The organism is Symplocastrum torsivum, from assembly GCF_059505465.1.
The window spans coordinates 1-50,461 of sequence record NZ_JCACKQ010000050.1 but is presented as its reverse complement, the minus strand read 5'-3'; the positions used below and the strand labels follow the sequence as shown (position 1 = coordinate 50,461).

Sequence of the window (50,461 nt, the reverse complement as noted above, 5' to 3'; positions counted from 1 at the left end):
AAACCTAACTGACGAATCTGAAAACCTAACTGACGAATCTGAAAACCTAACTGACGAATCTGAAAACCTAACTGACCCAGTTGAAGTAGGTTACATACGAGAGTCAACTGAGGAACAAGCTTCGGGAACTCATGCCTTAGAACAACAACAGGCAAGAGTGGAAGATTATGGCATAAAGAAGTCTTTAATTTTTTCTGATGTTGATTCAGGAGCAAAAATTGATCGAGACGCACTCAATCAAATAATGGTTCTAGCTCGTGAAAGAAAAATTAAAAGAATTGTGGCAACGCGATGGGATAGACTAACTAGAAGTTATGAGCTTTATTTGCAGTTCAAGAAAATTCTTCAAGAGTTTAATGTTGAGCTATTGTTGCTTGACCAAGGACCTGTAGATCTAGAGACTGCATCAGGAGAGTTCTTTGCAGATATGCAAGTTCTCTTTGCTGTTCAAGAAAGAAGGATGACTCAAGAAAGAGTCAAGCGAGGTTTTGAACATCGCCGCAATCAGTCAAAAGCATCAGGTAGACCACCATGGGGGTACCTAAATTATCAAGATAAATACCAACTTAATCAAAATCCTTGCATCTGTCTTTTAGAACAAAGACCAGATAACTATCTTGAGCTGACACAAGAACCTGATAATTCAACTAAATTAATGGCATTAAGCCGAGCTGACATTGCTAAAGATGTTGTCCAAATTTTCTTGAAGCATAGAAGTCTTAGAAAAACTCTAGAACACCTTTACAATAAATACGGTGTTGCTCGGAAAAATCTCTTTAAAAATTTTAATGGTAGAAAAGTAAGAGTCATTCTTGTCGAGGCAGAAGAATTACTGTTTTGGAAAGATGTCAGTGGTTTAAAAAGTTGGTTAATTAATCCGGTACTCGAAGGTCATACAGCTTATAAAAAGATTAATAAAAATAGATATGCTCAACAAGCGGAGGCATGGGATATCCGACATGATACTCATCCTACTCAAAAGATAGTTACTCAAGAAGAATCTACAGCTATTAGAGAAATCCTTGAGTTCAACAGTACACGACACATCCGCTCTAATGCGACTTTTTATCTAACTGGATTAATTTTTTGCGAAGTTTGCGGATATAAGTGCATTCTTAAGCGTGTGTCTTCTCACAATCTGGCTTACTACGGTTGCAGACATTCAAGCGCTGGCTGCACCAACAGGAAATGTGTCCGGATAGAAAAAATTGAGCAAACTATTATTAGAGAGCTATTTATCCGAGCCAATCAGTTTAACACCGAATCCTACGAACCTCAAAACATTTCTTTTTCATCCCCTAGAATTCAGGAATTAGAAGAACAGCTAGTTGGAATCAACAGAGTTCCAGGTATAGAATCTAATCCTTTACTCAAGCAAGCCCGGAAAGATATATGCCAACAAATTGAAGAACTCTTAAATCAGTGCCAGCAGCGGATTCCTGTCGATGGAACAATTCACCAGATTATTGGTCATCCCATGGCTAGAAATATTAACTATTGGAATACGTTAACTCAGTCAGAGAGAGAAATTTTCTATAGCAAGCTTGTGGAGCGAGTTGTTATCTCTAATGGGGAGGTTATATCGGTTTCGTTAAAAATTTAGCTAAAGTTCCTAACTCTAACAGAATGATCAAGGTTTTTTCAAGATGTCTCAGTTACCCATCGATAGATTTATTAATGCAGCCAACCGATTCGCAGTAGCTGAAGCCGAGGTTCTCAAGAATTGGCATCCAGCTTGCGGCTGCCCAACTCCAGGGTCTCGGTTGGAGTGTGCCAGTTGCCCCTACGCTAAAGAGTTAGGGCTATTAATCCAGAAGTGGCTGGCAACTGAGCTAGAGGCTGTTTTTCCAGCCATTGAGCTAAGACCAAATCCTCACATTTATTCACCTGAAGTAAAGCAACGATGTTTAGAGCTGTACGAAAAGGGATATCCACTAGCGGACATCCGACAGCAAACTGGAGTTTCTAGCTTGGAAACGATTCGACGTTGGGCCAGAGAACAAGATCTGCCAGCACGCACTACTCAATACGCTCCAGAACTCAAACAGACTTGCGTAGAGCTGTACATTCAAGGCAAGTCCCCTAGAGAAATTGCACAGATAACTGGAGTTACTCAACAGCCTGTCAGAGAGTGGGCCCAAAAAGCTGGAGTGTATAGGGAGCGCAAGTATAGTGATGAAATTAAGCAGCTATGCCTATCGCTATACATGGGCGGTAAGTCGCTCAGAGAAATCGAAAAACTTACAGGAGTTGGAGTCGCTAACATCAGGTGGTGGGCTAAAAAAGCTAATGTATGGCAAAGCCATCAATACCCTGAGGATATTAAACAGCAGTGCTTATTACGTTACATGGAAGGACAGTCTCCTCAAGAGATTGAGGAGAGTACAGGAATTCCCGCCTATGCAGTTAGGAGGTGGGCTTTTATAACGAACATCCATCGAGGTCCCAAAGTTCATCCAACCGATTTGAAATTAACCTGTCTGTCGCTCTATGTAGAAGGCAAGAGCGTGAAGGAAATTGAGGAACTAACGGGGATAAAAGGATATAACGTTAACCGATGGCTCAGAAAGGAAAATTTCAATAGAAAGCAAGCCACCTACCCAGATGCGGTTCGGCAAATTTGTCTATCACTCAACAGTGAAGGCAAGTCTGTTGAGCAAATCGAAACGATTACGGAAGTTCCCTTAGCAGTTATCAGCAATTGGGTCAAATTAGCTGATCTTGAGAAGGAGTACACTGCCTTCACTAAAGTCAAGCAACAGTGTTTGGAGCTTTACAGCCAAGGAAAGGCGGCCAGAGAAGTTAGTGAGATTACGGGAATTTCTGAACAAACAGTTAACTCATGGGCACGAGTTGCTGGTATTGGTAGAAGTCGCAAATGCTACTCACAACAGGTCAAACAAACTTGCCTAGATTGGTATACCCAAGGGAAATCTTTGAAGGAAATTGAAGCCATTACAGAAATTCCGGGAGGCACAATATGGGAGTGGGCCGTAAAAGCTAACATCGTTAAGCAGCTAGGCTACTCTGATAAAATTAAGCAGCAGTGCCTAGAACTTTATGCTGGAGGAATGACTGCCGATCAAGTTGAGGCAGCTACTGGAGTTTCTGTGACTTCAATCGGCACCTGGGCTAAGCAAGTGGGTTTAGTCAAGCGGCATAAATATTCAGATGAACTCAAACAACAATGTTTGTTTCTCCATGCTGAGGGAGAAAGCTACAAGGAGATTTCTAAGCTTACAGGAACCCCAATCCATGCCATCAAACGGTGGGTTGAAAAGGCTAATCAGTCGGTAGACTCAAAGTTGCCAGAATAGCTGCTCTGTTCGCTCCGCGATAGCTTTCGCAAGAAGAGCAAAACGATTGCTTTTTCTGTCTGTTTGTCCTAGGTAAAGATCTATCAATATAAGACAAGTCGTTGGGAAGCTTTAAACCCAATCAACTTACTTGCACAACTTCGTTGTCACCAGCTCTCCATCGGCGTGCGATCGCAATCAACAACTCAGGAATCTCGTCTTCAGAAATGTCCTTAAACTCACCCTTGCTTACACCCAGCTTTATTGGTTCCCCGGCTAGGAGCGAACAGAAATACTTGCGTGACCCCGGAGCAATCGTCTGCATCGCTTGAAGAAGGCTATCGAGCATGTCATCGGTTACGCCTTTCTTACCGTGCCTAAACTGCGACACGAGACTCTCGCTAGCCTGAGCTTCCTGAGCTAAGGCTCTACCACTAATTTTATACCGCTTCAGAGTCTCGTTAAAGGCTTCGTGGATCAGCATTAAAAACCAAGGTAATACTTCACTGTAAGTGAATTTAGCTGTACTATAAGCAAAGTGTTTTCCCAACCTGGAGACACCGAATTTGAAATCAAGCAACCGCGCTTAGCGGTACGAAGCTCCATTATTGGTAAGAAAAAGTATGGTGCTACTACTTAACTTTAGCAAATTCAGGGAAATAGCCAATACCCATACACAATTTAGGCATGAAACGGCAAGAGGAGAAGGTTAAAAAATGTTCACGACACCTCAGCCCCAAGCTCCTCAGACCGTTCGAGAAACTATCCAGTGGCTGCTGCGCCTAGGGCGACCGCCACTGCCCGAATGTCCGATCGAGGCAGCAAAACAGGGCAAAGAACCCAAACAGCCTTGCTTCCTAGATGGAAAGTATCTGAAGACAGTCAACTGGAAGCAATGGCAAGAGATTCAACCCTTGCAGGAAATCCTCGATGCCTGGTTCTCCAACCCGAAGACTGGGATAGGCACGCTAGGTGGTTGGAACGGAAAGCATTGGCTTGGATGGATTGACTTCGATCGCAAAGACTTCCCCTCTCCCGATGCCTGCGATCGCACAATACAAGAGTGGCTCGAAAAGTACCCAGTCTTGGAAACAGCTCCCATGTTTCGGACTCCCAGTGGCGGTTATCGCTTCTTAGTCGCCTTTAGTCTGGAACCGGAAAACTTCAAAGCTAACTCTGGGTTTAGCCTCAAGTCTGATGGGAGTCACCACGTTGGGGAACTGATCAGCAAGAACGGCGGACATACGCTCCTGCCTCCAACAGTCGGAATTACGGGTGTTGCTTACCAGTGGATGCAATGGAGCGAGTATCCACCAGTATTTGAGCAACCAGAAGATATCGGAATCTACCCCCTGATTAAAAAAGCTGAGAGCGATCCAAGCACACTTAAGCTACCTCGGCGTAGCAACTTACTCGGTGACACACAACTGACAGACTTATTAAATAACGATATACTGCCGAGGTTTTCAGCTCAGCAGGCTTTCAATTGGTCGGGACACAACCTCAAAGAATACCCTGGCGGTAAATTCAAGGGCAACTGCCTCTGGCACGAATCTAAGTCGGGTACGGCTTTCTACTGCGAACAGAAAAGCGGCATCTGGTTGTGGCGATGCCCAGCATGTGAAATTGGCGGCGGGGTGGTAGAGTACCGCCATCGTCTTGCAGGTGGTAACGGCTCACCGCGAGGACGAGAGTTTATAGAACTCGTGCAACAGCTAGCTTGGGAAGTTGGTGTATCGATTCCCAGTAGTTTAGAGCGCAAGTCTGGTAACCCCAGCCAACCGAGTAACAAGGTAATTCCGCATCCTGCTGCCCTGAGAAGCACTCTCAACTCTGAGGAACTATCAAAGCGAATTGACGACCTAATCGAGCGGGAATTATCCGAGTCGGTGTTAGAGCTAAGGCTTTCGGAATTAGCACGGGAAGCTGATCGACATCCCAAAGAAGTTCGATCAGTATACGATGCGCGGCTTAGCGAGAAAACTCAGCAGCAGGATTTATCGGATAACGTCGTTCAGTTCCAGAGGTTAGCTGACTATCAGCTCAAAGCAACAACCATCAACTGGGAAGAGCTTCTGCCTGAACCACTCATCCCAGGTCTGTTGACTAAAAGCGAGTCTTCGCGGATTGACCCAATTTACCTAATTCAAAATTTGCTACCAGGCGTAGGGGGAATTATAGGTGCGAGCGTCGGTCTGGTTGCCAAGGAAGGAGAAACCGAGAGCGATTGCTGGATTGAGTATCCAAACGTCTGGACAGCTACCATCGCTCCTCCTAGCTCTGGGAAATCAGATGCTGATCGTGCTATCCTCAATCCGATTCAACGCCTGCAAGAGGCGGAAGCTAACCGCTATGAAGCGAGCAAAGCAACGCTTTATCAGTTAGAGGAAGCCTGGAGGAATAAGTCAGCCGAGCAGCGAGAGGCTTTACAGGATACCCTGAACAACCCAGCTAACTACAAAAAGTCAGAAGTTGGCAAATGTCGAAAGTATTTGCTCGATGAAGGCGAAATTGAAGCAATAAAGCGCAGAATTTCAGAACAACCCGCTTGCGCTGGCTCTATCTGGGCACCCGACGAGTTATTGGGGCTTTTCAAGGGGTTAGATCAGTTCAAGTGTCCCGGTAAGGGCAATGCCCGACAGTTTTTACTGAAGGCTTGGAATGGTCCCTTAAGAGGAAACGTGGATCGGGTGAACGAGAATGAAAGTTTTCGGTTCCAGATGCAGTTATTGACTATTTGTGGAGGCATACAAATAGAACCAGCTAGTCAATTTTTTAACCCAGACGGCAACCATACAGATGCCGATGGCTTACAATCTCGCATCCTTGCTGCTATCCCGGCGCTCCACCCTCATTTCGATCAATGGTCGGATATCAAAGTCAGCTTGGATAAACTGCTCAGCAAGCTTTACGAGAGACTGGCTCTACTCCCAACCGGGTTAGTCTACCTCAGTCCTCAAGCCATGCAGCGCTGGAAAGGTCAGTGGGAAAAGTACCGTAAGGGTTACAAGACCTATTTGCACAGCAACCCAGCCTTTGCCTACTTCTTGGGGAAAATGTGCAGCAACCTCATGCGGCTTGCCCTGATTCTTCATTGCGTCGAACACTGCTACCTTCCAAAATCTAACTTCTTCAGCTTGGAGTTAGACACCTTGGATCGGGCAATTAGCTTGGCTGGTTTCTACATCGGTCAGTTCCGATTAGTGCAAGCTCAATTTACTAAGTCCCCCGAACAGGGACTAAGCGAGTTTCTGATGAACATTCTGTCCTTGTGCTTGGCAGAAAGGCGAATTAACCCCAGCCGCGTTGTCAACAAGTGGCGTCGGCACAAGGGCAAAGATGGTAAGCCGCTCAGATCGCCAGAGGTTCAGGAGATGTTCAAAACCATTGCTCAGTCACAACCCCAACAGGTTTTGTTTGACGGCAAAGAACTCGTAGCACTGGGAGCCGAGCGATCAACTCAAATGCCTTCTCGCCAAAGTGACAGCGCTATGCTCTCGAATAGTGTTAATTCTCCTGTGCCTGATACGGTGGCTAATGGCAGGGTGCAGGATGGGCTTTTTAAAAATTGCGATCGCGTTCGATCAGAATGCGATCGCTCCGATCGAACGGAAAAAGCCCCACTGGTTGAGGAGTCTGATGATTTATTCGATCAATGCGATCGCTCCCCCTCCCTCGCCTATGAGCTTGACGCTGATGATTCTCTTTTAGTGAAATTGTCTGACATACCCCCAGTTTCTGATCGAACCGATCGAAAAACGGATGAAACCCTAGTAAGGGAAGACACAGAGGCGTTCGATCGGGGTGATCGAATGCGATCGCTTCGATCGAAAAATCAGACGGAAGAAGTACCAACCCCCCAAGGCGCTGCTCCCACTTCTTGGAATTCTGAACCCACCTCATCCACCCAGTTCCGAGTAGGCGATCGCGTTTTTTGGGAAAACTGCCCTTCCTGTTGCGAAGAGTTAGCCCCGTTTGAAATCACGGCTATTGATGGCGATTACGCCAAGCTTGACTTGATTAACAAGCCAGTACCACTTGCAGAGCTAAGGTTAGCGACTTAGCGCTCTGCTCATCACCCCTACCCCGAGCGCTCATTAAGCGGCTTACAGCCGGGTTTCTCAGGGTATGCGTACCCGTGACAGCCGTAACGCATAGAGACGTTACACAAAAAATTCCCGCGCCGCCTGTAACCTCTGTTAGGAGTTACACCTTGACTTCAGAATCAAAAGGAAAATTAGAAATCCTTAAAGCAGCGGCAGATATCTCAGATTGGGGGTACGGTCGCTGGACTTACGAACAGTGGGAAATCTTCAACGAACATTATTGGGACGGAAGTTTAGAACCCGGTGGTATTTTTTGGGGACTTACAGCCCACGGACAATCACTTGGCTCTTATGAATCCTGGCGCAATGCCATTACCTTGCACAAAGCTCTTGTCGAACCAGCTTCTAACGCCTGGGGACGCGGTAAGTTACTAGGTAAGAAATTCGCGGCGGACGTGTTGCTCCACGAGATGATCCACCAAGCTCTTTTTCAACAAGGAAAAGTCTGCCCGGAATCCCACAACTGCGAGGCTTGGTGCGATGAGATTAATCGCCTCATTCCCTTGATGGGCATCGAAACCAGTCTGATTGCCCGACCTGTGAAGCAGCGTCGGATTAAAGTTGAGTCAGTGGGGGTAGACGGCAAGCTTTCCACAAAGTCTAAAGTAACCTGGGAGCCACGACCGGGGTTTATGTCTCGTTTGACGATCGCTAATTTTCCTCACTCGTTGCGATCGCACTCTTACTATGAAAAACCAGCCGTGCAGTTAGGCAAAAAATCTGGATTGTTGGTAGATAGCGATCACTGTAGTTGAGCGTAACGTCTAGTTAAGCATTACAGTTAACGAGCCAGCGCAAGGTTGAGTTGAGGGGTCAATATCTATACTTGGTGAAAGACTTCCCCTTGGTTTTCTGTAACGTCTAACTACAAGTTACGGTAAGCAAACGCATTCTCATTACATACCCGTTCTGACAGCGCCAATTCGTGAAAATACACTGAAAGTTTTCAGAGCTAACCTTTGCCAGTCAGGAAAATATCTAAAAGATGGTGAAGTATGGATGATGAGCTAACAGTTAGCGGTGGTTGCGGCTGTTAAATCTAATACACATAATCAAATTTATGTCAATATTTAAATTCTAGATTCTGCGAGCAACCTATTGAAAACCCAAGGAGATGCTTAAGATGACCGATGAACTAACCCCTCCTAAGCTACAAGAGGCAGACGCTTTATTATCTGACCTGTTTCAAGAGGTTCAAAAGTGGGAGGGGACTCTAGCTGGTGGTACAAAACTAGGCGTGGGGGCAGAAGCTGTTGACAGCCTGTTTCAAACAAAGGTCAGCTTTGGCAATCCTACAGATAGGTTGATTTATCTCACAGAGGAGACATTCAAAAATAGTGGTACTGAACTGAACGACATCTACAAGCAACAGATGCAGGAGCAGTTCGACTTTTATTACATGACACACACCGTTGATCTGCGTCCTGAGCGGGCTGCTAAATTCTGGCGATTGACCTGTGAGCTTGATTTCGGACCGAAAGGGAGCGGTGAGCCAATTATTCAGAACCTGTTTCCGACACAGCAATGGCGCTCGGTCATGAGTTCTGGTGTCGGTATGGAGGTGGGATTAAATGGCAACCTAGATTGGAATGTCGGAGTGGATAGCTCTCAGTTGGCTCAACTGTTGCAATCGCTTCCAGGTGAGCTAAAGGCGAATGTAGCTAACAAGGATGATTTCAAGGCGTTCCTTGCTGTTCCAGCCTATCGATACGAACTCGGTCATCCTGAAATCCTTACTAATGGTGAAGGTAACTCTACCTGCTACTGGCGTATTCAGGATCAAGATCTGCAAAAAATTGGGACAGCGAAATTTGCAATTGTTTTCAAAGTACCGAAGGGAACTGAATCTATTACTCTGCGGGGTACAGCATGGGCTGAACCAGATATCAATTGTCTCACGGCTGATATACGGGATGTCTTCGGTGAGTTGTCAGATCAATTAAAGCAGCTACTACGGCAAAAGAATCAAGTGGCAAGTCGGTTTGCTCGTGGTGATGCTGAGGAGTGGACGCTGACTCTACCCAAAGCAGCTAGTCATGCATAGGCAGCTTATTTGTAAGTGATAAGTCAACTGAATTGGAGAGGCAGCAACCTATGGCTAAGACGTACTACACCTATCGCATTCGCGTTGCTAACTACGAGCGGGTGCAGGTGGAAAAGTGGAATGCTCAGCATCAAGATTTGGGACAACCCTCTGGAGTCTTTCGCTACAAGGAGAAGCTGGAGGAGATTGCCCCCCTGTTGCAAATCGCTCGTCAAAAAGATGAACTGAATGAATCCAGTAAGGCACGCGCCTTGGGAGAAGCTTTATTCGATGTTCTGTTTAATGATGAGCTGCGCCAGGATTTTGTTAGGTTTTACCATCACGTAGTGCAACAGGAGAAACAACTACTTAGAGTTGAACTGGATATCGATGAACAAGGAATGCCTGAGGTGGCTGCCCTCCCTTGGGAATTCTTGTGTTTGCCTGCACGAGCGAACTTAGGAACAATCTGGATGGGAACGGTGCCGGATTTTGTTCTCTCCCGTCGTCGCTCGCAATGGATTCCGGCACAACCGATTCAGTTGGATAAGGATGAAAAACTGAGAATTGCTTTGGTTGTGTCTGCTCCTCCAGATTTACCGCCTGTTGCTTATGAACCAGTACAAGAAGCTTTAGAAAAACTAGCAAGCGAGCAGGCAAACCGCATTGAGTTGCTGCCTATCGTGAACTCAGCCAATCCTGACGCGATTGATACTATTTTGTCGAAAGAACCTCACATCTTTCACTTTATTGGTCATGGACGTTTGGTAAATGAGGGCAATCAAGAGGTGGGTCAGATTGCCTTCGTAGACCCAGAGTTTGATGAGGCAATGTGGGTAGATGCGGATTATTTCAGCGAACTGTTTAATCAACATCGACCTGGCATTGTGATGTTGCAAGCCTGTGAAGGAGGAATGTTGTCTGCATCCCAGGCTTTTGTGGGAACCGCGTCGAGAATTGTTCAACAAAATATCCCTGTTGTGGTGGCTATGCAGTATGAAGTCACCAACAGCACTGCGAGTCGGTTTGCCCGTCGCTTCTATCAACAGCTAGCGGTAGATGACCCAGTAGATATTGCTGCCCAGTATGGGCGACGTGCCATAGCCCTCGGTTCAACCCAATATCGTAAACGTGATTTTGCAACCCCTATCATCTTCATGCGCGTACAAGATGGCTATCTATTCAAACGTCAGGAGGGTGGGGAAGTTGAGTCCGAGGCTAATACGGCATCCAGCGAGTCTAACCAACAGCCTGCTCCAGAAGGTAATACTCAAGTTACCCAAGATGTAAAGCAGTACGGAGATAAAAGCATGACTTTTGGTCAAGCCAGTCACTTCAGGATTGGAGATGATTACTACCAGTCAGAATCATCCCAAAAGAAAAATAACGGCAGATAAGGTATTGCGTAGTAAGGAAAGAACAAAGTGGCTAGCCATGATGAGCTGATTAATATTCTTGACCGCATACTTAGTGGCAGACGGGAGGAGGAGGATATTGCCAAGCTACGCCAATCGCTCAGCATGGTTGGTAGTGCGCTGCAATTGTTATCACAGGATGGCAAGTTTAACACCAACATTGGGCAAATAACTGGAGGAGAGATTCACCTTGGCGATCGCATCTACCAAGGTGCCGATGCCGAAGCTATCAAGGAAATCTTACGAGATGCTTTACAGGCACTTCAGCCCAACACTAAACTGACTGGAATTCCTGAGAACTTACCTCGCAGTGGTGTGGTGCAGTTTGTTGGTCGGGAGCGAGAACTGGAAATTCTGCACCAGCAGCTTCAGGAAAATGAGCGGGTAGCTGTGTCTGCGATCGCAGGGATGGGGGGCATCGGTAAAACGGAACTGGCATTGCAATATGCTCTCTCCAGCAAGCAAACCTATCAAGGCGGCATCTGCTGGTTACGGGCAAAGGGGTTGAATGTAGGTACTCAGATTGTCCAGTTTGGGCGATCGCGCTTCCAGCTTCAACCCCCTGAAGACTTGGACTTAACGGGTCAGGTAGGATTCTGCTGGACGCATTGGGCAGCGGGTGAGGTACTGGTGATATTCGATGATGTCACGGACTACGAAGTCATCAAATCCTACTTGCCCCCCGCTGAATCCCGGTTCAAAGTGTTAATGACCAGCCGCCTGCGGTTGGGCAAATCGGTCAAACAGTTGGAAATTGACGTGCTAGATGAGTCAGCAGCACTAGCACTGCTGGAATCGTTAGTAGGAGCAGAGCGCATCCAGCGAGAACTGGATAATGCAAAAAAACTCTGTGCTTGGTTAGGATACTTACCTTTGGGATTGGAGCTGGTGGGGCGCTATCTTGATCGTAAACCTGACCTTTCTCTGGCAGAAATGCAGCAACGGTTGGAGAAGAAGAGATTGGATGAGCGATCGCTTTCTAAACCTGATGCTGACATGACTGCCTCTTTGGGAGTTGCTGCTGCCTTTGAACTAAGTTGGGAGGTACTAGATGAGCCAACAAAACAGTTAGGTTGTTTACTGAGCTTGTTTGCCCTAGCCCCCATCCCTTGGTCGTTAGTTGAGCTGTGTCTGTCAGAGCAAGACTTGGATGAGCTGGAAGAACTGCGGGATGATAACCTACTCAACCTCAACCTGCTCCAGCGCAGGGGAGCAGGTATTTATCATCTACATCAGCTGATTCGAGAATTCTTCCAGGCAAAGCAAGTTAGCATAACCAACTCTGACGAACTTAAACGGCAGTTCTGTCAAGCAATGGTAGCTGTTACCCAGAAAATTCCAGAAACTCCAACTCGCGACCTGCTGTTAGAACTAGCACCTACCATGCCGCATGTGGGTGAAGCTGCCACAACATTGAATCGCTACTTGACTGATACAGACACACTCAAACCTTTTGAGGGTCTAGGTCGGTTTTACGAAGGAGAAGGTTTTTACCAACAAGCGGTTGACTGGTACGACCGGTGCCGTAGCCTGAGCGAGCAACGCTTCGGTAGCGAACATCCTGACGTTGCAACTAGCATTAACCATTTAGCATATATCTATAGGCTACAAGGTCGTTACTCAGAAGCCGAACTCCTATGTAAACAGGTGTTGGAGATGAGACAACGTTTGCTAGGTGCAGAAACTCCTCAAGTAGCTGACAGTCTCAATCAACTAGCAATTCTTTACAATCTTCAGGGAAAATACGATGATGCAGAGGCTTTATACAAGCAAGCATTGGAGATGAAGCAACGCTTGTTAAGCTCTGAACATCCGGATGTAGCAGACTGTTTCAACAACCTAGCATACCTTTATCTCTCTCAGGGACGCTACCTCGAAGCGGAACCCCTGTTTGAACAAGCAATTATCGTCTATAAACGTACAAAAAAAGAAATTTATCTAGCTACGAGTCTGAATAATTTGGCACGACTTTACGACGCCCAAGGATACTATACTAAAGCAGAACTTTTGTACGTACAAGCACTGGAGCTTTTCAAAAGCTTGTTAGGAGAAGAACACCCCGATGTAGCAAACTGCCTTAATAACTTAGCGTTCATCTATGCCCAGCAGGGTTATCAGACTAAGGCAGAAACCACTTACATTCAAGCACTGGAGATGCGTCAGAAGCTTTTGGGAAATGAGCATCCTGATGTGGCAGTCAGTTTGAACGATTTAGCCAAATTCTACACTTCTTTGAAACGTTATACCCAAGCAGAATCGCTCTATCTGCAAGCCCTAGTTATTCTTGAGAAAAAACTCGGTAAAGACCATCCGTTTACAGTCAGACTTTACCAAAATTTGTCTGAACTGAGAAATGTGGCTAATATTATTTGACAATAATAGGCTAATCTTATGCGTTCGCGAACTATTGCTTTGCTTTTATTCTTTACTGCTGCATTGACTGGATTGGTATCTTGTAATTTTTACAATCGGCAAATCCTTCCTCAAATAAATTCCGGACAACCTCCTAGTCAAAATCCTAGTAAAGTTCCTGGCAAAACTCCTACTCAAATCTCAAGTCGTTGTGCAAAAAATACTATACAAGATAAAACTTACAGCCCAATTACTAGTCAAACACCTACTACTCTAGAAGCTGATACCTTTTTTGAAAAGGGGAAAAAACAGCATGAAAACTATACATATAAGGAGGCTTTAGAAAATTTTGAAATAGCGCTAAAATTTTATCAAGAAGAGCAAAATTTTAAGAAAAAAGCGATAACCCTTGGTAGTATAGGAACTGTTTACCATAACAAAGCAGATTACAAAAAAGCGATTGATTGTTATACAGAACGTTTAAATATTGCTGAAAAAATCAATGATAGCAAAGAAAAGGCTGCTGCTTTGAGTAGCTTGGGAGACGCTTATTATCTAATGGGAAACTACCCAAGAGCTCGCGAATTTTACGAAGATAGTTTGGCTGTTCCTGAGAAAGGTGATAGAGCACGAGCAATAGCTCTAGGGGGACTAGGAAGCGTTTACCTTAGTTTAGGTGACTATAAGCGAGCAACTAACCTTCATATGGAGCGTTTGAAAGTTATTAATGAAACTCTCGAAAAAAATCAAGAATTAACTAAAGAAGAAAGGAAAGAATTTTCTAAATTAAAAGGGGCTGCTTTAGGTAGTTTAGGTCATGCTCACCACATGCAAAGAAGCTATGAAGAAGCAATGGCTAACTATATAGATCATTTAGAAATTGCTAAAGATAATGATGATAAACCAGGAGTGGCAATTGCTCTAGGGGAATTAGCAAGTGCTTACCACAGTCGTTGGAAGCGTGATGGTTACAAAAATGACTCCAGCTCAAAACAGGCAATAAATTGTTATGAAGCACCTTCTAAGAAGGACTCAGACTTAGGGCAGGCAATAAATTGTTATGAACAACGTTTACAAATTGCTCAAGAAATTGATGACCGTCGTTTAGTAGCATCTACCCACGGTGGTTTAGGTGGTATTTACTATTCAATAGCTAATCTTAAGCGTCCCCCAGAACGTTTTCAAGAATCTCTAGATTTTTATGATAAAACCATTAAATCTACTGAAAATTACTTAACTACTTCAGAAATTATTGAGGATTTACCTGGAATAGGGAATGCAAAAAACTTATTAGGAGTATCTTATTTTCAGATTAGCGAAATCCGTAAAGCCCAAAACAAATCTTCTGAAGCTCAAGAAAACCTGAATAAAGCCATACAAAATTTGGAGGGTGCGATAAGTGTAAGGGAGTCTCTCCGGAAGGGGTTAACTGAAACAGAAAAAGTATTTATATTTGACACTCAACAGACAACCTATCTCAATCTCCAACAAGTTTACATTAGTAATAACCAGCCTGAGCTAGCGTTAGAGGTTGCAGAAAGAGGAAGAGCAAGAGCTTTCGTAGATGTTCTGGCAAAGCAGTTAAAGACTGATAGAGAAAACTCTGCTATTCTAAATATCCAAGATATTAAAAAAATTGCTCAAGAACAGCAAGCTACTTTAGTAGTTTACTCACATATAAAAAAAGAAAATTCGATTATTGGTCATAATCCTTTTGTTTATATTTGGGCAGTTAAACCTAACCAAGAAAAAGTAGTTTTCAAGCAAGTCGATCTGGATGAATTGGAAAAGCATCTTGAGCAGTTTAAGCAAAAATTGCCTCCAGGGGATAGACCAGCTAATCTTATCGGAAGTTCAATTCTACGTGCTCAAATTCGTAGCAATAAGAAAGATACAAATGAAGTAGAATCAGATAAACAAATTTCTAAAAAAGATATAACTGATGTTTTAATAAAATATTATCAAACTTTAATTGACCCGAAGGAAACTGATCCGAAGAGAAAGGATCTTAAGCTCTTGTCAAAAGAAGATGAGAAAGTTATCTTTATTCCTCAAGGTGCTTTATTCGAGGTTCCTTTTGCTGCTCTCTATGATACTAAGGAAAAACAATACCTAATCGAAAAATATGCAATTTTGGTTGCTCCCTCAATTCAAACATTGGATATAATCCGTGAACGACAACGAAATAGGGAGTTTAGTGGTAATTTTTTAGAAAATAAAGATTGGTTGATTTTGGGCATAGAAGATGCCAAGCCAAAAAAATTCTGTTCTCAAGAGGTACAGTTAGATAAACTACCAGGAGCAGCAAAAGAAGCAAAAGATATTGCTTTTAATCTTTTCCAAGGAAAAGCAATGGAGGATAAAACAGAAGCTGCGGTTAAACAAAAAATGCCTCAGGCACGAATGATTCATCTGGCAACTCACGGTTTACTGAATAATTGCGAAGAGTACGCAGAAGTCCCAGGAGCAATCGCTTTAGATGCGTTGGAAAACGATGATGGTTGGCTCACTGCCAGTGAAATTTCACAAATGAAGCTACAAGCTGAGTTAATTGTCCTAAGTGCTTGCGATACCGCGCTAGGAAGACTAACCGGGGATGGCGTGATTGGTCTGTCTCGGTCTGCGCTTACTGCTGGCTCTTCCAGCGCGATTGTTTCCTTATGGAATGTAGATGACAACTCAACAGCCTTCTTGATGACAGAGTTTTATAAGCAACTGAAGGAGCAATCACAGTCAGGAAAACTGGACAGAGCTTTAGCTCTGCGTCAGGCAATGTTGAACACAAAGAACTATGTGGACAAGAATACAAAAAAGAAGATTTACTCTGAGCCTTATCAGTGGTCTGCCTTTACTCTAGTTGGCGAAGCTACAACACAGTTAGAGAATCATCAGTGATGACTGTCCCCGATGAACTGAATGCTATCCTTGACCGCATCACTAACCATCAGCAAACTGAGTCAGATATGGCGATTCTGCGGCAGTGGTTTGGCAGTGGCACTCAAATTGTTTCTCAAGTGGGCAAATATGCAGTCAACCTTGGGCAGGAGCATGATATTCATGTGGGCGATCGCATCTATCAAGGTGCAAGTGCCGAAGCTATATATAGCAACCGCCAAGGCGGTTAAGTCGCTGTGCGAAGCACAGCTTCCATTGCATCCCTCAGACAGTTGAATTGAGTTAATTGCTTACGAATTCGGCTCTTTAACCATGACCAGCATTGCTCAATTTTATTCAGATCGGGTGAATACGAGGGTAGGTATTTTAACTGACAACCTGCTGCTTCAATTAATTCAGTAATACGCCCACCTTTATGAAAGGTAGCATTATCAGCGATCACTATTTGTCCAGGTTTCAGTGATGGTATCAAACAAGTTTCTAGCCAACTTTCAAATACTGTTCTGTTACAAGTACCCTCAATAGTAAAAGGAGCTAATAGCTGACCATTACAATAGCCAGCAATCATATTAATTCTTCCTTGTCTTTTCCCGCTTTGCGAGAGCATGAAATCTTTTCCCTCTTTCATTCCAACCATAGCCATAATCTTCTCTGTTATCCATTCCTGCTTCATCTATATAGACTCTTTCTTCCGGTCTATACATCGCTAGCTCTTCTTGAAATTTCAGTCGTTTAACTTCCGAGCGCTCTCGATAACCATAAGTTTTTTTTTACGACTAAACCCAATTTTCTTTAAAGCTCTTGATATAGTCCTGGCGCTAATTTCCCCCTGCCACAGTGATGCCATCTCTACTTGGGTTTTATCTCCATTAACTTCTACAAATTCCCTGAATTTTTCCCAGCTAGTGATTTTATGACCATTCCCAAGCGGTTTATTCGGCAACGCTTGAAATTCCCCAGTTTCTCGTTCCCGCTTTAGCCATAGCCTAATCGTGTCGCGACTAATACTAAATATTTGGCTGGCTTCACTAATTTTTAACCCATCCAGCTTGATCGCTTGGACTACCTTTTGACGGAGATCGTAACTGTAGGGTTTGGGCATGGGCTTAACGGAGGCATAGCCGGAGGTTTCATCAATGTCTACTTCTAGTTTATGCCTTAACCGCCTTGGCGGTTGCTATAACGGGTGTTCCAGGAAGTTCTTGACCTCATCGCCTATGCGCTTGGTTTGAAGGATGAAAATTTCCAGGTTCGGGTTTTTGCCCAGCAAGAAGTTCAGGCACTTCAAAGAAATCTTGAACGTGAAGAAGCTCAAGAAAGGTTTGAAGAGCGAAGTTGGTAGGCGGTTTAGTATGGAACAAGCATGAAGCTCCTAGTAGACGATGACTTCTCATGAGCTAGGCAACATCCTCGATCGCATTGCCAGTGGTAAGGACGCTGAAGCCGACATAACTGCCTTACGTCAGTTACTGAGTTCAAGCGATCGCCAGAGTTTGTTGCAGCTAGGCAAATACGGCATCAACGTCGGACAGGGGCAAGATATTCAAATTGGCGATCGCATCTACAGGGGAGCAGATGCTGAAACAATTAGAAAAATTATCCAAGACGAGCTGCAATCACTTCAGTATGGATACAACAGCCAGTCTGTTCGCAACGGCTTAAATGCCCTGACTGAATTGATGGCAGCGCCTGAAGTGCGTGCGGCTGTAGTTGCCTTCCGCACCGATTTTCAGGCTGTGTGCGAACAAATCGATGTTGTGGGCAACTACAAGGACTTGCATGACCTGTTGCATACACTGGAGTTCCAATGCTATGGCGTTATTGTTCACGAAGCCAAACGATTTCCGGATGACGACACATCTTTAGACAAACTTATGGATTATGAGTTAACGCTTCAGGGAATCGTGACCAATATGCGAGATGTTGCAGTCCAGGCAGCCCTAGCTACCAATGAAACCAAGTGGATAAAGGTTCTTGGAGAAGCGACTGAAGAGTTACACAGAGCGATTGAGAACCTTGATACGCGGCTGCTTGACAAGGCTGTCCGGCTCATCAACCGAGTGCTGGCTATCCAGCCTTCACGAATCAATACGAGTCTAAATACCGCAGCACGCGCCTTACGCCTGCCTGCCCTGGTGAAGGCAATGACCTGCGTGCGAGACAATCTGGCACATGGCGAACTCGATCCAGAGAAAACCAGCCAGTTCAAAGACGGTGTGGAGGCTCTCGCCAACCTAGATCGCAGCCTAACAGTTCTCGTTCACACTCACAACGATTGGCAGGAACTCGATTTAGAACTACGCCGGATTGAAGCCAATCTAGAACAGGATACTTTTGAACTGGAAATGTCCTGGCTCGATTTGAAAGCGATGGCAGAATCGCTCTGCAACAGTAGCATAGACGAATGGGCGCTCTCGTTTAAGAAAGATAGTGAGAATTTGGACAGTGCGATCACATCACAAAATCCTGTCAAAGTCAAACGATACTTCCGAAGTTACCGCAGGCGTGCAGGCGATCGCTTTTACCGAGTTGACGTGGAGCTGAAGCGATTGTGCGGCAATTTGCGGATAGTCGGTGAACCCTTGGCATCTGTACTGAGGATGATTGGATGAGTAACTCTAGCATCTCCCTTACAACTGACGATGCCACAAACCGCTTTCCTTCGTTGGCTTCTTTACGGGCAGCTCACAGCGAACTCCTCAAACGCCATCGCGAGACTGGCAGTACACCCGAATTGCTGGCAGAGATGGAGGAATTTATTTACCGGGGGCGAGCGACTGGTGCGCTGCTAGACACCGACGAAGACCGATGGGCTAGCCAAAGTTTACTAGATTACTGGTCAGCGATATTGTACCGTGCTGGGCGCGAACCCCCTGATGCCACCTTAGCTGAATTTGACCCAGCATTGGCTCCAGAACTGGATGATGCGCGATGTCCTTACCTGGGGTTAGAGGCATTCCGGGAGGAAAAGTCAAACCTCTTCTATGGACGCCAACGTCTTTTAGAGAAACTGGTTAATCACCTCAAGAGAAACCGTCTATTAGCCGTCGTCGCTTCTTCTGGCAGCGGTAAGTCATCAGTGGTATTGGGCGGACTCTTACCAAAGCTGAAGGTAGGTGTACTCTCAGGTAGCGAGAACTGGCACTACTACTTGCCGATGGTGCCAGGAGTTAATCCATTGGAAAATCTGGCTCGACTCACCCAACCTCATGACATTAAAGCGACTGAGTGCCTTCAGCAGCAAGTCGAGAGCTTTCAGAAAGACCCCAACCATTTAACCAAACTGAGCAATGAGTTTGGCAACAGACCCAGTGTCCTCGTCGTAGATCAGTTTGAGGAAGCGTTCACGCTATGCCGCGATGATAACGTGCGTCAGGCGTTCATTGACAACCTCATCGGTTTGATTCAGTCGCCACGAGTCAGGCACACTGTCATCCTCACGATGCGAACGGACTTTGAGAGCCAAGTGGCATGGGTGCCAGTTTTCAAGGACTTATTTGAGCAAGCCCAGGTTCGCGTGACAGCACTGGATGCCAGCGAGTTACGGGAGGCGATTGAAAAACCCGCCGAGTTAGTGGGTTTGAAATTTGAAGAAGGGCTGGTTGAGGCGCTGCTTCAGGATGTTTTGGGGGAACCAGCAGCGTTGCCTCTGTTGCAGTTTACCTTGCTGAAGCTGTGGGACAACCGGGAGCGCAATCGAGTTACCTGGGAAACTTATAAACGTTTGGGTGGTGGTCGTCAGGCATTGGCTCGTAGTGCGGATGAGTTTTACGAGCAGCTAATTCCTGAAGAGCAGGTGACGGTCAAACGCATCCTATTGCGAATGGTTCGACCCACGGAAGGACTGGAAGTCACCAGCAACCGCATCCAGCGTAAAACACTGTACCAGGCTGGGGAAGCACGTGATCGCGTTGACCGAGTGTTAGATAAGTTGATTCAATCGCGGTTAGTACGCTTAACGGAGGGGGATACGCCCGATGATGCCCAGGTTGAGGTTGCTCATGAGGCTTTGGTACGCAACTGGCCCCGGTTGGTCAATTGGCTAGAAGATGAACGGGTAAATATGCGCCAACGCCTGCGTCTAACTATAGCAGCAGAGGAGTGGAAAGCACGGGGAAAAGACAGAAGTGCATTGCTAAGGGGTGCATTGCTTGGGGATGCTCAGAAATATGAAGCTCTCAATGAGCTAGAAAAGGAATTCATTCGACATAGTGAAAGGGCAGAACTTAATAACCGTCGTTTAATACTTGCTACTGTTACTGGAGTATTTGTGGCACTGGCTGGACTAACCACCTTTGCCTTTATCCAAAAGTCTATAGCTGAACGCAAGCTGATAGAAGTAACACTGCTTCAACAGGCAGATAAAGTGAAGGCTTTGCTGTCCATCGCTCCTGAAGATGGACTAGTTTTTGCAATTCAAGTGGTTGGTCTGAGCCAGTCAGAATTAGGTTGGGTTCTTACCCCTGTTCAGGATAGTCTACGCAAAGCGATAGAAGTCGCTATTTTTAATCATCAAGGTTCTGCTGCTTCTGTTGCTTTCAGCCCTGATGGAAAGATTATTGCTACTGCCGCTGCGGATGGAAACGTAAGATTATCAGAACTGAATGGCAAGCTCATTGCAACTCTGCGTGATCATCAAGCTGCTGTTACTTCTGTTGCCTTCAGTCCCGATGGGCAGATTCTTGCTACTGCTAGTGCTGATAAAACTGTGAAGTTATGGACACGGGAGGGCAAGCTCATTGCAACTCTGCGTGGTCATACGGATACTGTTACTTCTGTCGCTTTCAGCCCTGATGGAAAGATTATTGCTACTGCCAGCGCAGATGGAACTGTAAAATTGTGGAACACAGCAACTGGCAAAGAAATTGCAACTCTTAAAGGGCATAGTAATGCTGTTACTTCTGTTGCTTTCAGCCCTGATGGAAAGATTATTGCTACTGCCAGCGCAGATGGAATTGTAAAATTGTGGAACACAACAACTGGCAAAGAAATTAAAACCCTTAACGGCGCTACTGATTCTGTTACTACTGTTGCTGTTAGCCCTGATGGAAAGACTATTGCCAGTGGTAGTGCTGATAAAACCGTAAAATTGTGGAACACAACAACTGGCAAAGAAATTAAAACCCTTGTTGGTCATACGGATTTTGTCACTGCCGTTGCTTTCAGCCCCGATGGTAAGTATATCGCCAGCGCCAGTTTAGACGGAACTATACGCCTGTGGAACTTATTAAGTGGTACTTTTGTAAGAACTTTTTATAACTCTAGAGGTGCTGTCACTGCTGTTGCTTTTAGCCCTGATGGAAAGACTATTGTCAGTAGCAGTAGGGACGGAATCTCACGTCTGTGGAATTTACAGGACGAACCTGTTGGAAAACTTTCGCCTGATGACTGGAAAACATTACTTGAGGTTGCCTGTAACAACCTACGGGAGCGCCCAGTCTTTGTTAAACCACAAAATAACACAGCAAAAGAGGCTAAGAGTACCTGTCAGAAGTATGTCTGGAATACTAATTAGCGGAAAAAGACCAGCTTTCGGTTGATGAACTGGCGCAGCAGGTGCGTGAAGCGAAGCTATCCGCAGGAATCGCCTCTCACTTCCCACGCTCCTCAAACTGCATAGCCGCAAAATGCTCCATCAGCAAACGATGGATGAAAATATAGCCACCGCCGACTTTTTGCAGAAAAATGCGATCGCAACAGTCATCTAGGAACTGGGCATAATTCCAGGGCATATGTTGGTGAAAATGAAACACGGTTCGGAAGCTGATGTGGACAATACAAGCCGTTCCACCTGTCAGCAATCCGACAAATAACCCACAGAACAATCCCCAGTACTGGGGAATCGTTAGCCACGAATCAAACAAATAAATCCCTAGAGAAAGGCTCAAAGAAACTGCGAACGAAATGATCACCCATGTTTTTGAAGACTGCCAAATTCCTTGATTAGGGATGGTTCGCGTCTCCACTTCAGTACCTGAACGAAGACCGCCAAATAGTCCCATAATGACACCTCCCAACATACCTAATAACAATCCATGAATAAGTGTTGGTCCCAATATTCCCGTCAGTCCTAGCAGTAATCCAAACGGTGTAGAACCAATTAACCCAAACAAGATATAGTTCCTAACATTCATCCATGACCATTTCAACGCTTCTACAGGTTTGAAATAACTCTGACCAATCTCTCCACCCATCCACCAATCAAGCAATCCAAGGGTCAGCAATGTCAGCACACCAACGAGCAGACCCACCTGAGGGGTTTCCTCAATTCCAGCGACTGTCCCCAGAATAAGTCCAACCGCTAGCCCAAGCCATAGGCTGTCCATCAACCGTTGCAGGAAACTTTGGCGGGAACCGGGATGCATTCGTTCAATCTTCATCACAGCCCAAGCTGACGAGATATTCAAGAAACTGTACACAGTCCAAAACGATAGCCCGATGCTGAGCCAATGCCGACCAAAGCCCATACTCAGAACAACAATCCATGCCAATGCAAAGCTAACGATGAGCGAACTCATAATGATATAAATCCATCGTTCTCTAGCTGTTTGCAGCCAACGGCGATCGAGCCACTCAATCAAGAAGATGGTTTGGGAGGAACGCTGTAGTTGTTGGGCTAGCCAGCTTAACCATCGGATGGTTTGCGTGGGTGAGTAGCGTCTATCAGCTCCCCGTCGCTTTAACATGCGATTGATGTAGGTGTTAAATAGCCGTTGGTGATGGTTTTCTACAGAGGTTTTTGGTAAATCTTCAAGGTTAATACCTTCGTAAGCCAGTACCATAATGTTTAGCAACAGTGGCGATCGCGCCAGTTCTTGCAAGATGGCATCGTTTGCCAATAGCTCTCTCAACCCCATCAGGTCAGTGTTGAGACTGTGCAAGTAACCATCGACCTGTTCTGGAGTGAGCGATCGCAAATAAATTGCCCGCTGCACGGTGAGGCGATGGGAAAGCCCTTCGTAGTCCTTAATGCGGCTGCACACCACCATTTCCGTCCCTTGGGCTTGCTGGAACTGGTTGAGGGCAACTACGCAAGCATCTCGGTATTCAGCTCGAACTTCATCCAAACCATCGAGCAACAAGAGGAGTTGCTGTTGGCTAACCCAGGGTTGGGCGATCGCTTTGGGCACCTGATATTTTGTATTCAATTCCGCTACCAACCAATCGGCAAGACTATGCCATTTGCTGCTCCAAGTCGAGAGGTTGAACACTACGGGAATCAGGTGATCCATGTCTTGCTCGGCTCGCGCAATGAGTTCGCGGGTAAGTTGGAGCAAGGTAATTGTTTTGCCTGCCCCTGGCTCTCCTAGAATCAGCAGTGTGCGTCCAGTGCCGAGTTGATCGAACAAGTCGAGGACTGTTGTGCCTTCGGATAAGATGGTTTGAGTACGATCCGCTGTCTCCACAACCAAATTCCAGGGAGTTGCCAATACATGGGAGCGATCTTCTAAACCGAGTTGAATGACAACCTGATGATGCAGAGACGTTTCCAGCACGCCCTGAACCCAGAAGTTTTTGACTTTGTTGAGTAAAGCCTGTCGATTCCGATATTCCTGGGGTGTCAGTTGCGATCGCACAACGGGCGGATGCTGTAGGACGGCTTGAATCACCGTTTTAATTGTTTCCGCATCCGCACCTTGGTAAATGCGATCGCCTACTTGAATTTCCCGCCCCTGCCCCAGGTTAACGGTGTACTTGCCGAGCTGTACCACACTCTGACTCTGTTTCTCCCGAAGTAATTGCCGCAGCAGTTGGCGATCGCCTTCGGTTTCTTCTCCGTTGGCAATGCGGTCTAGAATTCCATTGAGATCATCGGGAGGAGCCATTGTCCGCACCCACTCGGCTTGACTGAGCTATTAATGTGAATACACAGTTCTTGAGGCTGTATCCAGATTTTTTCAACCGAGGAGAAGCCGAAACGATTGAGGGTCAATTGAGCCAATACTCGACTGAAAATCTGTTGGTTATGATCGGCGAGAGGTGCATGATTGTTCCAAATCTTGGCGATTCACAGACGGCTCGTTCCACCCTTTTTGCAATGATGACCCCTGACGAACTCAATCCCATCCTAGAGCGGATTACTCAGCACCAGCAGACTGAGCAAGACCTAGAAATGGTGCGGCGATCGCTGCGACTAGCCGATAGTGTACTGCAATCAGTGTCTCAGGATGGCAAGTTTAACACCAATGTTGGGCAAATCACTGGGGGAGAGGTTCACATTGGTGATCGCACTTACTACGGTGTTGATGCTGAAGTGATTCGAGGAATCCTGCGCGAAACTTTACAGTCCCTTCAACCCAATACTCAACCAACTGGAATTCCTACAAACCTGCCCTACAGTGGTGTGGTGGAGTTTGTTGGTCGAGATGCGGTCATGTCGCAACTCCATAAGATGTTGCAACAGGGTCATCGCGTTGCCGTTTTTGCGATCGCTGGGATGGGCGGTGTCGGCAAGACGGAACTGGCGTTGCAATATGCGCTGAAATACCAGCCGATTTACCCGGCAGGATTATGCTGGCTGTCGGCAAGAGGTGTGGATGTGGGGACTCAGATTGTGCAGTTTGGGCGATCGCTTCTCGATCTCAATCCGCCCGAAGACGTTGAATTGGTAGAGCAGGTCAAGTTTTGCTGGCGACACTGGCAATCTGGGGAAGTGCTGCTGGTACTCGATGATGTCACCGACTACGCCGCTATTAAACCCTACTTGCCGCCCTCGACTGCCCCTCGCTTCAAAGTGCTGATTACCACCCGTCTGCGGTTGGGCGCGTCAGTCAATCAGTTGGAACTGGAGGTACTGGATGAATCAGCGGCACTGGCGCTGTTGGAGTCACTGATGGGCGGCGATCGTATTCAGCTCGAACGAGACTGCGCCCAGCAACTTTGCGCTCAGTTGGGCTACTTGCCGTTGGGACTAGAATTAGTGGGACGGTATCTCGCTCGCAAACCCGACCTGTCGTTGGCAGCGATGCAGCAACGGTTGCAGGACAAGCGATTAGCGGCACTGGCATTGCGTCAGACGGATGCAGACATGACGGCGCGATCGGGAGTGGCGGCAGCATTTGAGTTGAGTTGGGAAACCTTGTCGGAAAGTGCCAAATCGCTAGGATGTCTGCTCAGTCTGTTTGCTGCTGCCCCAATTCCCTGGTCGCTGGTGGAGCAGTGCTTGGCTGACCGAGACCCTGAAGACTTGGAAGAAGTACGAGACAATGAGCTAATCAATCTGCACCTGCTGCAACGAACCAACCCCGGAACCTGCCGCCTGCATCCCCTGATTCGCGACTTCTTCCAAAAGAAGCTAGAGCAGCTAAATCAAGCTGATGAACTGAAGCAAGGGTATTGTGAGGTAATGCTTGGAATAGCCAAACGGATTCCTTATGAACCTACACAGAAATTGATGGCTGAACTTACACCTGCCATCCCTCACTTATTGGAAGTTGCTGAGAGTTTAACTGATTACCTCACCGATGCAACTTTTTCATTACCCTTTCTGCGCTTAGGAAGGTTTTATGAAGGTCAAGGATATTACACCCAGGCTGAACACTGGTATTTAAGAGGATTGGAAGCCACCAAAGATCGATTTGGTAATCAACATCTGGCTACTGCAACCAGCCTCAACGACTTAGCATACATCTACAAAACTCAAGGTCGCTACTCAGAAGCTGAACCTCTGTATTTGAGAGCATTAGACATCAGAGTAAGCCTGCTTGGGCAGGAACATACTAGTGTGGCACAAAGCCTTAACAATCTGGCTGCAATATATCGTAAGCAAGGTCGCTATTCAGAAGCAGAACAATTGCTGCTAAAGGTTGTGGCGATTAGAAAAAAGTTGTTAGGCAAAAAGCATATCCACGTAGCACAGTGCCTTGACCATCTAGCATGTCTTTACTATGAGCAAACTCGGTATACAGAGGCTGAGCTTCTTTATCATGAGGCTATATCAATTTACAAGTCCTTAGAAAAGCAAGTGCATCCCCATATGGCGACTGTTCTCAGTAATCAAGCACTTTTTTATGAAACACAAGGGCTATACCAAGAAGCAGAAAGGCTGTATCTGGAATCTTTATCTTTGATGAAGAAATTAAGAGGGGAAAAGCACCCTCGTATTGGACGTATTCTTTGCAAGCTAGCAAATTTTTATAAAATTCTGAGGCGTCACGAAGAAGCTGAGGTTCTTTATATGGAAGCGTTAGAAATTTATATCCATTACTTAGGGGAAAAGCATCCGGATACAGTCAAAGTACGAGAAAACTTAGAATGTGTAAGACACCCTTTGCCCTGAGCGATCGCAACCAAGATTTATTGCAACCTTCGATTACTCATCAGGTGGATGCAGTCCGGCTAAGACAAGCAGGCGTCGAAGATTAGCCACTCCTGGACGGTTGAGTGCAAGCGCTTCGATAGTTGCACGACCACAAGGGGTTCGACCAATCAGTTGAGTCAAATCCTCACTCCAAGCAAAATGCTCTATCCAAATCTGCTGGCGAGGATTGAACAGGGCAATCTCCTGTCCAGTCTGTGGATCGGGGTAAACAGTCCGGGTGTATTTACGACCGTTACAGCCGAAACACGCCCAGGCTAGATTTTCAGCAATGGTTGCTCCGCCTAGTTGTCGAGGCTTGATGTGATCGACTGTAAAGCTGTCAGGAGAGAACGCATCGGGGCAACGGCAGTATTCGCATCGATTCTTTGCCCGTTGAGCAATTTCCTGTCTCAGGGCTGTAGGGACTCGTTCATATTCAGACGGCATGGGAAGGCTGGGACTTCGACTGAACTTGCTGGTTTAAGCGCATCAGGTCAATGTTCCTAAGCTTCGCTAGCTCGATGAGAGCTTCTAAGCGCTTTACTCTCTGTTGCTCTAGCAAGTCTTCGTAACCAATCAGTTCCTGATGCTCAGCTTCGCTCAGTTCATCCCATTCACAGCGATCGCGTAACGTATCTAGACGTGCCTGCTCGTCTTCAGGCAGATGGTTGTCAATCACCTCAAGCAACTGTGCTTCCTGGGTACTAACTGTACTCTGCTGAGGCGGCTCCGCTAAAAATTCCAATAGTTGCACAACAGCCATCAATTTGTCTTGAGGCAGTTGGTCGATCAGCGCGATCGCTTTTTGGCGAATATCAGGAGCAGGAGGCATTGCCTATGCCTAAGTAATGGTTAATTCATAGTTTAGCAGTGTGGTTTCAGTCAACGGAAGTTACATTGGAGCAAGCTGTCTAGAGTGCGATCGCCCTTGCCAGACATTGAGTAATGATGAGTTCTGATGAGTTAAACACCATCATTGAGCGGATTGCATCGGGAACGCAGACGGTGACTGATGTTGAAGCGCTTCGAGTTGCCCTGAGCGATCGCCGCCAAGATTTACGGCAACTGGGTAAGTATAACGTCAACATTGCTCAAGGACAGGATATTCACATTGGCGATCGCACTTACGTTACTTGGAATGATGAAGCGATTCAAGCCCTGATTGAGGTTGTTCAAAAGCTTCAATCCATGACTCAAACTCCTACACCTCAATTAGCGTCAGTTGATGAACTGGTGCAACAGGTGCGATCGCGCCTCCACGATGACATCCAATGCTTGCATGGCACGATGCCGCTTTGGGGCGTGGATCGTTGGGTGCCGTTAGGTGAGTTGTTTGTGGATGTCAATATTCTGGAGGAGCTGAGCAGTAGTCGGAAGTCGGAACTGGATGACCTGTGGCAGGACTTCACGACAGGGATGCAGGGGTATTCGAGTTATCGCAGTTTGGATCGCATTGGCTTGGGCAAAGAGCGGAAACGGGTGTCAGGGCTGGAAGTGCTGGCGAAGAATACGAACCTGATGATAGTGGGCAAACCGGGTTCGGGGAAGACTACGTATTTGCAGCGAGTGGTTACCGAGTGCAATGCCGGAAATTTACAAGCGCACCGGATTCCTGTGTTGATTAAGCTGCGAGAGTTTGTAGAGGATGGGCGTGAGGTTGCCTATTCGCTGGAGCGTTATCTAGAGCGGTGCTGGCGGTTATCGAATGCTGAAACTCAGTTGGTACTCGATCAAGGTCGGGCGCTAGTTCTGCTGGATGGGTTGGATGAGGTGACGGGGGAGGATGGAAAGAACATTGCGAAGGAAATCAAGCGGTTTGCTCGTGCCTATCCGCAGGTGCAGGTAATTGTGACCTGTCGAACGCAGAGCCATGAATCGCGGTTTGAGCGGTTTGATTATGTGGAAGTGGCAGATTTTAATGAGCCGCAGGTGCGGGCATTTGCCGAGCATTGGTTTAAGACGGTGATGGGGGATGAGTTGGCGGGACTGGCGAGGGCGCAGGAGTTTCTGGGGCTGCTCTTTTTGGAGGAGAATAAACCGATTCGAGAGTTGGCGATTACACCCATTTTGCTGAGTTTGACCTGTGCGGTGTTTCACCAGACGGGGAAGTTTTACTCGAAGCGTTCCAAGCTGTATGAAGAGGGGTTGGAGTTACTGCTGGAGCAGTGGGATAAGTCGCGGGAGATTGAGCGGGATGAGATTTATCGGGATTTGTCAGTGGAGCGAAAGCTGGAGCTATTGAGCTATCTGGCGGTGAAGAAGTTTGAGCAAGAGCAATATGTGTTGTTTGAACAGGGGGAATTGGAAGGGTATATTGGGGAGTTTTTGCGGATTGGGCAGCGGGATAGTCGGGTGGTATTGAAGGCGATTGAAGCTCAGCATGGATTATTGATTGAGCGATCGCAGAAAGTTTGGTCGTTCTCACACCTGACGTTTCAAGAATATTTTGTTGCCAGAAGAATTATTGGCAAATCTCACTTTGAGCAGTTATTGGAAAATCTCACAAAGAAAGAATGGAGAGAAATCTTTCTACTAACCACCAGCATGACTCAAAAAGCTGACCAATTTATTATTTATATGAATGCAAAAATTGATGAACTACTTTCTAGTAATCAAAAATTTCAGCAATTTTTAGAGTGGATTAATAAAAAGTCAAGCGTTTTCGCCATTCCCTACAATTCTGAAAGCATACGAGCTTTTTATTTTTACCGCTCTTGTAAATTTGATTCGATGCTCGCCTGTCGGCTTGACTCCCAACTCTCATCTGATTTAGATTTTGACCACATTTTCGATGATTACTACATCGAACTTGAACTTGACATTGAGCTGACTGCTGTGTTTGCGCTTGGATATATACGAATCCAAAACTATGCATTAAAGCTCAAGCCTGAAGTACACAAACAGTTGCATAAGCTAAAAAGCAGAGTATTAAATATGTATCATGAACGGTTCCGAGAATTTAAAAAATATTGGCAATTAAATACTACACCTTTGGTGGAACAACTTGCGAAAGTTATTTTCGGAGAGTATAGCTCCGACGTTAAGTGGCATTTTAATGATAAAGAAAAATACATATTGCAAGAATACTATTATGCGAATAACTTGCTATTAGATTGTATAAATAATAATTCCAGTATTAGCACTACTGCAAAAAAAGATATTAAGAAAAATATACTATTGCCAATCGCCAAAATCGAACAAGGCAAACGCGGAATAGCAGAGTAAAATTAGTTTTGATTTAAGTTTAACTATGCCAAGCCGTAAAGAAATCTGGATAATTCATAATTTGGGCACAGTGCCAGCTAATAGAGTAGCAAAGCTTATAGCGATGAATTTCATCCTGATAGACTTGATCTGTTAAATAGCCTTTTGAGCATAAAATTATCTTATTGAAGAAGTGACTTTGAGCAAGTGCCTTCAAACTACTAATAGCTTGTCTTTGGATTCGTTCCTCCTCGGACTTCTGGAACAGTTCAATTAGGGTAGCGATCGCCTCGGAATTACCTCTACCAATATTTCCTAAATTCTGAGCTGCTGCCAAACAGATGTCACTCTTACTAGGTTTTGGAGCATGGAAACTTACAATTTGCCGATTAAGAATGGCAGCAGCCTCAGCATTGCCAGGGTCGATTTTTTCTAAGCTCTTAGCAGCTTCCCTTCGAGTATCTTCGTCTCGACTGATATGTAACAAGTGTATTAGGGCAGCAATTGCTTCAGCCATCCCCGCTCCAATTTTACCCAAACTGTTAGCTACTTGCCATCGGGTATCTTCATCCTGACTAGTTTGAAGCAGTTGTACCAAACCATCAACAGCCTGATTAACACCAAGAGTACTTCTTCCTAAGCTTTGAGCAGTAAGCTGCTGAATATACTCATGTTGAGCATAGTGTATTTGCTCTATGAAGAAAGCAACGGCTTCAGGATTGCCAGGATAAATTTCTCCAATTTTCCTAGCAGCTCTCCAACGTATATCTGCATCTTGACTGTTACGTAATAGATCGAATGAAGCAGTGATAATTTCAGCATTGCCAGGAGCTATTTTTCCAAGGCTTTTGACAACTTGTTTACGGGTATCTCTGTTCTCACTTGTTTGTAAGCGGTCAATCAGGGCAGCAACTGCCTCTGGGTTGCCATTACAAACAGTTCCCAAAGTCTCAACAACTAGCTCCTGAGTACGCTTTTGGCTAGTTTGAAGTAAATGAACTAAGGCAGTAACAGCTTGTGTGTTGGTAAAAGCAGCTTTTCCCAAGCATTCAATGGCCTGCCAACGAGTATCCCGACTCTGATTGTTACTTGTGAGAGGAAGCAAAGTGCTAACTATTTCAGGGTTGCCAGGAGCTATTTTTTCTAAACTCTCTACAGCTTGTTTACGGATATCCCAATTTTGAGAATTTTTTAGCAGATGAATTAGAGTGGTAATCACCGTTGAGTTATCAGGAGCAAGATTTTCTAAATTCTCAGCAGCCTGCCTACGGAGATGTTGATTCTGGCTAGTTTGAAATAAGTGAAGCAATGCTTCAGTTGCCTCGGCGTTACCAGGAGAGATTTTTCCTAAGCTTTCGGCAGTTTTTAAGCGAGTGTAATCATTTTGACAGTTGTGAAGTAGCTCAGTTAGAGGTATAGCTGCTTCAGATGTACTATATTTAATTTGTCCTAAAAGTTCAGCCGCTTCCCTTTGAGTCTCTTCATCGTTGCTGGTCTGTATTACTCTAATCAGAGCTAATGCGGCTCTTTTTCTATCAGTCTCTTTCAGTACAGCTTGCGCTCCTTCAACAATTGGCTCAATGAATTTCTCCCATCTTTGATTCTCAATGTCTAATTTACGAAAACTCCATTTAATAATTTGCGCTACTATTACATCTGCCTTAGGAGAACTCCTAAACTCAGCAAGACCTATTGCTGCTAAGAAAAACGCTCGATATTGGTAAAACTTGTTACACCCATCCTCAAAAACGCTCAATTTATTGATTAACTCCTCCTTGTGTTTTTCTTTCACGTCTTCTCGCCCTAGCCACAATAAAAATACCTCCTTGAATTGAGATTCAAAAATACGATAACTAGCATTAGGATGGCTAGGATTTTCGGAGATGTGGTTGAGGAAGAAGTGCCAGTCATCAATTGCTAATGCAGCAAAATACTCCTGAAATGTGGGATGGAAAAAGGCATAAACAGACTTTCTAGGATTTTTGCCATCCACGCCTACTGTGTTCAACCAGCCTAACTCCAGCGCTACGCGAAACAGCGAGTCCTCATCATCTGGCTCACCCAAAAACTCACAGACAAAGTCATGGCGTAGCCGAAATCGAGTTGCTTCCTTATCAATTGCCTCCCGCGCCAATTCCCCCAACGCTGCATTCAACTGCCTCCGCTGCTTCGCTGTCGTCGGAAACTGCTCCCGCTTCCACTCATAAAAATCCGCCACAAACTGCTCATACAGCCCCGCCTTCGTCTCCGGCAGCGTCCCCTCCCCTAGATACCAGTTGAAACATAACAGCGTCAGCCGCAGCGGATTCTTCACCAAATCCCGAATCCGTTCCTTCCCCGGCGCCTTCAGTGCCGCACATAACCGTTTCGCCTGCCCCCCCTGCCCCTCTGACAACGCCCCAAACCACTGCCCAATAAACTGCTCTACCTGCTGCGGATAGGAAAACTCCAGCGTGCGATAGGTATCAAACGTATCCAGGGTATTACGGTTGCCATCCCACAGATTCAACCGACAGCTCAGTACAATTCGCGCCTGCGAGAGCAATCCTCCCATCCGCACCTGCCGCTCCATCTCTGACAAGGGATTGCCGGATGACACCTGCATTTCATCCACCCCATCCAGCAACAGCCACACTCGCTCTGGCTGAAACTGGGCAACAAAGGCATCCTTAACTTGGGGAGAGGCTTCCGCTTGTCCCAGTTTCCGGGCAACCGCTTGCAGCCATCGTTCCAATAAATACGGCTCTAGTTCTTGCCCCCGCAAATCTGCCAGCGACACCCAAATCGCGATCGCTCCCTCTACTTGCTTACTCACCCATTGGGCAATCTGCTGCAACAGCGTCGTCTTTCCCGCTCCCGGTTCCCCAATGATGGCAATGCGCTTCCCCTGACTCTTGGGACTTTGCCCCTGCCGCAATACCCGTTCGAGAAACTGCTCGTGTTCAAACCGCTCGGTAATCTCAGTTTCTTCGTACAGCAACGAACCCTGCTCTGGAGACACATCCTCCCGTCGCCGAGTCTGCCGCTTGCGCTCCACTAATCCCAGCGGCACATACACCTGCTCGGTTCGATAGCTAATCCCCTCGCGACTCGTTAGCGGGTTGGTGGTGAGCCGCAGTTGCTCCTCCAACATGGCTTGACTGACAGCGTGCCAGTCAATGTTGGGCAAAGGAGTCGTCGGTTGCAGGAGTTCCCGGAGTGCTTCAACGTCAACTTGGTAAATGCGATCGCCAATGTGAATCTCGCCCCCCTGCACCTGCCCAATATTCGTATTGAACTTGCCATCCTGAGAGACGCATTGCAGCGTAGTGCCACTGACTTTGAGCCACTGCCGCAGTTGGGCAACTTCTGACTCATCTCGGCTGCCATTGAGAATGCGATCGAGAATCGCTATCAACTCATCAGGGTTAGGCATCTAGTGGAGATTAACTTAGGGGCGCTCTGCTTAATTCCAGTATGCCCATTCAACCCTCTAAACGGGAGAACTGGTAAGCCGGATAGAATGGGGTCAAATGGAACTGCCGCCTGCTGAATCAAAACCAGGGTAGAGTATGCCCCTCCCCGATGACCTGAGTACCATCCTTGACCGGATTAAAAACGGTGAGCAAACCGAGGCAGACATAGCGGCTCTGCGCCAGTTGTTGAGTGCGAACGATGCTGCTTCTGAGGGGCTACGACAACACCAGATTGCCCTACAACTGGGCAAGTATAACGTCAACATTGGGCAGGGACAAGATATTCAGATTGGCGATCGCTTCTACGTAGAGTGGAATGAAGAGGCGATTCAGGCATTAATTCAGGTTGTCCGAAAGCAACTGCCCACACCTGCCACTGGGATTCCTGAGAACCTGCCCCGTAGTGGCGTAGTGCAGTTTGTCGGGCGGGAGCGAGAACTGGAAACCCTGCACCAGCAGCTTCAGGAAAATGAGCGGGTAGCTGTGTCTGCGATCGCAGGCATGGGCGGTGTAGGCAAAACGGAACTGGCACTACAGTACGCGATTAAATACAAACAGGATTATTCAGGGGGAATCTGTTGGATTCAGGGAAGAGGGGCAGACATCGGAACTCAGATTGTACAGTTCGCGCGATCGCGCCTCCAACTCAATCCTCCTGAAGATCTAAATCTACCTGATCAAGTTGGTTTTTGCTGGATGCATTGGCAGCCAGGAAAAGTTTTGGCAGTGTTAGATGATGTCAATAACTATGATGCAATCAAGTCTTATCTGCCTCCAATCGATCACCGCTTCAAGGTGCTGATTACAACACAATTGCAGTTGGGAAAGTCAATCAAAAAATTAGAACTGAATGTACTGGATGAGACAAAAGCGTTAATACTGTTGGAATCGTTAGTAGAAGTAGAGCGGATTCAAGCAGAGTCGGAGGCAGCAAAAGAGTTGTGCGCTTGGTTGGGCTACCTTCCCCTAGGTCTAGAACTAGTTGGTCGATATCTTGATCGTAGGCGGGGCTTGTCCCTAGCAGAAATGTTGGTTCACTTGAAAGAGAAACGCCTACAAGCTAGGGCACTACAGCATTCTTACACTGATATGACATCTGAGTTGGGAGTGGGGGCTGCTTTTGAACTCACTTGGGACATGCTAGACGAACCGACGAGATGCCTAGGGTGTCTGCTGAGCTTGTTTGCTCAAGCTCCAATTCCCTGGTTTCTGCTAGCAGCGATGATGGAAACAGAGGAAGAACTGTGGGAACTCCAAGAAGACCGAACTGATTTAGTAGAGTGGCACTTGCTGCAATGTTTAGACGAGGAAACATACCGATTGCATGAACTGATTCGAGAATTCCTTCGGGAAAAGCTTGAACACTCAGATTGGGTAGATGACCTCAAGCAAACATTTGCAAATTTTATGGTGGTACTGGCTCATCACATTCCCTACACGCTGGATTATGAAGCACTTTCAGGAATAGCTCCTACCATACCGCATTTGAAAGAAGCAGCAGAGATATACTCTGAGTTTTTTAGCGATGAAGACTTAATTTATCCTTTCAGAGGTTTAGGTCGATTCTATGAGAGTCAAGAGCTTTATAAGTCAGCAGAACATTGGTATGAAAGATGTCTGACAGTTTCACAAGAACGACTTGGTAGCCAGCATCCCGATGTTGCAACAAGCTTAAATAACTTAGCTCAGGTCTATATTGATCAAAGTCGCTACGGTAAAGCTGAATCCTTATACTTGGAGTCTCTAGACATTCTTCAACGCACCCTCGGAGAAGAGCATCTGCGTACAACGAGAACATTCATGAATTTAGGGATGCTTTATGGAAGACTAAACCGTTTCAGGGAAGCTGAAGAGTTATGTCAAAAAGCTTTGGAATTGAACAAAAAGATTCTTGGAGAGGAAGACCCTGACGTAGCTAAGAGTCTGGATAATTTGGCAACTCTGTATCGTATGCAGGGACGTTTCAGTGAATCTGAAACTCTTTGCTTACAGGCTTTAGAGATTCACAAACGAGCGTTAGGAGAAGACCATCTAGATATAGAAACTAATCTAGGAAATTTAGCAGCTTTGTATTATGCACAAGGGCGTCATAGCGAAGCTGAAACCATGTGGTTAGATGCAATAGATCTCAAACGTCGTTTACTAGGAGAGCATCATCCTAATGTCGCTGGAAGCTTGACTGAGTTAGCAACGCTCTACAGTCAACAGGGGCGATACGCAGAAGCAGAACCCCTATATTTACAGGCTATAGAACTAAGAAAGCAATATCGAGAAGAAGCTCATGCCGATCTAGCTCTTAATTTAAGTTCTACAGCAACCCTCTATGCAGAACAGGGACGTTATTCCGAAGCAGAGGCTCTCTACTTGCACTCACTAACGTTGAGAAAAAGCTTGTGGGGAGAAGAAAACATAGATATAGCAACTAACCTTAGTAAGTTAGCGATTTTGTACCGTAGACAAGGACGATATAGTGAAGCTGAGTCTTTGTGTACGCAGTCTATTGACCTATACAAGCGCTTACTTGGCGAAGAGCATTCTTATGTCGCAAAAGCCTTGAATGACTTGGGTTCAATCTATTACGCTCAGGGACGCTTCAATGAAGCTGAAACCCTTTACAGACTTGCCGTGAAAATTGTTGATTGCGAATCGGAAGGAGTGTTAGATAGTTACGATATATTGACTAACTTAGCTTCTTGTTTCTATATACAAGGGAAGTATAGCGAAGCTGAATCACTTCATAATAGAGTGTTAGCATATTTTGAGTCTCGACAACTAGATAAGCATCCGAATAAAGCAATTATTCTTAATAATCTAGGACTGATCTATAGTTTAATGGAACGCCACATCGAAGCTGAGGCAATCTACATACAGGCTTTAGAAATATGGAGAGAGGCATTTGGAGAAGAACATCCAGATATAGCGATGTGTTGGGATAATCTTGCCACTCTACATCGTCAACAGGGACATTATGAACAATCAGAATCTCTTTATCTCAAAGCTCTGAAAATTAGAACACATTTTTTCGGAGAAATTCATCCAGATGTGGCTGTGAATCTTAATAATCTGGCATTTCTCTATGGGGAACTTGGTCGCTACGACGAAGCTGAATCACTATACCTAAAATCCTTGGAGATTGACCAACGTCTCTTAGCCGAGGAGCATCCTAGCATAGCGACTTGTCTTGATAACCTTGGTTCCCTGTACCAAGAGCAAGGGCGTTATGAGGAAGCTGAGCGGCTACAAGTTCAAGCTTTGGGAATTTATAGACGCACACTAGGAGAACAACACCACGATACTGTAATTTGTCTAAGCAATCTAGCAAAACTTTACTATAGTCAAAAACGTTTCAACGAAGCTGAACCTCTCTACCTACAAGTTCTAAGATTTACAGAACAACAATCGGGAGCAGATTCTATAGATGTAGCAATGTATTCTGATTATTTAACCTCTTTGTATATCTCACAGAAGCGCTATGAAGAAGCTAGCTCTGTTTGTACACGAGTGTTAGAAATTTGCGAACAAAAACTAGGGAAAGACCACCATCGCACACTTGCTACTCATAGAAATCTTATATATATTCAATTTCAGTTATACTTAAAGCGCTGGCAAAGAAAACTAGCTAGATTAATTTGGCGATTATAGCTTATAAAGTTTGAAAAATTTTCCTGTGATCGCACCCGCATTGATTCTGAGTTGAATAGTAGCATTGCTCAGTCGTCACTTTGCCTCCTTGCCCTCGAACTCTGCCTCAAATCGTTTCAAGCCCTCCTCTATCAACACTCCTGCTGCCTGACTCATTGACCAGCCCTTTGAGTTGGCATATTTTTTGAGTCGTTCTTTCAATTCCTTTGAAATCACACTACTTATAATGTCCTTGTCAGCCGTTTTTAATCGCAGTGGATTCTTAACAACATTCAAAAGGGGTTGAAAATGTTCAATTAATCCTGTTTCAATCTCCGGAAGCAATTCGGCTACGCTACATTCAAGCCAAGCTATTCTTACTTCTCCCTTTCTCATCTTCAACTGAGGCAGTATATGGTGTACTGCCCAGCGCTGATTAAGATTAACAGTCCTGCCAATGTACAAAACCTGTCCATCTTCCAATACAAAGTAGATAGATTGGCATCTAGGAAGATTATGCCGTTCTAGCAACGGTACTGATGGCAGGTTAAGTGGGATGGTAACTGTGTTCACTGCTCTGCTTGGCTTTCTGATTTTGACTCGGGTAAAGAGCGGATAAGCTCTCGAAGAATCTCTGTTTTACTTCTTTTGACCTGGTTGCAGTGAGACTCTAGACGCTGAAACTCTTCTTCTGTCAGACGAAAGGTCATTTTCTTTTCGAGCGAAACGGAGTGCCTTGAACTCATTTTACTTAAACGACTGGCATAATGCCATACAATAAGGGCAGTTCGTATATGGCAAGTATATGGCTTCTTGCTGTAACAAATACGGAGCTTAAAGGCTCCTCGCTCAAAAAAGCTAAAAGGCAGACCCCCGCCGGTCAAAGCACTGGGTCTGCCAATGGCTCTTCCAATCAAGGAGAAACCATACCTATCATGACAAATTCCACCGATTCAGGCACTCCAAAGTGCCGTACCACAGGCTATCAAGACGGATATCAGCAAGCCTTGGATGACTTTGGCATCACTGAACTACTCGAAACGCTGAGTAATTTCAAAGATGCTGACTTCGATGCCCACTCACTCCACCTAGAGCCGGAGGAACTCGACTCCTTAGCGGCAATACTCATTGGTCAGCTAACAGGTAGCCTTAATGGAAAGCTCCTGGGCGGTTATTTGAACGCTCACCGTCACGGCAACGCCGATGTGTTCTCTCGTCCCATTACCCTAGAGTTTCCCCAGTCAGCGAACTTACCATCTGACTTTCCCAATAGGGGGGCATGACACAATAAGTGCAAAACAGGACACATTGTGAAATTTTGTTACGATAACACCTTTCTGAATTTACTTACTTGCCCATAAATGATAATTGGCGTTCAAAGCTTGGGTACGCTGCAATCAACTCTCTACCCCATTCAGCTCCCTCGACTTGCCCGTAAACAATCATTTTTGGGAATGTTTTTTCACCCACCCGTTTTTAACGTTAGGTAGTAAAACGACTGTATATCAAGGGTTTTGACAATTATTTTTACAAAAGTTTACAACGTGTCCCAATTTGCACGTACTTTGTCATACCCCCAATAGCGCCCCAAAACCCCGCTTTGAGTTCGGAGTAATGGTGATAATTGTTAGCCCTGGTGGTTCTGAATGGGGGATAGTGATTGGGCGCTTCTACAGCTACGCCCCTCACCGCTGCTGTTGGATGTGGCGTTACATCCTGTGGCTCAATCAAGCGAGTTCAAGTGCTGCTTGGGTCGTTGCCACCACCGCTTGGGAAGAGGACTTGCAAGCCAAAGGGGAAAAACGATGAGAAATCCTCGTCCCATTGGCGATCGCGAACTGCGGCTTATCGAGCTTTTTTGCAACTGCCGACTGGAAATGACCCCTAGGCAATTTTACGAGAAATGGGGAGTGACCTACGAGCAAATAGCGCAGCTATGCCGATGTGACATCACGACGGTTAATCGCTGGTTTCAACGAGGACGCCACTACCAACCCCCCAGACATTACCACAAGTGGTATCTAGCGCTGGCGGATGTCTTTTTGGAGTGCTATGAAGACATCCCCGATACACTTTTAAATCGCCTCTGTCTCGGTTGGTAGGAAAAATCCTTCGGATGTCAATAGGAAAACTCCATAATTTCGCTAGGCACTCCCCATTAAGGTAAAAACAAGTCCATCAGCATGACTGTGACGGTTTCCGTCACCTTTTAAGTCAAAGCCCGAATTAAGTTCAACGATGCCTATGGAACAGTTCGTGTGAAAAACGTATCAACTTCCACTTGATTACAAGCACATTGATAGGCGATCGCTCTTGTCACAAGTTGATCAAAGCGTTAGCGCTCTTCAGCGAGAGCAGGAGCTTCGCCTTCCCTCAACACCAAAAGCGCTTAAATCCCCTCTTAAGAGCGCTCACCCCGATTTACCTATCCATCACACCCAAATTATACCGATGAAGCATAGCGATTGGCTTCGCCTTTGTTCTGAAGGCGAACAGATTTGTGCCGCTTTTCACCAACAAGGTTATCAGTGCAAGAAACAAACCCGCCGCCTCTCCTGGCAGCTTTCTCACATAGGTCAGGACGACTACATTCTGACTTGGCTACCTGCCCCAGTGGGCGATTGGAGCTTGATACCGAATTACAACAGCCCAGTACGGGAGAAAATGTGGGCGATTGTCCAAAATGCGCTTGCACCCAAACCAGGGCAAGCCACGACCGAGCAACGGGTGCAACAACCCGAAGATTATTCTCGTCCTTGGACAATCGTCCGGCTGTTACCCGACCTGCGACGTTACACGGTGGCCCGTTTTTTCAATCGCCAAGATGCAGAAGACCATCGTCGGTTTTTACATCGGTATATGCCAGCATCTGAGTTTCAGGTGGTTTTTGATGTGCCCAACTCCAGAGAACTTGATGACCAAACCTGACACACGAGGTAACAGTCATACCGTTAACCCAGTTAGAAATATATCCCAGCGGTCAGGGGGTTTCTGGTTTAGCAGTACTATTTAGAACAGCCCTTCTAAATACTTGCAATGCCTTGGTCACTCGCCAATTCGATAAAGCCAAAGACAACTTAAAGCTTTCGGAACCCATACCTCTCAACCGTCACCCAGCAGCGGTCTACCTCTCGAATTTGGCACAAGGGTCTAGACCGACCATGAAACAGACCTTGGAGGCGATCGCCTCTTTGTTGACCTCCGGCGAATGCGACCATTTGAGCCTAGACTGGGCAAAAATTAGGTATCACCATACCTCCAGCGTGCGGTCAGTTTTAATGCAACGGTACGCGCCCGCAACAGCGAATAAAATGTTGTCCGCTCTCAAGCGGGTTCTCAAGGAAGCTTACCGTCTGGATTTGCTCGGTGCCGACGATTACACAAAAGCTGTGGATTTACCTCGAATCAGTGAGTCCAGAAAACTTAAGGGTAGAGCGCTTAAAAGGAGTGAAATATCAGCCCTGATGCAAAGTTGCACGAATTCTGATGCACCCATTGATGTGAGGGATGCGGCGCTGATTGCCATCTTGCGGGGAACTGGAATCCGACGAGCAGAACTGTGTCACCTGAATTTTGAGGATTTTGACCCAAATAGCGCTGCTTTGCAAGTTCGCCAAGGGAAGGGTCAAAAAGACCGAACCGTTTACTTACCTCAGGAGGCGATCGCTATTGTAGAACGGTGGATTGCCGTTCGGGGTCACCAACCCGGTCCACTCTTACTGCCCATCCGCAGCAGTGGGACGTTGCAGTGGAGGCAGCTCACACCGGATGCCATACTCAAAATTGTGCAGCGCCGGGGTCAGATGGCAGGGATAGAGTCCTTCTCCCCCCACGATTTTCGCCGCACCTTTTGTTCAGACCTCCTTGATGCCGGAGTGGATATCGCCACGGTGCAAAAACTCGCCGGTCATGCCTCGCCAGTTACCACCGCTAAGTACGACCGACGGGGAGAGGAGACCAAACGCGCTGCTGTGCAAAAGCTGTCCTTCAGTCACCCTTCTCCCCACAAATCTTGATGATTTACGTTCTTGTCTTTACCTTGAACTAGGGCTATCGCAATTTGTCAATCATGTGTGTGCCACTTAAAGGTGCGTTTGCCCTGGTTGCAGTGGACAGAGTAAAGGTTATTGGTGGTAATTAGAACATTATCGCTGCCGCTGACCAGGAACGTTACATTTTTTCCCGACCGATGAAACGCGATCGCCTGCAAGTTCTTCCGATTGATCGCCCTTTTTCCCTATCCTATAAAAATACAGCAATCGCCAAGGCTCAAATCAGATCAGGATCGATACCCTGTGATCGCAAATACGCCGCCAATCGCTCTTTTTGTTGCTGTTCTCGATCAGCTCGCTCTCGTTCGGCTTCAGCACGTTGGCTCTCAGCGTCAGCACGTTGGCGTTCCTGTTCAGTGTGGAGGCGTTCGAGTTTGGCTTGCTCGCTCCCTGTCAGCAACAAATTTCCCTGATTATCCCACCAACGCAACCATCGTTGGGTCTGATTTTGATAGCTCCCCTCCCATACACCCAATTCTACTCCCATAAGATCGATCGGGTAGTGTCCGCGATCATTTGGTTCGAGGCGACGATAGCGAGTGTTGACCCAGTTATAGACTTCCAATTCGCTGGTTTTAATGATGTAGATAGCGTAGTAGGGAATCCGGATAATCTGCTCGTAAACCCAAAATTTTCCCGGCTTCTGGTTGACTCCTTCTGGTAAGCGAGATAGGGGGGTATTGTCTCGTTCTTCAGAACCATCACCACTAGCGAACTCGATCGCAATCAGTGGCACAATATACTCTCGCCACAACACATAAGATCGGCGAATTTCGCCATCTAAAAGGGGCGGAACGTTGGGAACGTAGAACCAGTCAGGCGCTTCTGCACCACGTTCAGGAGGCTCGGTTTCGCGCCAGTAGATGCCACAATCTTGTCCAATCGCATACTCTCCGTCCGGGTGAAGCGTTTGCAGTGTGGTTTCCAGGGAGTCGGTGAGCAGGATACTCTGGGGATGTTCTTGGAAGTTTTTCACAAACGTGCCGTCTGACTCAGGGAGTTGGGTATGGTCGGGAAAGGCGGGGGGCAACGTTGTGGGGTTGAGGCTTTGGGTCATGGGTGTCAACTATCCGCTGGTGAAAGGACAGATGCTCTCTTACAGCATAGCGATTTTAGATCGAGGGACTTTACACCGTCTGATACACGCTCTGTCTATCGCTGTTGTCAGGGAAGGAGCTAGCCACGATATGCTCTGCTTTTATACCTGCCGCAATCAGCGCAAGGCTTAGACCTTCCTCGAAATTATCCTCTTCAATCACGACTTGATTATCGACTAAACGAGCATGAAACAGAATCGTGTCGATCCAGCGCTGCTTATCCCAGCCTGTAGCCAGAACTAGAAAGTGACCAGAATCAACATCGCAGACGGGGTAAAGCTGGATCGCCTGTAAGCGGGGTTGGGCGCGAGTTGCCTCTTGCAGGGTTTTTTTGAGGATGTCTGCATAGCTTAGTGAGTTATCCATTGGAGAATTGCCTCTTGACTCGGTTCGTAAACCAATAAGTTGATTTTATTTCGCTGGACGGCTAACTGAAAAATCGGTTTTTGAAAGTGCTTAATGTAAATCGCTTGGCTCACGGCTAAAAACAACTGACGCTCCGGTTCTTGTTCTTCCAATGCCCATTGGTAAAGCTGAAGCTGTCCCATCGTTTTTTCGAGTTCGCTGATGACTGAGGGCGAATCGAAGTCTTTGATTTCAACGGCGATTTTATGCCCTTCTTTTTCCGCCGTGAAAAACTTTTCGGCTCCTAAGTCGGCTTTCAACAGTGTCTGCTCTAACACTAAGACTAAAGGATCGTCCGTAATTGTCCACCCATCTTTTTCGAGGGTGCGGCGCAGGGAGAAATGTAAATTATCGCGTCTAGACATTCGAGAATTTAGGTGTAGATGGATTAGTAGCTGAAATCAGCTAGCACTGCGCTCGGAACAATCGCTAGTCCAAGTTCTTTAGGCTCCAGTTTATGCAGTCCACCCCCGTACACTCTCCCCTCACCCATTAGTGTCTCATCCGAAATCTGATTGAGAGCCTGCCACACCTGTTTGAGCCGTTCTGGCTTGTGAGAGAGTGCCTTCTCTAATGCAGGTTTAGGATATAACATCAAGTAAACATTAGTTGCCGTTGCTCTTGAGTGGTTCAGGATAAATCGGAAGGGTTTGCCCCTACTCGTATCCTGACGACCCATATAGGTACACAGGAATGGGGAGGGAGGACGGTTTTCCTGCGAGTACCAGGGAGAGCGATGTCTGCACAGGTAGCGATGATTAATTCCTGTCTCTACTCCTAGCTGAAGATAGTTCCAAAGGTTTTGATACTTGGCTTTCACTTCGTCTTCTGGTAAATAGCACGTTAACAGGAATAACTGGCGCTCTCTTAAGGGATTACCAACGCAATCGGCTTCAATTTCATCAACAGTTAAATACCTCGGACTAGGTAGAATTGGCTTTAAGAACTCAACCGGAAGTTTATATTGATCAACTTGCTCTTGTGTCAGTACAAAGAAGTGGTTAGCTCCTGTAGCCAACCCCCGCTTTATTGTGAATAAGACCTTAAGCTTTAACGACTCAACCTTGGAATTGCTGTTTCCTAATACTGGTAGACTTTTGCTCGAAGAAGTGGTAGCTGACAGCAACAAAAGCTGACTGTCGGAATTCCTGCTACTAGACACCAGCCCAAACTGAGTCCATTTAGCGGTATGGCGTAGTACCTCCACAGGAATCAGTTCCTTGTAATTAGGAGCAGCCAGACTCCCACCATAGGTAAACTCAACAGCATGAATTTCGGGTGGTTTGGCTTTTCTCAACCACAAAAATGCTGACGATACTAAGGCATCTTTAAACTGCACGTCATTTGGGGTAAAACGATGCACTCGCAGCAAAGTGACGTTATTGAGTAAGTAATCTTTAATTTGCTGCCCATAATTCACATCCATAAATCCACTGGGGATGAGCCACCCGGCTAGTCCACCTGGAGCTATCCAGGCATCACTAATACACATAAAATAACCGTAAATTCCGGCTAGACCACTAAGTTTTATTCCCGCTGTCTGCTCCGTTGTCCGTTGCAGCCACATCTTCTTTTCCTTACTCAAATGATGATGTCGGATATACGGCGGATTGCAAATTAGTAAGTTAGCTTTTGCTTCATTAAAGTTAGGAGGTGTAGCTATCAGGAAGTCGGCAATATGTAGCTGTAGTAGCGTATTTTTCCAAAGCTTTCTCGCTTCATCCCCGTAGTGCGGGTCAATTTCGTACCCAACGGCTGAGGCAATTTGTGATAGAGGAAATTGATGTAATAATGCTGAGTAAAAGGAACCTGTACCGAAGGCTGGGTCGAGAAAGCGAATTTTGCAGTCTGATGGTAACAACGCCTGGGCAGATTCTATGATGTCCGTTGCTAGTGCTATTGGTGTGGCAAACTGACCGAGCTGATTTCGCTCAGTCTGAGTTTTGGCAGAATCAAGTTGCTTTTGCAGCAAAACCCTGGCTTTTTCAGTTGCTGATAGGGTCATGCTCTAAACTCCAAACTGTGCCAAATCTTCAATGCGATGTTCCCAAATCCAGTCAATTCCTTCAGCCGCTTCATAACCCAAGTAGCCACTTTGACACTCTCCGCACTTTTAGGGCGGAGATTCTTCGTTCATAGACCCAGCTTGCTTTGACAGGATTGCTCCAATCAAAGTAGAGGCTAAATCTCCCGAAGCGTTCGGGTCTGTGACCCAAGTTCCCACATGACCTGTGGTACTCAAGGCTAATTTCAGGATATTAATAGCAGCGTTCCAGTCTCTATCTAACGTGAATCCACACTGGCAAATGTGGGTTCTCATTGATAGAGATTTTTTAACTACAATCCCACAGCTAGAGCAGTTTTGAGATGTATAAGCCGGATTAACTGCTACAGTTATCTTGCCAAACTTAACTCCAAAATACTCTAACCACTTCCTGAATTGATACCAACCTGCATCATTAATAGACTTGGCGAGACAGTGATTCTTTGCCAAATTCTTAATCCTCAAATCTTCGTAGGCAATCAAGTCGTTAGACTGACAAACGCAACGCGCCACTCTTTTAGCGTGTTCTTCACGTTGCCTACTTATTTTGAGGTGTACTCGCCCTAGTCGATTAATGGCTTTTCTACGATTGATAGAGCCTTTCTTTTTACGAGAAACACGCCGCTGTTGAAACTTCAGCCGCTTCTCGCCTGTTCGATAAAACTTAGGATTGGGTTGGGTGTGTCCATTGGAGTCTGTGTAGAATTCTTTGATTCCCACGTCCAAACCAATTATTTTACCTGTCAGTTGGGTGTCTACTTTGTTATCAGCATCCACCAAAAACTGAACATAGTAACCATCGGCACGACGCACTAACCTAACTCGTTTTATCTGTTCTAACTGGTAGTAGTTTAAATCCCACGTCCCTTTGAGTTTAAGCGAGCCTATCCCTTTCTTGTCCGTGAAGGTGATTTGTTTCCGAGTTTCGGAGAGCGACCAGCCTGAAGTCTTGTACTCAACTGAGCGACAATTTTTCTTGAAGGTTGGGTATTCCTTTTTTCCCGGAATTGACTTTTTGCAGTTGCTATAGAACCGAGCAATCGCGCTATAAGCTCTTTCAACTGCGACTTGACAAGCATGAGAGTTTAAAGCTTTAACAAAGGAAAACTCAGCCCTTAGCGCTGTATTGTGGCGATACAACTCTTTTTGTCCTACCCCTCGGTTGTCCATCCAAAAGCGGATAACTTTGTTGCGGACAAATTGAGCCGTTTTTATCGCCTCATCTATGGCTGCATATTGAGTTGTTTTTCCCTTGGCTTTAAACTCTAAGACAATCATTTGACGTGGAAAAACTTACATCAAAAGTACCATGAAAAAGTCCCCCTAGAAGGGGGGAGGCTTGAAACCCATTATTTTCGGTCAAAATAACCACAAAGGAACAGAATATAACGGACATTACTGCCATAGTTACTCCTGAGTTGAGCGAATTTAATGGCTTCTTCTTTTCGTCGCTTATTGGGATTGGTATAGTCACCAGCCGATTTGGCTTCAATGAGTAGAGGGAAGTCACCCCTGTTAGACTGAAGCGGCATGATGACAGTGTCGATGGGGATATTGATTTGTTTGCTGCCAGACTGTAGACTCACTGGAATATTGAGCCGAAACGAGAAAGTTCCTGGCTGCATGGTCTCAAAGCTTAACCCGGCTCCGCGTCTAATGTAAGAGTAGCCGCGCTGCTCCAACCACTGCCTAATGGTGGCAAGCTGTCTTTGCTCTTGGGCATTGCGAATAATTGGGTCAGAGACAGCACCACAAAGACGGTCGGCAACAATGGTTGCGGCTCTGATAATTTCTGCCTCACTGGGTTCTCGACCATTCTCCAGCCAAGGGAAGATGTCTTTGTTGGTCAGCCGCATAATAATTTGACCGATTTTCTGGAGTTCAGCATCAACGGTGGCACGGTTTGTACGGGGTGGGATTTGCTGTTTGCCCTCCATAATTTTGACCAGGTTGGGCGATACTCCTGCTAGACCGATGAGACGGTCGTGGGCGATGGGAGGTGCTGTCGCCATCCGCAGTATGGGCAGAACTTCCGGATGCTGACGAAGCGCAGCAGGTGTGATGTCGGTCAGATTGGCTGTCCAGGTTAATGCCGACTCGACTTGTTGAGTTGTGACAAGGCGAGTTTCTCGGTAGGCGGTGGGAGCAAACTGCATAAACCAGTTGTTGTAAAAGTCTACCGACTGGGCAATATCTGGCTTCCACAAGTGGGGTTTGTCGGCATTGACTGGCACGGCATCTCCTGTTGCTGATTTATTGCCTCTGTGCTATTCCATAGGCATCGGCAAGTCTTCGGCGATTGATTTTATCAGAGCGCAACCTCAATGGCGTGAGCAAATCAGCTAGTTGAGCAATTTTAATGAATCATGATTCTGTAATCATTAAAGATGAATCCTTATTCAAGAATAATCAATCATGATTCTTTATTCTAAGATTCCTGGAGTATGCTGCTCTTGCTGCCAAGGTTGAGACTTACTACAACAGCTGTAGCAGCATGGGTTGCTGAACGTAACGCCAAAGGCTTTAAAGTTAACTGGCGTTTTACTACTAAAGATGCTCGGATTAAGCTCAAGCCACTCAATTACTCGATTCTGAATGTAAGCTAGCCCCAATCAATAGCCCCGTGTGATAAACCCAACGTTTCTGTCCATTGGTGGTCGTGACAATCCAACCAGGAAAGTTACCGGGCGTACAAATACCTGGAGAACTCGCGGGGAAACCTCGACAGCTATCACTCCAGACTTTCTGTTCAGCCCAAAAGACTTGAAGGTTGGGTGGAGGGGATTCTGTGGAAGGATAAACATCCTTTAATACCGCTCTCACCAAGATTCTGGGTAAGCTTTCCGGTCCATTGAGTTTAAGTCCCCGCCCAGAAGCCACATGATAGACCCAATGTTGTTGATTACCTTCCACGACAACACGCCAGCCTGGTAGCCCAATTCTGGTACAGGATGTTCCTGGTGGCGCAACGCCTAGACAGCCATCCCACGTTTGGCGTTCGGCGCGAATAACTTGGAGTTCTTTTTGTGGGATGCCAGTACGCTTGGACATATCTTGCAAAACAGCATTCGCAGTTCCCTGACTGAAATCGGTTGGCACTCTTTTGCTGATTTGGCTGGCAGCGGCATCAAATAAAACGGTGTGGGACAATCCTGTGCGATAAACCCAACGTTGCTTTTCGCCATCTGTAACGGTTACCTGCCATCCAGGCATCTTGGCAGCGATACAGGAACCTATCCCCGGTAGTCCAAAGCAACCATTGTTCCAGGTTTTGTTTTCTACCCAGTACAGCTTGAGTTTGGATAGGGGCAACCCGGAACGCCAGGATGCCTCTTCGAGGACTTGATTAGTGATTTTTGGTGAGACGCTGGCAGGCCCATTCAATTTAAAGCCGTGCGCCTTGGTTGCATGATAAACAAAGCGGTGTTCTCTTGCCTCGATTGTGACTTTCCAACCGGGAAGACCCATCGCCTGACAAAACATCTCCGGTGGTTCAACATCCCGGCAACCGTCCAGCACAGCTTCCTCGGTGCGAACAATCCGCACTTCGTTGCGAGGCACAAATGAGCGCCATGCCATGTCCTGTACTAATTGAGCGGCGAGGGGTTGCGGCAAGCTTGCCCCTTGGATTTCTGGTTTATTTATTGCAACGGTTTGGGTGAGAGATTGCTCAGAGGTGTACTCTCCGGCTCGACTCGGTAAATGAGCCATAAGCGAAGCAATAGTCAATAGCGCTATCAGTCCCACAGGTTTGACGTGCGTTCGCGCCTGTTTTGAATGACCATTTCGCATCATTGAATTTCCTCGCGCAGTGAAAGTAGAAAACCTTTTGTTTAATCGTTCACAAACTAACTGAACTCGCTCATCCAAATTCAGGATGTTACAGATTTTGTAACTAGCTTTCAAAAGTATGAACGGTCAATTTTTCATGAATCCTGATTCTAGAATCCTTAAACATGAATCTTGATTATGTATTGATTAATCAAGATTCTTTATTATAGGATTCTAGAAAAATCAATAGGCTGGACTTGTCCTCCAGAATTTCCAAATGCTCACCGTTGCGATCGCGTCCCAGAAAGGGGGCGTTGGCAAAACTTGCACCTGTGTCAATTTAGGTTCAGGATTACAACAGCAAAAAGTTAAAGTAGCGCTGGTAGACATGGATGCCCAAGGCTCTGCTACCTATGCATTAGGATTAGTGCCTGGAAAACAACCGGGGTTTGACCGCTGGTTGGAAGGAGAAGATGTTGTACGCACCGATACTGCTGTACCTTTAGTTCCTGGTGGAACGGATACTGCTTATGTAAAGTGGGACTCTCCAGAGATTTTACGCAAAGCCATTAGCCAACTAGATTGCGACCTGGTGCTACTGGATTGTCCTCCCTCCCTCGTCCCTGCTACAGTTGCGGCACTCGTAGTAGCGGATAGAGTTCTCGTGCCAGTGTTGGCAGACCCCCTGGTACTAGTGGGGTTGGCTCAAGTACTCGACACCCTTAAAGATGTCAATCCAAATGTTCCCGTTGATGTTTTGCGTAGCCGACACAAACCAGCATTGAACATGACAGTGGAAGCTGACTCAGTACTAGTCAGTGACAACCGATTCAATCTACTACGAATCTGCATTCCGGAAAACGTTGCGATCGCGGAAAGTGCTGGACACGGGCAATCGATATTTGAGTATGCTCCCAAGAGTAAAGGAGCGAGTGCATTTAAAGCGTTAGCTGGTGAAGCAATCAAAGAATGGGGGTTGAAGAAACGTGGCAGGAAGTAAAAAACGCATGGGGCAGCGCAATCCACTGCAACTGTTCAACGACTCCCAAAAAGAGTCCGTTGCTCCCGAACCATCCGCTGAAACTCCTCAAGAAGATTCAGGAATCTCGAAATCTGATTTAGTAATCAAGATTCCTGAATCTGGAAAAAATAATCATGAATCTGGAATCAATAATAAGGATTCTGGAACATCGAAGCAGGAATCAGAAGATACCAAGGCAACTCCCCTCTATCCCTTATCGGCAAGGATACCAGAGCCATTGAACGATGCCTTGGATGATGCCGTGAAACAGACCCGTCGTTCTATGGGACGCAAGATTCGCAAGGAAGTCTTGGTATCGCTAGCAATAAAGGCTATGTTGCAACGTGTAGAGGCGGTTGGGGGGTGGAGTGCGATCGCATCCGAGGAGGAGCTGCGGGAGTTGTTGGGGTTGCAGAACGAGTAATCCAGCTCTTGCCGCAACTTATACTGAATTCAAGCGCGGGGTATTTTCAAGCAGGCGACACGAAGCCAGAATTTTGGGGGTGGAATATTACCCACTAATTAGAGATTACTGTCAATCCCCGCGACACGGAAGATGCCTTTCCAAGTGACAATAATCTCAGACCTCGTTGAAAAATGTAAATTTACAGACACCTGTAATTGTAGGGTCTTAGACATGGTTGTTGGGATACCCTCGCAAAATGTTGAAGTTACCCCTTGCTTGCTGTACGCAACGTTGACTTTCGTTTGTTCAATGTGGTTTGGCTGGAGGCTTCCGGTTTGCCCTCAAATTCAATCAAAGCTTGAAGATTATCGACATCGCCTGGTCTAAGGTTGCTGCGAATCTTGCCGTTCCTGTCCCTCGAAATAAGAGAGCGATGGGAGTCTGGTGCTGTCACTACCAGATCGCCAAGAGAGCTGATAATACGATAACGTTCCTCTGGCGCCGTATAGAGGCGAGAGTCATTAGGTTGCTCTTGACCGTAATTTTCTACAAGGTATTGAGCGTATTTTATAGCCTGTTCTTCATCCTTAAAGCGCTGTTTCAGCTCCTCGTAGGCTTGAGGGTCGTCACTGATAGAATCAATAGTTTGTGCGAATCTAAGGGAATTTGAGAAGATTCCTTCCTCAATTTGAGTGGCTGTCCTGAGTGATGTATCGAGTTCTGACTGCTCAGCTCCATCGAGTCTCACTTTCCAAACAGCAGTCCCATAAACTAAGCAGTTTTTAAGGATTGCTCCTTCTAGGTTGGCTTCAGTAATGACTGACCATCTGAGGTCAGCTTGAGTTAAGTTAGCTCCACTGAGATTGGTTTGCATAAGGTGGGTAGCAATCAGGGTAGCTCTTTCTAAATTAGCCTGACTCAAGTCAGCACCTTGGAGGTGGGCGCTATGAAAGTGGGCTTCGGTGAGTTCGGCATTGAGAAGTTTTGTCCCAATCATC

Annotated in this window: 38 protein-coding genes and 2 pseudogenes; 22 read left to right on the top strand and 18 right to left on the bottom strand. The window is 46.2% G+C overall.

Translation table 11 applies throughout. The features are described 5' to 3' along the window. Both xisF and AC5JL3_RS16815 read left to right on the top strand, forming a co-directional pair. Nucleotides 1-1,603 (top strand): fdxN element excision recombinase XisF (gene xisF / locus AC5JL3_RS16820; RefSeq protein WP_496075571.1); only part of this gene is annotated, 1,603 nt, incomplete at its 5' end. Between the two features lie 43 nt (nucleotides 1,604-1,646). Next, on the top strand, nucleotides 1,647-3,317 hold the full coding sequence (locus tag AC5JL3_RS16815) for a helix-turn-helix transcriptional regulator (protein WP_496075570.1): 1,671 nt from the start codon (nucleotides 1,647-1,649) through the stop codon (nucleotides 3,315-3,317). A gap of 121 nt (nucleotides 3,318-3,438) precedes the next feature. Here the strand turns inward: AC5JL3_RS16815 and AC5JL3_RS16810 are convergent, their stop codons facing one another. Then, nucleotides 3,439-3,780, bottom strand: coding sequence for a hypothetical protein (locus tag AC5JL3_RS16810; RefSeq protein WP_190501275.1), 342 nt, complete (start codon nucleotides 3,778-3,780; stop codon nucleotides 3,439-3,441). A gap of 232 nt (nucleotides 3,781-4,012) precedes the next feature. On the opposite strand from AC5JL3_RS16810, the gene AC5JL3_RS16805 reads away from it, so the two are divergent. The 7 genes from AC5JL3_RS16805 (at nucleotide 4,013) to AC5JL3_RS16775 (ending at nucleotide 16,317) form a co-directional block, all read left to right on the top strand. Next, nucleotides 4,013-7,360, top strand: a complete 3,348-nt coding sequence (locus AC5JL3_RS16805) for a DUF3987 domain-containing protein (protein WP_496075569.1) — start codon at nucleotides 4,013-4,015, stop codon at nucleotides 7,358-7,360. A gap of 149 nt (nucleotides 7,361-7,509) precedes the next feature. Further along, the gene (locus AC5JL3_RS16800; RefSeq protein ID WP_496075568.1) at nucleotides 7,510-8,157 is read left to right on the top strand and encodes a hypothetical protein; all 648 of its coding nucleotides are present in this window, start codon (nucleotides 7,510-7,512) and stop codon (nucleotides 8,155-8,157) included. 368 nt (nucleotides 8,158-8,525) lie between these two features. After that, the gene (locus AC5JL3_RS16795; protein ID WP_496075567.1) at nucleotides 8,526-9,446 is read left to right on the top strand and encodes a hypothetical protein; all 921 of its coding nucleotides are present in this window, start codon (nucleotides 8,526-8,528) and stop codon (nucleotides 9,444-9,446) included. A gap of 50 nt (nucleotides 9,447-9,496) precedes the next feature. Continuing rightward, complete coding sequence (locus AC5JL3_RS16790) at nucleotides 9,497-10,822, top strand: CHAT domain-containing protein (protein WP_496075566.1); 1,326 nt, start codon at nucleotides 9,497-9,499, stop codon at nucleotides 10,820-10,822. Between the two features lie 27 nt (nucleotides 10,823-10,849). Continuing rightward, nucleotides 10,850-13,213 carry a tetratricopeptide repeat protein gene (locus AC5JL3_RS16785; protein WP_496075565.1) on the top strand — a complete coding sequence of 788 codons (2,364 nt, stop codon included), beginning with the start codon at nucleotides 10,850-10,852 and terminating at the stop codon, nucleotides 13,211-13,213. 18 nt (nucleotides 13,214-13,231) lie between these two features. Further along, nucleotides 13,232-16,087, top strand: coding sequence for a CHAT domain-containing protein (locus AC5JL3_RS16780; RefSeq protein WP_496075564.1), 2,856 nt, complete (start codon nucleotides 13,232-13,234; stop codon nucleotides 16,085-16,087). Then, on the top strand, nucleotides 16,087-16,317 hold the full coding sequence (locus AC5JL3_RS16775) for a hypothetical protein (RefSeq protein ID WP_496075563.1): 231 nt from the start codon (nucleotides 16,087-16,089) through the stop codon (nucleotides 16,315-16,317). The genes AC5JL3_RS16780 and AC5JL3_RS16775 overlap by 1 nt, the downstream gene beginning before the upstream one ends. Here the strand turns inward: AC5JL3_RS16775 and AC5JL3_RS16770 are convergent. Together AC5JL3_RS16770 and AC5JL3_RS16765 are read right to left on the bottom strand one after the other, a co-directional pair. Next, complete coding sequence (locus tag AC5JL3_RS16770; protein ID WP_496075562.1) at nucleotides 16,314-16,760, bottom strand: IS630 family transposase; 447 nt, start codon at nucleotides 16,758-16,760, stop codon at nucleotides 16,314-16,316. The two genes, AC5JL3_RS16775 and AC5JL3_RS16770, sit on opposite strands and share 4 nt — an antisense overlap. Nucleotides 16,761-16,811: 51 nt before the next feature. Continuing rightward, nucleotides 16,812-17,189, bottom strand: a complete 378-nt coding sequence (locus AC5JL3_RS16765) for an IS630 transposase-related protein (protein WP_496075561.1) — start codon at nucleotides 17,187-17,189, stop codon at nucleotides 16,812-16,814. Between the two features lie 84 nt (nucleotides 17,190-17,273). Here AC5JL3_RS16765 and AC5JL3_RS16760 point away from each other — a divergent pair, with 84 nt between their 5' ends. From AC5JL3_RS16760 to AC5JL3_RS16750, 3 genes are read left to right on the top strand one after another with little or no spacing between them, the layout of a single operon-like run. Beyond that, nucleotides 17,274-17,429: a hypothetical protein gene (locus tag AC5JL3_RS16760; RefSeq protein WP_496075560.1), complete on the top strand. Its 156-nt coding sequence runs from the start codon at nucleotides 17,274-17,276 to the stop codon at nucleotides 17,427-17,429. Between the two features lie 40 nt (nucleotides 17,430-17,469). Continuing rightward, entirely contained in the window at nucleotides 17,470-18,699 is a 1,230-nt protein-coding gene (locus AC5JL3_RS16755; RefSeq protein WP_496075559.1) for a hypothetical protein, read from the top strand. Beyond that, nucleotides 18,696-21,602 carry a WD40 repeat domain-containing protein gene (locus AC5JL3_RS16750; RefSeq protein WP_496075558.1) on the top strand — a complete coding sequence of 969 codons (2,907 nt, stop codon included), beginning with the start codon at nucleotides 18,696-18,698 and terminating at the stop codon, nucleotides 21,600-21,602. The genes AC5JL3_RS16755 and AC5JL3_RS16750 overlap by 4 nt, the downstream gene beginning before the upstream one ends. Nucleotides 21,603-21,678: 76 nt before the next feature. On the opposite strand, the gene AC5JL3_RS16745 is transcribed toward AC5JL3_RS16750, so the two are convergent. After that, the gene (locus AC5JL3_RS16745) at nucleotides 21,679-23,913 is read right to left on the bottom strand and encodes an NACHT domain-containing protein (protein ID WP_496075557.1); all 2,235 of its coding nucleotides are present in this window, start codon (nucleotides 23,911-23,913) and stop codon (nucleotides 21,679-21,681) included. Between the two features lie 35 nt (nucleotides 23,914-23,948). Between AC5JL3_RS16745 and AC5JL3_RS16740 the strand changes: the two genes are divergently transcribed. Beyond that, the gene (locus tag AC5JL3_RS16740) at nucleotides 23,949-26,366 is read left to right on the top strand and encodes a tetratricopeptide repeat protein (protein WP_496075556.1); all 2,418 of its coding nucleotides are present in this window, start codon (nucleotides 23,949-23,951) and stop codon (nucleotides 26,364-26,366) included. Nucleotides 26,367-26,399: 33 nt separating this feature from the next. Here AC5JL3_RS16740 and AC5JL3_RS16735 read toward each other — a convergent pair whose 3' ends face one another. Then, entirely contained in the window at nucleotides 26,400-26,834 is a 435-nt protein-coding gene (locus tag AC5JL3_RS16735; RefSeq protein ID WP_496075555.1) for an HNH endonuclease, read from the bottom strand. Further along, nucleotides 26,824-27,219: a hypothetical protein gene (locus AC5JL3_RS16730; RefSeq protein WP_496075554.1), complete on the bottom strand. Its 396-nt coding sequence runs from the start codon at nucleotides 27,217-27,219 to the stop codon at nucleotides 26,824-26,826. Before AC5JL3_RS16730 ends, AC5JL3_RS16735 begins: the two co-directional genes overlap by 11 nt. A gap of 113 nt (nucleotides 27,220-27,332) precedes the next feature. Between AC5JL3_RS16730 and AC5JL3_RS16725 the strand changes: the two genes are divergently transcribed. Beyond that, nucleotides 27,333-29,612, top strand: a complete 2,280-nt coding sequence (locus AC5JL3_RS16725; RefSeq protein WP_496075553.1) for an NACHT domain-containing protein — start codon at nucleotides 27,333-27,335, stop codon at nucleotides 29,610-29,612. A gap of 19 nt (nucleotides 29,613-29,631) precedes the next feature. Here AC5JL3_RS16725 and AC5JL3_RS16720 read toward each other — a convergent pair whose 3' ends face one another. The 3 genes and pseudogenes from AC5JL3_RS16720 to AC5JL3_RS16710 all read right to left on the bottom strand — a co-directional run. Beyond that, the gene (locus AC5JL3_RS16720; protein ID WP_496075573.1) at nucleotides 29,632-31,383 is read right to left on the bottom strand and encodes a HEAT repeat domain-containing protein; all 1,752 of its coding nucleotides are present in this window, start codon (nucleotides 31,381-31,383) and stop codon (nucleotides 29,632-29,634) included. 621 nt (nucleotides 31,384-32,004) lie between these two features. Continuing rightward, nucleotides 32,005-32,484 (bottom strand): annotated as a pseudogene (locus AC5JL3_RS16715) (NACHT domain-containing protein); the annotation flags it as partial. Nucleotides 32,485-32,784: 300 nt separating this feature from the next. Continuing rightward, nucleotides 32,785-33,006: pseudogene (locus AC5JL3_RS16710) on the bottom strand (hypothetical protein); the annotation flags it as partial. A gap of 136 nt (nucleotides 33,007-33,142) precedes the next feature. On the opposite strand from AC5JL3_RS16710, the gene AC5JL3_RS16705 reads away from it, so the two are divergent. Then, nucleotides 33,143-36,688, top strand: coding sequence for a tetratricopeptide repeat protein (locus tag AC5JL3_RS16705; protein WP_496075552.1), 3,546 nt, complete (start codon nucleotides 33,143-33,145; stop codon nucleotides 36,686-36,688). Between the two features lie 75 nt (nucleotides 36,689-36,763). Here AC5JL3_RS16705 and AC5JL3_RS16700 read toward each other — a convergent pair whose 3' ends face one another. After that, nucleotides 36,764-37,240 (bottom strand): hypothetical protein, encoded by a 477-nt coding sequence (locus AC5JL3_RS16700; protein ID WP_496075551.1) that lies wholly within the window; start codon nucleotides 37,238-37,240, stop codon nucleotides 36,764-36,766. A 362-nt stretch (nucleotides 37,241-37,602) separates the two neighbouring features. Here AC5JL3_RS16700 and AC5JL3_RS16695 point away from each other — a divergent pair, with 362 nt between their 5' ends. From AC5JL3_RS16695 to AC5JL3_RS16675, 5 genes are all read left to right on the top strand, one after another. Further along, nucleotides 37,603-37,950 carry a hypothetical protein gene (locus AC5JL3_RS16695; protein WP_496075550.1) on the top strand — a complete coding sequence of 116 codons (348 nt, stop codon included), beginning with the start codon at nucleotides 37,603-37,605 and terminating at the stop codon, nucleotides 37,948-37,950. Nucleotides 37,951-38,281: 331 nt separating this feature from the next. Then, on the top strand, nucleotides 38,282-38,476 hold the full coding sequence (locus AC5JL3_RS16690; RefSeq protein WP_496075549.1) for a hypothetical protein: 195 nt from the start codon (nucleotides 38,282-38,284) through the stop codon (nucleotides 38,474-38,476). Beyond that, nucleotides 38,473-38,769 (top strand): helix-turn-helix domain-containing protein, encoded by a 297-nt coding sequence (locus AC5JL3_RS16685; protein WP_496075548.1) that lies wholly within the window; start codon nucleotides 38,473-38,475, stop codon nucleotides 38,767-38,769. The genes AC5JL3_RS16690 and AC5JL3_RS16685 overlap by 4 nt, the downstream gene beginning before the upstream one ends. 211 nt (nucleotides 38,770-38,980) lie before the next feature. Next, entirely contained in the window at nucleotides 38,981-39,595 is a 615-nt protein-coding gene (locus tag AC5JL3_RS16680) for a hypothetical protein (protein ID WP_496075547.1), read from the top strand. Between the two features lie 113 nt (nucleotides 39,596-39,708). Next, nucleotides 39,709-40,683, top strand: a complete 975-nt coding sequence (locus tag AC5JL3_RS16675) for a tyrosine-type recombinase/integrase (RefSeq protein ID WP_496075546.1) — start codon at nucleotides 39,709-39,711, stop codon at nucleotides 40,681-40,683. Between the two features lie 253 nt (nucleotides 40,684-40,936). Here AC5JL3_RS16675 and AC5JL3_RS16670 read toward each other — a convergent pair whose 3' ends face one another. The 7 genes from AC5JL3_RS16670 to AC5JL3_RS16640 all read right to left on the bottom strand — a co-directional run bounded on the left by AC5JL3_RS16670 (nucleotide 40,937) and on the right by AC5JL3_RS16640 (nucleotide 48,060). Then, a complete protein-coding gene (locus AC5JL3_RS16670; RefSeq protein WP_496075545.1) occupies nucleotides 40,937-41,776 on the bottom strand; it encodes a Uma2 family endonuclease in 840 nt (279 codons plus the stop codon). A 70-nt stretch (nucleotides 41,777-41,846) separates the two neighbouring features. Beyond that, nucleotides 41,847-42,182: an element excision factor XisI family protein gene (locus AC5JL3_RS16665; RefSeq protein WP_496075544.1), complete on the bottom strand. Its 336-nt coding sequence runs from the start codon at nucleotides 42,180-42,182 to the stop codon at nucleotides 41,847-41,849. Continuing rightward, a complete protein-coding gene (locus tag AC5JL3_RS16660; RefSeq protein WP_348233422.1) occupies nucleotides 42,167-42,586 on the bottom strand; it encodes a XisH family protein in 420 nt (139 codons plus the stop codon). The genes AC5JL3_RS16665 and AC5JL3_RS16660 overlap by 16 nt, the downstream gene beginning before the upstream one ends. A 23-nt stretch (nucleotides 42,587-42,609) precedes the next feature. Beyond that, entirely contained in the window at nucleotides 42,610-44,226 is a 1,617-nt protein-coding gene (locus tag AC5JL3_RS16655) for an Eco57I restriction-modification methylase domain-containing protein (RefSeq protein ID WP_496075543.1), read from the bottom strand. Nucleotides 44,227-44,334: 108 nt separating this feature from the next. Next, on the bottom strand, nucleotides 44,335-45,543 hold the full coding sequence (locus AC5JL3_RS16650) for an RNA-guided endonuclease InsQ/TnpB family protein (RefSeq protein WP_496075542.1): 1,209 nt from the start codon (nucleotides 45,541-45,543) through the stop codon (nucleotides 44,335-44,337). Between the two features lie 71 nt (nucleotides 45,544-45,614). Next, nucleotides 45,615-46,499 (bottom strand): XamI family restriction endonuclease, encoded by an 885-nt coding sequence (locus AC5JL3_RS16645; protein ID WP_496075541.1) that lies wholly within the window; start codon nucleotides 46,497-46,499, stop codon nucleotides 45,615-45,617. A gap of 343 nt (nucleotides 46,500-46,842) precedes the next feature. After that, a complete protein-coding gene (locus AC5JL3_RS16640; RefSeq protein WP_496075540.1) occupies nucleotides 46,843-48,060 on the bottom strand; it encodes a DUF8738 domain-containing protein in 1,218 nt (405 codons plus the stop codon). A gap of 253 nt (nucleotides 48,061-48,313) precedes the next feature. On the opposite strand from AC5JL3_RS16640, the gene AC5JL3_RS16635 reads away from it, so the two are divergent. Next, on the top strand, nucleotides 48,314-49,036 hold the full coding sequence (locus AC5JL3_RS16635) for a ParA family protein (RefSeq protein ID WP_496075539.1): 723 nt from the start codon (nucleotides 48,314-48,316) through the stop codon (nucleotides 49,034-49,036). Continuing rightward, a complete protein-coding gene (locus tag AC5JL3_RS16630; protein ID WP_496075538.1) occupies nucleotides 49,023-49,481 on the top strand; it encodes a hypothetical protein in 459 nt (152 codons plus the stop codon). Before AC5JL3_RS16635 ends, AC5JL3_RS16630 begins: the two co-directional genes overlap by 14 nt. A gap of 247 nt (nucleotides 49,482-49,728) precedes the next feature. Here the strand turns inward: AC5JL3_RS16630 and AC5JL3_RS16625 are convergent. Continuing rightward, the coding region (locus tag AC5JL3_RS16625) for a pentapeptide repeat-containing protein (RefSeq protein WP_496075537.1) at nucleotides 49,729-50,461 on the bottom strand (733 nt) is incomplete at its 5' end.

Excerpts from the sequence above, each read along its gene's own strand:
- AC5JL3_RS16815 (WP_496075570.1), top strand. The coding sequence starts at position 1,647 with ATGTCTCAGTTACCCATCGATAGATTTATTAATGCAGCCAACCGATTC.
- AC5JL3_RS16810 (WP_190501275.1), bottom strand. The coding sequence starts at position 3,780 with ATGCTGATCCACGAAGCCTTTAACGAGACTCTGAAGCGGTATAAAATT.
- AC5JL3_RS16805 (WP_496075569.1), top strand. The coding sequence starts at position 4,013 with ATGTTCACGACACCTCAGCCCCAAGCTCCTCAGACCGTTCGAGAAACT.
- AC5JL3_RS16795 (WP_496075567.1), top strand. The coding sequence starts at position 8,526 with ATGACCGATGAACTAACCCCTCCTAAGCTACAAGAGGCAGACGCTTTA.
- AC5JL3_RS16790 (WP_496075566.1), top strand. The coding sequence starts at position 9,497 with ATGGCTAAGACGTACTACACCTATCGCATTCGCGTTGCTAACTACGAG.
- AC5JL3_RS16780 (WP_496075564.1), top strand. The coding sequence starts at position 13,232 with ATGCGTTCGCGAACTATTGCTTTGCTTTTATTCTTTACTGCTGCATTG.
- AC5JL3_RS16775 (WP_496075563.1), top strand. The coding sequence starts at position 16,087 with ATGACTGTCCCCGATGAACTGAATGCTATCCTTGACCGCATCACTAAC.
- AC5JL3_RS16770 (WP_496075562.1), bottom strand. The coding sequence starts at position 16,760 with ATGAAGCAGGAATGGATAACAGAGAAGATTATGGCTATGGTTGGAATG.
- AC5JL3_RS16765 (WP_496075561.1), bottom strand. The coding sequence starts at position 17,189 with ATGCCCAAACCCTACAGTTACGATCTCCGTCAAAAGGTAGTCCAAGCG.
- AC5JL3_RS16755 (WP_496075559.1), top strand. The coding sequence starts at position 17,470 with ATGACTTCTCATGAGCTAGGCAACATCCTCGATCGCATTGCCAGTGGT.
- AC5JL3_RS16750 (WP_496075558.1), top strand. The coding sequence starts at position 18,696 with ATGAGTAACTCTAGCATCTCCCTTACAACTGACGATGCCACAAACCGC.
- AC5JL3_RS16745 (WP_496075557.1), bottom strand. The coding sequence starts at position 23,913 with ATGGCTCCTCCCGATGATCTCAATGGAATTCTAGACCGCATTGCCAAC.
- AC5JL3_RS16735 (WP_496075555.1), bottom strand. The coding sequence starts at position 26,834 with ATGCCGTCTGAATATGAACGAGTCCCTACAGCCCTGAGACAGGAAATT.
- AC5JL3_RS16730 (WP_496075554.1), bottom strand. The coding sequence starts at position 27,219 with ATGCCTCCTGCTCCTGATATTCGCCAAAAAGCGATCGCGCTGATCGAC.
- AC5JL3_RS16725 (WP_496075553.1), top strand. The coding sequence starts at position 27,333 with ATGATGAGTTCTGATGAGTTAAACACCATCATTGAGCGGATTGCATCG.
- AC5JL3_RS16705 (WP_496075552.1), top strand. The coding sequence starts at position 33,143 with ATGCCCCTCCCCGATGACCTGAGTACCATCCTTGACCGGATTAAAAAC.
- AC5JL3_RS16695 (WP_496075550.1), top strand. The coding sequence starts at position 37,603 with ATGACAAATTCCACCGATTCAGGCACTCCAAAGTGCCGTACCACAGGC.
- AC5JL3_RS16690 (WP_496075549.1), top strand. The coding sequence starts at position 38,282 with ATGGTGATAATTGTTAGCCCTGGTGGTTCTGAATGGGGGATAGTGATT.
- AC5JL3_RS16685 (WP_496075548.1), top strand. The coding sequence starts at position 38,473 with ATGAGAAATCCTCGTCCCATTGGCGATCGCGAACTGCGGCTTATCGAG.
- AC5JL3_RS16670 (WP_496075545.1), bottom strand. The coding sequence starts at position 41,776 with ATGACCCAAAGCCTCAACCCCACAACGTTGCCCCCCGCCTTTCCCGAC.
- AC5JL3_RS16665 (WP_496075544.1), bottom strand. The coding sequence starts at position 42,182 with ATGGATAACTCACTAAGCTATGCAGACATCCTCAAAAAAACCCTGCAA.
- AC5JL3_RS16660 (WP_348233422.1), bottom strand. The coding sequence starts at position 42,586 with ATGTCTAGACGCGATAATTTACATTTCTCCCTGCGCCGCACCCTCGAA.
- AC5JL3_RS16655 (WP_496075543.1), bottom strand. The coding sequence starts at position 44,226 with ATGACCCTATCAGCAACTGAAAAAGCCAGGGTTTTGCTGCAAAAGCAA.
- AC5JL3_RS16650 (WP_496075542.1), bottom strand. The coding sequence starts at position 45,543 with ATGATTGTCTTAGAGTTTAAAGCCAAGGGAAAAACAACTCAATATGCA.
- AC5JL3_RS16640 (WP_496075540.1), bottom strand. The coding sequence starts at position 48,060 with ATGATGCGAAATGGTCATTCAAAACAGGCGCGAACGCACGTCAAACCT.
- AC5JL3_RS16635 (WP_496075539.1), top strand. The coding sequence starts at position 48,314 with ATGCTCACCGTTGCGATCGCGTCCCAGAAAGGGGGCGTTGGCAAAACT.